Here is a 57671-nt window from a genome sequence, read left to right as displayed (position 1 = left end):
GCTAATGCATCTTTAATTTCCTGGCGTTCAAAGAAGCGCATTCCGCCATAAATACGGTACGGGATTTGTGCACGAATCAACGCTTCTTCGATAACTCGTGATTGGCTATTACTACGATACAAGATCGCACAGTCATTCAACTTGCCCCCTTGCTCCAACCACTGTTTCACTTGTGCCGCAACAAATAAGGCTTCATCCAGTTCATTAAATGCAGCATAGATCCCTACAGGATCGCCCAGCTCTCCTTCTGTCCATAAATTCTTACCTAATCGGTTGCTATTATTTGCAATAAGCTGATTAGCGCTTTGTAAAATATTACCCGTAGAGCGGTAATTTTGTTCAAGACGAATTGTTTGTGCTTGAGGGAAATCCTCTAAAAAGCGTTGAATATTTTCAATTTTTGCACCACGCCAACCATAGATGGATTGATCATCATCCCCCACAATCATCACTTTACCTTGCTCACCAGCTAACAATCTGACCCAAGCATATTGAATTTTATTCGTATCTTGAAACTCGTCGACTAAGATATGCTGGAAACGTTGTTGGTAGCGTTGTAGGATAACGGGCTTTTTCAGCCACAGTTCATAAGCGCGTAACAACAACTCTGCAAAATCCACTAAACCTGCACGATCACAAGTATCCTGATAAATTTGATAAATCTTAATCCATTCACGTTCATGGCGATCGTTGTTATCATCAATTTGATGCGCGCGTAACCCTTCATCTTTCTTATTATTAATATACCAACAGACTTGTTTGGGAATAAAAATTTTCTCATCAAAATTGTGTAATTTAAGTAAGCGTTTAACTAAACGAAGTTGATCATCAGAATCGAGAATTTGGAAATCTTGTGGAAGGTTGGCATCAAGATGGTGAGCGCGTAGTAAACGATGTGCAATACTATGGAAAGTTCCTACCCACATACCAAATAAGCGTTTTGCCGCATGTTGAGCTAAGGTCTTTTCAATACGTTGACGCATTTCAGCAGCAGCTTTATTGGTAAAGGTTACTGCCATAATACTGCCTTCAGAAATAGTTTCGACTGCAATCAGCCAAGCAATACGATGAGTCAATACACGCGTTTTTCCACTACCTGCCCCAGCTAAAACGAGGTAATTACCTAAAGGTGCAGCCACTGCTTCACGTTGTTTATCGTTTAACCCATCCAATAATTCTGAAATATCCATGCTGCTCTTTACCTTCATTTTTCATTTTACTATTCCATTTACATCATACCAGTAACTAAATGGAATAAATCAGGGCAGACACTATGCGCTGCCCCAATGTTGAGTATGTCATCAAACTGTCTTTTTATACAGTAAAATTATAGAGAAAATTCTTAAAAAAACAACCGCTCTTTTCCTGCATATATTGTGGCGCGACCTTCTCGAGCAAAGCCAACTAATGTCAATCCACATTGTTCTGCCATACTCACAGCCAACTCTGTACCCGCTGAAATTGCAATTAACATCTCAACACCACATACCGCTGTTTTTTGTACCATTTCATAACTAGCACGACTGGTCACGACAACAAAACCTGTTGGTTTACCTTGTTTAGCATACCAACCTAATAACTTATCTAAAGCCACATGACGTCCAACATCTTCACGAATTGCTAATAAATGACCTGCAATATCAAAAAAGCCTGCGGCGTGAGTTGATCCTGTTTGTTTGCCTAATTCTTGCGCTTGTTGTAATTGGTTAAGGCAATCTTCTAATTTATTTAAATCAAACTGCAAAGTGCGGTCTAATTTTGGCAAATTTTTATGTACTTGTTGCAATTGTTCAGTACCACAAATCCCACAACCAGTACGCCCCGCTAAAGTACGACGTTGCTCTTTTAAACGCACAAAACAACGGGTTGCTAGCTCAATTTGCACTTCAATCCCATGGCATACCCTAATAACATCAATGCCATAAATATCACTCACTTTATCAATAATTCCTTCAGCCAAAGAAAAACCTAAGGCGAAGTCAGCCAAATTTTGTGGTGAACACATCATTACTGTATGGGAAATTCCGTTATAAACTAAAGCAACGGGAGTCTCTGTAGCAAGATTTTCTTCTTTTAACGCATAAGTTATTGTTTTGTTTTTTATTTGTTGGTTTTTTGTTAATTTATTAAAAAAACTAACTTTTACTTTTGTGATCCAAGTCAAAATATTTTTCCTTATTAATGGTTATGGGTTATAGATTTACCATTAAAAAATCAGTATCCTAAAAGGTGCTTAAATTGTAGGTATTTACATACTTGTATGAGATATACCAACAATTCAAAACTTGGCAAGATTGTAATACAATTTTAACAAGTGAAAAACAAGCCCAAAAATATTTAACGATTTATTTAACGAATTTACTACTATCACATGCGAACAAACTTGTTTTGTCACGCTAAGGAGTATTATCTATGCAGGTCAGTAGAAGAAAGTTCTTCAAGATCTGTGCAGGGGGAATGGCGGGTACATCTGCGGCAATGTTGGGCTTTGCACCGACAGAAGCATTAGCAGCACCTCGCAATTACAAATTATTACGTGCTAAAGAAACACGTAATACCTGTACTTACTGTGCCGTTGGTTGCGGTATGTTGCTTTATAGCCTAGGCGACGGTTCAAAAAATGCTAAAGGCAAATTATTCCATATTGAAGGTGACCCTGATCATCCAGTTAGCCGTGGTGCACTCTGTCCTAAAGGTGCAGGCGCATTGGATTATGTAAACAGTGAACGCCGAGTTCTTTATCCAGAAGTACGTGAAGCAGGCTCAAAAGAGTGGAAACGTATTTCTTGGCACGAGGCGATCGAACGTATCGCACGACACATCAAAACTGACCGCGACGAAAACTTTATTACGCATAATGAAGCAGGCGTTGAAGTTAACCGCTGGATGACAGCAGGTTTCTTAGCAGGTTCTGCATGTAGCAATGAAACAGGTATCCTCACTCAAAAATTTGTACGTTCTCTCGGTATGATTTTTACCGATAACCAAGCGAGTATCTGACACGGACCAACGGTAGCAAGTCTTGCTCCATCATTTGGTCGCGGTGCGATGACAAATCACTGGGTTGATATAAAAAATGCCGATCTTGTTATTGTAATGGGTGGTAACGCCGCAGAAGCTCACCCTGTGGGATTCCGTTGGGCAATTGAAGCGAAAAAACAAAACGGCGCGAAGTTAATGGTGGTTGATCCACGTTTTAACCGTACAGCCGCTGTCGCCGATATTTATATGCCACTACGTCCAGGTACCGATATTGCCTTCTTATCAGGTGTTATTCGTTACTTATTAAATCATGACAAAATTCAACACGAATATGTCAAACACTATACTAATGCGACATTCTTAGTAAATGAGAATTTCAAATTTGAAGATGGCTTATTCTCTGGCTATGATTCAGAAACCCGTAAATATGATCGTTCAACTTGGGCATACCAGTTTGATGAAAATGGTGAACCTAAACGTGACATGAGTATGCAAGATCCACGCTGTGTGATCAACATGTTAAAACAACACGTTTCCCGTTATACACCAGAAATGGTTGAACGTATTACAGGTACAAAACAAAAAGACTTCCAAATTTTCTGCGAAGAAATTGCGAAAACTTGTGCACCAGATAAAGCGGCAACGTTTATGTACGCATTAGGCTGGACTCAACATACTGTTGGTTCACAAAATATTCGTACTATGGCAATGATCCAATTGCTATTAGGTAATATTGGTGTTTCTGGTGGCGGTGTAAACGCATTGCGCGGTCACTCAAACGTACAAGGTATTACAGATTTAGGCTTATTCCCAAATCGTCTACCAGCTTATATTCCATTACCAACTGAAACTGATGCTACGCTAGAAGCTTTCTTAAATCGTATTACCCCAAAAACGATGATGAAAGATCAGGTGAACTATTGGAAAAATACACCGAAGTTCATGGTCAGCATGCTAAAAACGTTCTATGCCGATAAAGGCACTAAAGAAAATGAATTCGGTTACCATTATTTACCAAAACTGCCAAAAGGCGGAATGGATCACATGCGTTACATTGAAGAAATGTATCAAGGTCGTGTGAATGGTTATTTCTGTCAAGGTTTCAACCCTATCGCTTCTTATCCAAATTCAGGCAAGATCATTAAAGCATTAAGCAAATTAAAATACTTAGTGATTTTTGATCCGCTTATTACTGATACATCAGAATTTTGGATGAACCATGGTGAATACAATGATGTAAAAACTGAAGAGATTCAAACTGAAGTCTTCCGTTTACCAACAACTTGTTTCGTGGAAGAAGATGGTTCTATTGCAAACTCTGGTCGTTGGTTGCAATGGCATTGGAAGGGTGCAGAACCACCGGGTGAGGCTAAAACTGATGGCGAAATTTTATCTGAAATTCGTGCAGAGTTAATCCATTTGTATAAAACAGAAGGTGGAAAAGCACCACTTGAGCCATTAGAAGCCATGAGCTGGAACTATGCAAATCCACTTGAACCAAAAGCAGAAGAAGTGGCTAAAGAGAATAATGGTTATGCATTAGAAAATTTATTTGATGCAAATGGCAATCTCATCTTGAAAAAAGGACAACTCCTTTCAAGCTTTGCACAAATGCGTGATGATGGCAGCACTTCTGGTGGCTGCTGGATCTATACCGGTCAATGGACAGAGAAAGGGAACCAAATGGCAAACCGTGATAACTCTGATCCATCTAACCTAGGTAATACATTAGGTTGGGCATTTGCATGGCCATTAAACCGTCGTATCCTTTACAACCGTGCGAGTGCTGATTTAGCAGGTAATCCATTTAACCCTAAACGTCCATTAGTCAAATGGAATGGCAAAAACTGGAACTATATTGATGTAGCTGACTTTGGTACCGCACCACCGAATAGCTCGACATTACCATTTATTATGCAACCAGAAGGCGTAAGTGGTTTATTTGTGCGTGAACGTATGGTTGATGGTCCTTTCCCTGAGCACTATGAACCAATGGAAAGCCCAATTGGCACTAATCCTCTGCATCCAAATGTAGTCTCAAGTCCAGTTGCACGTATTCTACCAGCAGATAAGGAAGATTTAGGTACTTCAGCTGATTTCCCTTACGTTGGAACCACTTATCGTTTAACTGAACATTTCCATTACTGGACGAAGAACTCACTTTTAAACGTTATCGCTCAACCTGAGCAATTCGTCGAAATTGGTGAAGATCTTGCGAAAGAAAAAGGCATCAGCAATGGTGATACAGTGAAAGTCAGCTCAAAACGTGGCTATATCAAAGCCGTTGCAGTTGTCACTAAACGTATCCGTACATTAATGTCTGATGGAAAACCAATTCATACTGTAGGTATCCCAATTCACTGGGGCTTCTCAAGTGTAGGCAAAAAAGGCTTCTTTGCGAACAACTTAACTGTTCGTACTGGTGATGCAAATACGCAAACACCTGAGTCAAAATGTATGTTAGTTAATATTGAGAAAGTGGGGGCTTAAGATGGGTGTTGTACAATCTCAAAATATAATCAAAGCCTCTGCGACATCAAACTTTACACCCGCACCACAGGCGCGTGATCATCAAATTGAAGTGGCTAAATTAATTGACGTCACGACTTGTATTGGTTGTAAAGCTTGTCAAGTAGGCTGTTCTGAATGGAATGATTTACGTGCCGAGCCAGAAAAATGCGTGGGAGTATACGATAATCCAATCGATCTCAACGCGAAAGCATGGACTGTGATGAAGTTCAATGAGGTGGAAGAAAACGATCGTCTTGAATGGTTAATTCGTAAAGACGGTTGTATGCACTGTAGTGAGCCTGGCTGTTTAAAAGCTTGTCCTGCGCCAGGCGCAATTATCCAATATGCTAATGGTATTGTTGATTTCCAATCAGACAAATGTATTGGCTGTGGTTACTGTATCGCAGGCTGTCCATTCAATGTACCACGCATGAATCCAGAAGATAATCGCGTATACAAATGCACTTTATGTGTTGACCGTGTGACTGTGGGTCAAGAACCTGCTTGTGTCAAAACGTGTCCAACGGGTGCCATTCGTTTTGGTAGTAAAGAAGAAATGAAGCACTACGCAGAAAAACGTATTGCAGACTTGAAATCGCGCGGCTATGAAAATGCAGGCTTATATGATCCAGAAGGTGTGGGTGGTACGCATGTCATGTACGTACTACATCATGCAGATAAACCTGAACTTTATTCTGGCTTACCAAAAGATCCATCTATCGACTTGAGTGTCAAACTTTGGAAAGATGTATTAAAACCAGTAGCGGCAGTTGCAATGGGCGGTATCGTATTAAGCGAAATTGCTCACTATATCGCAGTGGGTCCAAATACAGAAGAATTTGACGAACATGATGAAGACGAAGCACATAATGGAGGCAAACATGAGTAAGATTAAGATCAGCAACGATCGTAAAATCGTGCGTCATAAACTGCCTGCGCGTCTAAGCCATTGGTTACTTGTGATCTGTTTCTTTGTCACTGGGTTATCAGGACTTGCTTTTTTCTTCCCTGATTTTGCGTGGTTAACTGAGATTCTTGGTACGCCACAACTTGCGCGCTTTGTGCACCCATTTACAGGAATTATTATGTTCATTGCATTTCTTAACTTATGTCGTATTTATTGGCGACATAATTTCCCAGAGAAAAACGACTGGGTTTGGTTAAGAAATATTCATGAAGTACTAAAAGGCAATGAGCATGCTGTTTCTGACAACGGTAAATATAATCTTGGTCAGAAAATGTTATTCTGGACCTTGATTCTTGCGATGTTAACTCTACTTGTCACAGGAATTATTATGTGGAGACAATATTTTTCACATAATTTCTCTATTCCAGTGATTCGTATTGCCATCTTATTCCACTCTACCAGTGCATTCTTACTTTTCACTGGTATTATGGTACATATTTATATGGCATTCTGGGTGAAAGGTTCTATCCGTGGTATGGTCGAAGGCTGGGTTACAGTACGCTGGGCGAAAAAACACCACCCGCGTTGGTATCGTGAAGAAGTTTTACCTCAATTAGAAAAAGAAGAACAAGAGAAACATAGCCAAAAATAAACTATGCTAACTCAATAAAAGTGCGGTCAAATTTTCAGAAATTTTCTAAAAAGCGACCGCACTTTATTTGTTACTTAAACAAGGAAAAATGATGAGTATCAGAATTTTACCCGAATCAGAAATCAAACAAGCTGCCAGTTCTTTTAGCGCCCCAGCATTGCTATTCGCCAATCCGAAAAATCTCTACCAACGCCGTGCAGAGCGCTTTACTACGTTTGCCAAAGCGCATCCCTTAGCTGACTATTTAACCTTTGCTAGTTTAGTTTCTGAAGCACAGCTCGCCGTATTAAAAAACCATCCAATCACCCCAGATTCTCGCTTAAGTGAAAACAATATCTCAGCCGAATTATTGGCAACACAGCCGCTGCATTTTAAACGTTGGCAGCGAGATCCTGTCTGGTTAACATTATTAACAGCGCTTTTAAATGAGATAAAACCTAAAGCCAATAACAATATTCTGACTACGATTGAATGGTTAGAAAAAGCGTCTGCAACAGAACTAAACCAATTAGCAGATCACTTACTCGCACAAGAATTTAGCCGAGTGAGCAGCGATAAAGCTGTATTTATTTGGGCTGCACTTTCACTCTACTGGTTACAATTGGTCCAGCAAATCCCACATTCTAGCCATAAAGAAAGTAACGAGAATCTACATGTCTGCCCTGTTTGCGGATCTGCACCCGTTGCCAGTGTAATTCACTTTGGCGCAGAACAAGGCTTACGCTATTTACATTGTGCCCTATGTGAAAGTGAGTGGAATATGGTACGTGCAAAATGTACTAACTGTGATCAAACAGGTAAACTTGATTATTGGTCACTAGATAGCGAAGTCGCGGCAGTAAAAGCCGAAAGCTGTGGAGATTGTCATAGCTATCTGAAAGCACTTTATCAAGAGCACGACCCCAAAGTAGAAGCTGTTGCTGATGATTTAGCAACATTATTTTTGGATGTCGAAATGGAAGAAAAAGGTTTCCAACGCAGTGGATTAAACCCGTTTCTATTTCCAAATAGTGAAACATAATTCGCTTATTTTAAATAACAATAACTCATTCATGCTGGCTAAAATAAAATGCATGCTATAAACACTGATTGAAGAATAGGCTTATTTTTGCTTTTATATTTAGAAATGCATGTCCACTGTTTTATTCAGATAAAAAATAGGCAGGTCATTATTGAGCTGCCTATTTTTACTTTTGCATTCACAATTTATTGCAATACGGACAAACGTTGCTGCGCTAAAGCGGCAAGTTCACCTTGTTGATTAGATAATTTTTGATACCAATACACGGCTTGTTTCTTATTTTTCTTGGTACCTTCCCCTTTTTCATACATCATTGCCACACGGTATTGCGCATCATGATTACCTGCTTCCGCTGCTTTTTTAAACCATTTAAAAGCATTAGCGAGTTGTTTTAATTCATTTTCATAAATTTGCCCAAGTACCATCATAGCATCTAGTGAACCTGAATTTGCGGTTTTCTCAAACAACTTAATACTATGCTGAATGTCTTTCTTAACACTATTGCCTTGTAAATAAAAGACAGCCAGATTATTGATTGCTTTAATACTTCCCTTTTCAGCCGCTTCACTAAACCACCAATAAGCTTTTTCAAAATCTTGCGCAACACCTTGTCCTCTGGCATATAAAATACCTAAATTGGCTTGAGCTTGATAATCTCCCTTTTGCGCTAAAGGTAAAATTAATTCAAAAGCCGTTTTCCAATCTTGTTTATCTGCCGCTTGCAAAATTAATTGTTGACGCTCATCATCACTCAACCCCTGCGAAATTTGTTCATTTTCGACCGCACTTGATACCACTGGTGTAGCAGAAGCTACCCGTTCCTCTGTCAACGGTTGTGCCTGAGCAAAAAAGGCATTCATAAGTATACTCAATACAAGCGTTTTTTTCATAGCTAAACCTTATCGTGTCGCAACTAATAACATCACAAAAAAGACGAAAGAAACCACCATTTCAGCTAATCCAACTTGCTTTACACTGAGCTTAACGCGTGGCAGCCAAATAGCACGAACTAATGGTGGTAAATAAGCTAATGCTAACAAATATTGTTGCAAAGGTAAAAACATCAACACACAAAACAAATGAAAAATAATGGAAGCTTTTAAATAAAGTGGGTTCTTACGTTCGCGTAAAACCGATTTGACATAAAGCGTTGTACCAATAAAGAACAAACTTGGATAAAGTGCAACGAACCAAATTTGAATATCAAATCGACGTTCTGCAAAATAATAAGCTGCCATCCCTGCAATAGCGAAAATAGTAATGCCGGCAAAATCATTTAACAATGCACGTTCATCTTTTTGTTTAACATAGTAAATACTTACCACGACGAGAGGTAACATCACGATGACAAAATAGACAATATGCCAGTTATACCATAGTGCAGGTAATGCAAACAAGGCACTAGCACTACCATAAATCCAACTCCATTTGATATTCATCGGCATATTTCTTCCTTTAAATAGATTCAGGAAAGGATAAGTCATAAGATACAGTGCTGCCCAAGCTAAAAATAGGAAAAGATGTTGCCAGATTGGCTGAGATGAAAGCATGCCATATAAAAATGGCATTAATGCCATCACAATCGCACCATGTTGATTAGAAATTAGTAACTTCATTATTCAATCGCCAGACTAAAATTAAGTTGCGTAATTTTAACGAGTTTGATACAAAATAGATATTATATTTGTTCGTTATTCAATCAAAAGAGGGCAAAAAAATGGTGAGTATCCAACGTTTTCACTCAACATCACGTTTATCTGAAATGGCAATTTATAATGGTGTAATCTATTTAGCAGGTCAAGTACCAGAAAAAACGGTACAAGAAGCAGCCTATGAACAAACAAAAGAAATATTAGATTTAATTGATCAATTGCTCGCTGAAGTAGGCGCGAATAAAAGCCGTATCATTAGTGCTCAAATTTATCTAGCAGATATGAGTGATTATGATGAGATGAATCGCGCTTGGGATGAATGGGTCGATACTAAATCACCGCCAACACGTGCTACTGTAGAAGCAAAATTAGCCGTACCAGACTGGAAAGTTGAAATTGTTATCACTGCTGCCGCTTAATTTGTACAATATTTTATTCATATACAAATTTCTGCTTTCTCATTAAACAAACTTTGTCTTATACTTAATGGGCTAATTTCTTAATGAAATTAGCCTTTTTATTTACTCCTCTGGAAAGCATCCTATGAATATTTATACCTATATCTGTTTTTTATCCACCATTTCCATCCTAATTGGTTTTGTAACACGCAAGCTCAACGATAAAATCCAATACACGATTGCGATTACCGCCACTTCAATAATTGTTTCTGTCTTATTTCTTATCTTCGGTCATCTCTCTTGGTTTAAACTTGATGTGGTTGCTACTCACGTAATGGAGCAAATAGATTTCAAAAGCTTCTTACTCAACGGGATACTAGGTTTTTTATTATTTGCAGGTGCCTTGGGAATTAAGCTGCCAGTTTTAAAAAATCAAAAATGGGAAATCACCACTTTCGCCCTTCTCTCAACACTCACTTCCACTTTCATTATCGGCTTCCTTCTCTATACAATTTCCAGTGTCATCGGACTACAAATTGAACTAGTCTATTGCATTTTATTCGGTGCTTTAATTTCACCCACCGACCCTATTGCAGTATTGGCTATTATCAAGAACTTAAAAGCACCAAAGCGTTTATCCATGCAAGTGGAAGGTGAATCGTTATTCAATGATGGGGTTGGCTTAGTGATTTTTACAACGATTTTCGCAGTGGCTTTTGGTGATCATACTCCAACTGCAGGTGGGATTGCTGAACTATTTTTACAAGAAACAATCGGTGGTATCTTATTTGGCTTTGTTATTGGCTTTATTGCGCATTTACTAATTTCAGCAACAGATGATGGCAGCTTAGAGATTCTACTAACATTAACTATTCCAACAGCAGGTTTTATGTTAGCCAATCTATTACATGTCTCTGGCGCACTGGCAATGGTCGTATCAGGCATTCTCATTGGTAATTGGACAAGGCATACAGGGTTCTCTAAACAAAGCCGTCTTTACCTCGATCATTTCTGGGAAATGATTGATCACTTTTTGAACTCTCTGTTATTTTTGCTTATCGGTCTTGCACTATTATTAGTTGATTTTACAACACAAGGTTTAATTTTATTGCTATTCGCCATTCCGATCTGCTTAGCTGGTCGATATATCAGCGTGTGGATACCTTTTCAAATCATGCAACGATTCCGCCACTATAATCCTTATACTTTACGTATTCTCACTTGGGGCGGCTTACGTGGCGGTCTCTCTCTTGCAATGGCATTATCAATACCCAAAGGTATATTATTTATTGAACATATCGGCATGGATATTCGCGATTTACTCCTTGTCATGACTTATGCAGTGGTCACTTTTTCTATTTTAGTGCAAGGATCTACCATTGAGAAAATGATTAAAAAAGCTAAAGAAAGCATCATGCATAAACGTGGTTATGTTGATTTAAATCCACAAAAACAAAACCAACGTAAACACTAACAAAAATGCCCTCAATAGTTGAGGGCAACAAAACGCAATAAAAACTGACCGCACTTTATTACACAGGTTTCACTGTTGTAAGATCTAATTCAGCATTAAATTCTGTTAAAAAAAGCTGTAACTTATCATCTTGTTGTAAATCTTGTTTGGCTTTTTCACGTAATGCTTTATAAGTCTGACGATACCAATCTGTTGGACTAAACTGTGTATTGTTTGTGGTTTCAATCGATAAAATGATCTCTTGCTGCTGAAATTGAGTAAGTGCTTGCTGTAAATTCTGCAATGCAGCGGGTGTATTTAAATGGGCTTTTTCTGCTTTAACACCGAGCACAATCTGATTTTCTTTTTGCTCAATCAAAATACAATTCAGCGCTAATTCTTTAGTTAAATTATTGATATTTAACGATTCAGCAAGATCAGTCCAATGATCTTGCTCGCGTGCAATTTTAATCACTTTGGCACGCAGTGCTGGGGTAATCTCCTGTTCTAACGATTGCTTCAAGTCAGAGGGTTTCATGCCTTCTTGTGTCTTCGCTAATTCTGGGTTACGCCACTCCCAACGATAAGTTTCAGCGAGGTTATTTTCTTCCAGTTCCTCTTGTTCCAATTCATCAGTTTCATTGAGATTATCAAGAGTCGAAGTCGCCAAGTGATGTGATGAAGTTAATTCAGCGACTTTTTGTTGGAAAGTAGATGAGGATTTAGCTGGTGTTATTTGTGTATTTTGCAGCTGAGTTGCCACTTCTTTTCTCATTTCAATGATTGGCAGTGCAGTCAGCTTTTTTTCATTTTCAGCCATTTCTGTGGCAGGCACAGAAGTTAACTCGCTAAGAGGTTGACTAAGGTTTTTTTTTTCGTTTTTGTGTGGATTAATGCTTAGTTCATCTAATTTATCAATTTGTGCTAATGCTTCTAACGCCACAGAATATCCCACAGAATCGACTTCAACATGCTGATGAGATGGCGTTGTGATTGGCTTAGCACTTACATCTGTTGTAGTAGATGCTTTCACGTTACCTTTATATTGCGCTTTAATATTTTGTGATACCACTGGTATATCAACATAAGCTGATTGTGTTGCTACAGCTAAACTTTCAGCTGTATTCGTTGGTGCAATCGGATTTACGGAGGAAGCATGTGTTGACTTCACATCGGCGCTCACTAACTTTGGGTGAAAGGCTAAAGCACGCAACAATGTCATTTCAACACCCATACGGCGATTCGGTGCTAGCACTAATTCTTTACGCCCAGTTAAAATGACTTGATAAAAGAATTGTATATCTTCTGGTGAAATATGGCTGGCTAAAAAACCAATTTGGCTACTATCATCAATTTGTTGGCTAGGCAGTAATTGCTGCATCGCAATCTTATGCAAATTTTCTGCCATATCACGTAATAATTCATCCCAATCCCCTCCTTTCTCTGCGACAGCCTGTACTGCTTGCATGACAGCTTCACCATTCCCTTGCTGCAAAGCATGAATCATATCTAACGCTTGATTATCATCTAATAAACCTAGCATTTCATTCACGATAGATAATGTAATGTTACCATTACTCATGGCAATCGCTTGATCCGTTAAACTTAAACTGTCACGAAGACTTCCCTGGGCAGCTTTAGCCAGCTTATCTAATGCCAGAAAGTCAAAAGGAATATTCTCTTGTTTCAGAATAAATTCTAAATGTTGTGCAATTTGCTGCTGCTCCAAAGCTTTTAGATGGAACTGCATGCAACGTGATAAAATCGTGATTGGTAGTTTTTGTGGATCAGTAGTGGCAAGTAAAAACTTAACATATTCTGGCGGTTCTTCTAACGTTTTAAGCAATGCATTGAAAGAATGGCGCGATAGCATGTGTACTTCATCAATCAAGTAAACTTTATAACGCCCTTGTACTGGCTTATATTGCACATTATCCAGTAACTCGCGCGTATCTTCTACTTTAGTACGTGAAGCTGCATCAATTTCAATTAAATCAATGAAATTCCCTTCTTCAATCGCCTTACAATGTTCACACACGCCGCAAGGTTCAGCCGTTACGCCATTAACACAATTTAAGCCTTTGGCAAACAAACGTGCTATTGAAGTTTTTCCAACACCACGAGTTCCCGAAAATAAATAGGCATGATGTAAGCGGTTCTCTTTCAAGCCATTGGAAAGTGCAGTCAAAATATGGCGCTGCCCTACAACATCGTTGAAGGTTTTTGGTCGCCACTTTCTTGCCAATACTTGATAGCTCATTTGTTTTCCTTTTTCTAAAATAGCAAACTTGAATTAATGCCCTTCAAAATTCACTAATGTATAAGTTTCAATACCAAGATCATTTAAACGTTTTTCACCGCCTAAATCAGGTAGATTAATCACAAATGCGGCATGTTTGACTTCCCCACCTAAACGCACCACTAATTTGGCGGTTGCTTCAATAGTCCCACCGGTTGCTAATAAATCGTCAATAATCAAGACATTATCATTCTGTGCAATGGCATCAGTATGGATTTCCAGAGTATCTTGACCATATTCTAATTGGTAAGATTGTGAGATAGTTTCGCGTGGTAATTTGCCCGGTTTTCTTACTAAAACAAAAGGCACATTTAATGCTAATGCGATTGGCGCGCCAAAAATAAAACCTCGTGATTCTGTACCAAGCACTTTACTGATACCTTTATCTTTGTAACGTGCAACAATCAAATCGATCACGGCGTGAAATGCCTCTGGCACTTCTAATAAGCTCGTGATATCACGGAAAATAATGCCTTCTTTTGGGTGATTTGGGATAGACTTAATAGAAGATTTAATTAAAGCGAGTTCGTTATTCATTGTTTTGCCTAAAAAGTGCGGTTAAAAAATAAAAAATTTTTGTAATTTCAACTTGATACATACACATTTGGATTACAAAAATTTAATCAAAAGTTTGCTTCTCATTGTCGCAAAAAAACTAGTCCAACTCAAACCTTTCTCGCACTTTTTATCACTTTTTTACTTGTCCTTTAATAATCTTTTTTACCCCTATTTTAGTTACTGTTATGAAAGAATAAAAAAGACCACACTTATTTTTATAGAATAAGTATGGTCATCGAATTGAATTAATTAATGATAAATATCAGCACCATCTTTACGCGTTTTTAATAAGCGTAAAATCCATACATACTGTTCTGGTGTTGGTGTAACAAAACTCTCAATTTCTTGATTCATCGCACGTGCTGCCTGTTCAGGTTCATCGGTTAATTCCATTGCAGGATGAATTTCTATTTCATATTTACCTGATACAGCGTTATAACGTGGGAACATCGGAATCACTACTGCTTTTGTCAAACGTGCCATTTTATTAATACCTGGCAGTGTCGCTTTATAAGTAGCAAAAAAATCCACAAACACACTCAGCTCAGAACCATAATCCTCATCAGGTAAATAATACCCTATTTCACCTTTTTTCACATGACTTAAAAAGGGTTTTATCCCGTTTTGACGAGCATGCATCTTACCGCCAAAACGTTGACGAGCTAAGGTCCACAACCAGTCAACTAAAGGATTACGGTGTGGATTATACATGGAAGTCATTGGCATACCCTGTGCGTGCAAAATCAGCCCTGATGCATCAATTGCCCATGCATGAGGTACTAATAAAATAATATTTTTTCCTTGTGCTCGCGCTTGCTGAATATGCTCTAATCCAATAAATTGGCTACGCTTTTGCAAATGCTGTTTAGAACGAATCACCACTTCACCAATACCTAACATCACTTGCGTGACAGTAACAAACATTTCCTCAATCACATGTGCTCGCTTTTCAGCACACCAATGAGGAAAACAATATTGTAAGTTTACCTTAGCACGATGATATTGTTTTTTAGCTTTACGTGCGACAATAATGCCGATTTTACGCGCCAACCAATCACGTAAACGAAAAGGCACAAAAGCAAGCAAGAGTAAACCTAAAATACCCAACCAAATTAACCAATATTTTGGTAATAAATAAGACCATGAAAAATGAGGTTCATAACCTACTCGTGCCGTTAAACGAATATCTTCTTCTGACATGCTTATTCCTGTTTAGCTAAACCAACCTTGATCATATGCCATCTTGATAGTCATAATAAATGACATCATCACTACCATTGGTCGAATGAGTGCTTTTCCTTTCGTTAACACCATTTTTGCACCTAAATTCGCGCCAATAAACTGCCCAACCATCATCGCTAACCCCACAGACCATATAATTTGTCCGCCAATAAAAAAGAAAATCAATGAGGCTAAGTTCGAAGTAAAATTCAAAACTTTAGCATGCGCAGTTGCTTTAGTGAGATTAAATCCAAGCAACATTACAAAGGCCAAACTCAGTAAAGATCCTGTGCCTGGTCCAAAAAAACCATCATAAAAACCAATACCAACCCCAGCACTGAAAGCAAACATATTATAAGAAATGCGCTTTTGGCTGTCTTCATCACCTAATTTTGGCGTTAATAGAAAATAAAAACCGATAGCTAAGATTAAAAAAGGCAACGCTTTCTTAATCATTGTACTATCGACTAATTGAATCAGAATGGTACCTAAAGACGCCCCAATAAAGGTCATTAATAAAATTAACCAAACTTCGGATAAATTGACCGCTCTTTGACGCAAAAAATAGAGACTTGCCGAAAATGAACCACCACAAGCCTGTAACTTATTTGTACCTAAAGCTAAAGCTGGTGGTACACCCGTCATGAGTAATGCAGGTATAGTAATCAATCCACCGCCACCAGCAATGGCATCAATAAATCCCGCCACAAACGCCACAAGGAATAATAAGGTGATAATTTCAAGGCTAAATTCCATTAATATTCCTATTCCAACCATTCGCTACGATTTGGCGCATTAAGCACTTGTTGGCATAGTGGAGGTGCTTGCGGTATGGTTTTCGGCTCGCTTGGTGTCTTAGAGGGCTTAGCAGGTTCAAACCAAGAATATAATTCTGCACCACAACCATCACCAGCAGGAACAGGTGCTTGATTTTCACAATAATTCGCACCTTTAGGGCAAGTTAAACGCACATGGAAATGTGAATCATGACCAAACCAAGGACGTACTTTATGCAACCATGCACGATCATGACCAGCTGTTTGACAAAGCTTTAATTTAATCGCGGGATTAACAAAAATCCGTGTCACGTTAGGATCTTGCGCAGCCAATTTAATTAACGTGGTATGATGATGCTTCCAGACTTTTTCATCAACGCGTTGTGCTTTTCTATCTACGACTAATAAGCCTTTGCCATCGGAATTCAGTGCATCTTTATCAGACATAGCGCCCATCCGCAACCAAATATCTGCATCTAATCCCATTTGATGGCTAGCATGACCTGTTAGAAAACGTCCACCACCGGGCATTGCAATATCACCAATTAACATTGTCGGTAACCCCGCTGCTTTAGCTTTTTTGCCTAAACGCTGTAAATATTCGATCATATCTGGATGACCATAGTAGCGATTACGATTTTGACGAATGACTTGATAACCATCGCCTTTATATGGCAACGCTTTTGCGCCAATAATGCAGCCGTTAGAATAGCTACCAATTGGTTCTGGCTTACCGGGAATTGGACGCTTAATTTTTTGCCATTCTTGCGGCGAAGCATAGGGGGCAACACTAAAAAGCGAGAAAAGTGCGGTCAATATTATTGCAGTTTTAGCTAATCCTCTCATACATCCTCTTGGTGTCACACACCTATCTAACTAATTGATTTTGCCTTTACACCCAACCGAATAAATGACTAACGATTTTGCGCTTTATGTCTTAATAAATGATCAAGTAATACAATCGCCACCATTGCTTCTGCAATAGGTACTGCGCGAATTCCCACACAAGGATCATGACGCCCCTTCGTTATCACTTTAACAGGCTGATTATCTACATCCACTGAGCGCCCTGGAATAGTGATGCTTGAAGTAGGTTTTAACGCGATAGTCGCAATAATCGGCTGCCCAGAACTAATGCCACCTAAAATTCCACCTGCATGATTGGATAAAAAGCCTTCTGGTGTCATTTCATCACGATGTTGAGAACCGCGTTGGGTAACTACTTCAAAACCATCACCAATTTCTACTGCTTTTACCGCATTAATCCCCATCAATGCATGAGCAAGTTCTGCATCTAAACGATCAAATACAGGCTCACCTAAACCAATAGGGACATGTTCTGCCACGACAGTGAGCTTTGCACCAATCGAATCTCCTTCTTTTTTTAACTGACGAATCAATTCATCAAATTTTTCTACTGCACGTTGATCTGGGCAAAAGAAAGGATTGCTATTGACTTGCTGCCAATTAATTTCTTCAATCACTTGCGGTGCAATCTTCACTTCACCAATTTGCGATAAAAAACCGCGTACTTCAATACCAAACTGTTCACGTAAATATTTTTTAGCAATTGCTCCTGCCGCTACACGCATTGCAGTTTCACGCGCAGAAGAACGTCCACCACCACGATAATCACGAATTCCATATTTTTGCTGATAAGTAAAATCAGCATGACCAGGGCGAAAACGATCTTTAATCTCACCATAATCTTGCGAACGTTGATCGGCATTTTTAATGATCATACCAATACTGGTACCTGTCGTTTTTCCTTCAAACACACCAGATAAAATTTGTACCTCATCATCTTCACGACGTGGTGTTGTATAACGAGAAGTACCGGGCTTGCGGCGATCTAAATCAGGTTGAATATCTGCTTCTGATAGACTGAGTCCTGGCGGAACGCCATCAACAATGCAACCTAAAGCCACCCCATGCGACTCACCAAATGTTGTCACACGAAAAAGTTGTCCAATGCTATTTCCTGCCATCATTCATATCCTTAGCTTTTGATTAATGTGTTTTCATTGCTGACTTTGATTTCGTCATTTGTATTGGTATTTTTAATAAATACATCTAACTGATTGAAAGCAATTTCAATATTATTTTGGGCAAATAACTCATCAATGCGACGGTTTAAGAAATCAACAGTTGGGTTCCTATCCGCTAATTTACCTACATATAAACGTAATTCATGATCTAATGTGCTCGCACCGAAAGTTAAAAAATAGACAACTGGTTCAGGCTCTTTTAATACTCGCTCGCAATCACTTGCCGCTTGTAGTAATAAGCGTTTAGTTAATTCAAGATCAGAGCCATACGCCACTCCAATCTTAATGACAACACGTGTAATTGCATCATTTAATGCCCAGTTGACTAAACGTTCTGTCACAAAGGCTTTATTTGGCACAATCACTTCTTTACGATCAAAATCAATTAAAGTGGTTGAACGAATCCGAATCTTTGAAACAGTACCTGAATACTCACCAATTGTAATCACATCGCCAATACGTACCGGACGTTCAAATAAAATGATCAAACCAGAAACAAAGTTAGCGAATATTTCTTGTAAACCAAAACCTAAACCAACTGAAAGTGCAGCAAATAACCACTGTAATTTAGACCAAGACATCCCTAAAGTCGAAAAAGCCAATCCTGCACCAATAGCAATAATAAAGTAAGTGGCTAATGTCGTAATCGTATAAGGCGTACCCTGTGAGAAACTAATACGAGAGAATACTAAGACCTCTAACAAACCGCCAATATTACGCACTAATGCATACATCGCAATTAAAACGACCACAGCAAGTAACAGATTCAATAACGTAATCGATTCCATCACTGTACCTGCTGCTGTAGTGACACTTTGTTGCCATAAAGTGACGCCTTGTAAATAATAAGCTACTGTCACTAAATCAGCCCAGACCCAATACAACATACCTAGTAAAATCACTGTTAATAATAAGTCTGTCACACGTAATACTTGATCTTTTACTTGTGCAATACCTAAGCTTTCATTTTGTTGCAAGTCAATACCAATACTCAGTTCTTCTTCCGTTTCTACGCGCGTTAATGCCTTTTGTTGTTCATACTTTTCCTTCATGCGATTATAAGATAAGCGACGAGAAGATACAGTCAGTCCGCGATGTACCACATTTTTCAATACTAACCAAATCACTACCACAAAATAAGAGGACATTAAATGTTCCATTAAATTAAGTGCGGTATAGTAATAGCCCATAACCACTAAGGCAATTAAGATAATTGGGGCACCAACTAAGAAAAAGCGCCCAATTTTTAAAATCGTATGAATCGATCTTGTTCTATCTTCTGAGGAATGTTCATAGGATTTCACCGCATGTTGAATACGAGGTCCAATGATCAACAAAGAAATAAACAATACTGAAATTGTCATTACTTGCCCAATCACATCATTCGTAATACCCGTTTCTAAATGCGTAAAGATAGAAGCATTAATCCAGAGCGCAGATATCCATACTGAACGACTAAACACACGATAAAACATCTCTACACTTTCTTTTGGCATATTAAAATGACGATATGCAATACCATTTGGGCGTAATAGCGATAACATAAAAGCAAAGAAGCACCAATAGCCTCCCATACTCATGACCCAACTTGCGACACTTAATGGTTCTTCAAAACAGATATAAACCATTAATACTAAAAATGCCAAAAATAACAATGTACTCGGCAAACATAATACGAATGTCCAAAACAATGCCTCAGGCGTGTGCCACTGGCTATCTGAATTCAAGGTGTTAATTTGCTGATTAATATGAGTTAAACGTTGTTTAATTTTTGCCTTTTGTAGCTGAATAAATGTACTTAATACTAATAAAAGCGTAATTAATAAGCTAGCAGGAAGTAAATCCTCACGCCAGTTGGAAAAATTAATCTGTTTAATAATTTCTTTTGCTTCAATTTGAAACGCAGGTAAAAAGTGCTTAACCCAATCCAAATCCATAGGCGCGTTACTTTTCACCCAGAAACTTTGTTGTTGTAATTTACTTTGTAACTGATCACTAATTGAAGCAACTTGCTTTTGATTAAGCTCAATATTAATGACTAAATTTAATTGATTATTTAATGAACTAATAATATCTGAGAGTAATTTACGACGCTCTTGTAAAATAGAATCAAGATTGCTTTTTTCTTCTGCTGTAAAAGTTGCCTGTGCTTTTTTCTCAAGCTGGTTAATATAACGTTGAGTGTCGTATAAATTATCGCGTGCTTCTGTCAGATCAAAAATTTTCACACGCAAATCTGTAATACGTTTAGCAAGACCGCTGATCATTTCATCTTGTGGTAACAATTCTTTTTGTTTATTAATGATACGTGAAAGTATTAATGTGCCTTGCAAAGCACTAATTTGGTCTTCAATGTTACGCTGAGTCTGCTGTAAATTATTGAGTACATTTTTAATCCGTAAGTTATCTTGCGACAAACTATTCATTTCGGTAGTTTGTTGTACCAGCTCTTGACTCAGCTTCACATTCATTTCTAATTGATGAGCAATTTCAGGATGTAATGTACCTTTATTATCTTGCTGAGATTTAGTTAGTTGTTCGACTTGTTGTTGCGACTCTTTCAAATATTTTTGATTAATTGCATCTTGCAATGCTTTTGCTTGCTCTTGTAATTGGCTTTGCTCGACATTTTTGTCTTCAAGTTGAACTGTATATAATGTGGTCAATACATTATTACCCTGCAATAACAACTTATTAAATACATTCTGCAGCTCTAATAACTCAAGCTCTGTTTCAAGTTTAAGTTGTCCACTCGGCAAAGTATCAGGATTAGCAAGCAATTTATTAATTTCTTGAACACGCGTTAAATTGGTATTTAATGTCACTTGTGCACGCTCTGGTGCAGTACGTAAAGTCACTAACTCTGTATTTAAACTAGTTGTACTTGCTTGTACTTGCTGTAAATTTTGTTGTGTAGTCAGTAACTGTGCCTGTAAATCCGCTAACGACAATTTTTCTAATTCTTCTGCTGAAGAAACTGATTTATTCTTTAGTTTAGCTAAATGTTCTTGTGTTTTTAATGTCTGTTCTGCTGCGCTATCAATACGCGCTTGTAATGCCTTTGTATCCGTTTTTTGCTTCTCAATTTTACTGAGTAAGGTTAAAACTTCCTCTAAATTCTGTACTACAATTTTATTATTAGGATCATTTTGATCTGTGCCTTTAGCAATTTTCAATTGTGCTTGCACATCACTTTCTGTAGGAACTTGTGCAAATGAAGCAGCATTGAACATAAAACATAAGCTCAATCCCAAACATAACTTTGCGAATAACTTCATCTTTTTCATTGGTTACTTTCCTAGTAAATTTTGTAATTCTACTTTTAATCTTGCCCGAGAAATTTTAATTGCACCCTGCTGCAACTTTTGTATATCCAGTGCAAAATACTGCACTGGTTGTTTAAATTTTTCTAATTTATCTGCCAACCAAGCCTGTAACTCAGTCACTAATAGCGCTGAAAAAGGCTGTGAAAATTCAATAAAAGCAACGGGGCGTTGACCAAATTCAAGATCTGTTTTCGGTAAAACAAAGACTTGCTTAACATATCGCCAATTTTGAATCACACACTCTATTTCTTCTGGTTGAATATTTTCTCCCCCAGAAATGAACATATTATCAACTCGCCCTAAAATTACCAACTCATTATCAAGCCATATTCCTTTATCTTTTGTTTGTAGCCAGCCTTGTTGATTAGTTAACGGAATAATATCTCCCGATTGCCAGCAACCTATTGCAAGCCCCGCACCTTTCAACCAAATTTCACCATTCACCAACTGGTATTCACGATTTAATAAAGGTTGACCTACGCCATTTTTTTCATCACTTAATTTAGCGAATACTGTCGATGCCATTTCTGTCATACCATAACCAGAATAACCGCGAACTCCCCAACTTGCTAATTGCCGTGTTAACTCCGCTGGAATATGCGCACCACCTAATAAAATATGCCGAGTTGTAAACTGATGCGCTGGGGATTGTTGCCAATATGCGAGTAAACGTTGTAATTGGGTTGGCACTAAGGAAACATGAGAGGCTTCACAAACCGAAGCATAAAAATCAGCTTGTGGAAAATCTAATCTTGCCCCCATGAATAACCAACGCCAAATGATACCTTGCCCAGAAACATGATAAAGTGGTAAAGAAAGTAACCAACTATCCTGTGCACTAAATTGCATCAGCTGGCATACGCCTACGGCATTATCAAGGTGCGCTTGGACATGATGTACCACGACTTTTGCTCTACCTGTTGAGCCAGAAGTCAAGGTCATCGTCGCAGGTAGTAAAAACTTTTGCAAAATAGACCGCTCTTTTAACTGATTTTCCTTCAACTTTACTGTAATTGCCAAGCTGATTGGCTGACACCCTATTAAGGATAATGATGAGGCAGAATAATAAAAGGTAATATCAGTATCGGTACAAATTTGTTGAATTTTTTCGCTTGGAAAGGCGGGATTAAGCGGTAACACTCTGGCACCTAATTGAATCACCGCAAGGTAAAGCAAGAGCAACTTCAGTTCATTTTTACCACATAAAGCAACGCCAGTTTGCTGCATTACGCCTTGTGCTTGTAAAATAGCAACATATTGTTGAATCGCATCATTAAGTTGTTGCCATGTAAAAACCTCGCCTTGCGAATCTCGCAAGGCGATTTGGTTCATCGTATCAGGATTACGTGCAAATTGTTGCCAAGGAAACATTATTAATTTGCGACAAAATAAGTTCTAACTTCTTCGATGAGATCTGTTGGTAAATGCATAGATTGCATTGCACCTTCCAACATCAACATTTTACGCCCACTATTAGTATTAGTGATCACCCAGTAAGGTGTATCAGGAATTTGTTTCGGCTTAGTATGATTACCTGCCATCAACAAGGTCCCTTCATCTCGAGCAAAATAAACTCGCGTTCGACCCTGTAAGGATTCTGTCGCCTGAGCAAAGCTTTCTGGGTTAGTTCGATAAAGCACTCTCAAAATGTCTAAGAAGCGTACCACCGCCTTTGTTTCTTGCTGAAAATCAGCAGAATTTAATAAACTGCGAACTTTCGCCGTGACTTGCTGAATTGACTCATCTGATTGTTTTTTCGGCAACACCTTAGGTTCATCTACTTCAGATTGTGGAACTACTTGTTTCACTTCTGCTGTAAAACTCACCTCTTTCGCCACATCTTGCTGTACAACAGTTTCAGCTTTTGGCATATTTTTATTAGAAAAATTAAGCAAACGGCGCAAAATATCAGACGCACTTTCGCCAATAGACTGCGTTTGACTCGCAATATATTGATAAAGCTCTTCATCAACTTCAATAATTTTCATTTTTTCCTCCACTTGCTTGATCTCTTTCAGATTTTGCCACATTATAACGATTTATTTACAAATACTCTATATACAATCTATACAAATTATGGCTGAGCAGGATTTACTGAATTTTCAGTTTCATCAATTAAAACAATCAATTAATCAACCAACGTTAGTTTTCATTCATGGTTTATTTGGTGATATGAACAATTTAGGCATCATTGTGCGTGCATTTAGTGAGCAATATTCCATTCTGCGCGTTGATCTACGTAATCACGGGCAAAGTTTTCATAGTAATCACATGAACTATGACCTAATGGCTCAAGATCTAGCTAAAGTCATTCACCACCTTCAACTAAATAAGGTTATTTTAATCGGACACTCGATGGGGGGCAAAACTGCGATGAAAATGACCGCACTTTTTCCAGCATTGGTTGAAAAGTTAATTGTGATCGATATTGCTCCCATTCAATATGCTAACAATGAACACGACACTGTGTTTAACGGTTTATTTGCCACTAAGGCTGCCCAAGTACAAACGCGCCAAGAAGCTAAAAAAGTCCTTGCTGAACATATTCCAGAAGAAGCTATCCAACAATTTATGTTGAAATCTTTTGATAATCAGTCACCAGAATTTTTCCGTTTCAATTTAACTGCATTAAAACACAATTATGTTCATCTTATGGATTGGCAAAATTGCTATGTTGAAGTGCCTACATTATTTATTCGCGGTGGATTATCCCATTACATTCAACCTGAAAACAGCACTCAAATTTTAGCCCAATTTCCTCACGCGACATCTTTTACCATTAATGGTTGTGGACATTGGGTTCATGCGGAAAAACCCAATTTTGTGATCCGCGCTATTGAAAGATTTTTAATATCAAACAAATAGATAACTGGCGCTGAAATTCGTGTTTTAATCCCATATGAATTGTGTTATAGTTCAGCATTAATTCAGTTGTGGCTTATCATTCTCACTTAGCCACACATTTTTCAGTGATTTGACGCATGGCAAAACAAGACGCAGATTGTATTACATTGGATCTGTTTGCTAATACTCCCAAAGTTGGACGCCCTAAAACAAATCCACTGAGTCGTGAACAACAAATTCGTATCAACAAACGTAATCAATTAAAACGCGATAAATCCAGTGGATTAAAACGTGTTGAGCTAAAATTGCATACGGATTTAGTTGAGCAACTAGAAGATTTGGCGACAACGTTGAATGTTAGTCGATCAGAAGTGATTGTAAGTATTTTACAAAATTATTTTAATATTCAAGAGCATAGGTAACAAAAATGGCTGTTGTTGGTTTATTTTATGGCAGTGATACAGGCAATACTGAAAATATTGCTAAAATGATTCAAAAACAACTTGGTAGTGAACTCGTTGATATTCGTGATATTGCTAAAAGTACAAAAGAAGACATCGAAGCATACGATTTCTTAATGATTGGTATTCCAACATGGTACTACGGTGAAGCCCAATGTGATTGGGATGATTTTTTTCCAACTTTAGAAGAAATAGATTTTACAGATAAATTAGTCGCTATTTTTGGTTGTGGTGACCAAGAAGATTATGCAGAATATTTCTGTGATGCAATGGGAACAGTTCGTAATATTATTGAACCTAAAGGTGCAATTATCGTAGGACATTGGCCAACTGAGGGCTATACTTTCGAAGTATCACAAGCATTAGTTGATGATAATACATTCGTTGGTTTATGTATTGACGAAGATCGTCAACCAGAACTCACGGCTGAACGTGTAGAAAAATGGGTTAAACAAGTTTTTGATGAAATGTGTTTAGCGGAACTTGCTTAAGTGCAAAATATAGATAGAAGGGGCGATTATGTCTGAAGAAAATATCAAACTATTGAAAAAAGCTGGGCTGAAAATTACTGAACCTCGTTTAACTATTTTAGCACTGATGCAAGAGCATAAAATGGAACATTTTTCAGCAGAAGATGTATACAAAATGCTATTAGAACGTGGCGAAGAAATTGGTTTAGCTACTGTTTATCGTGTATTAAATCAGTTTGATGAAGCAAATATTTTGACTCGTCATAATTTTGAAGGTAACAAATCGGTTTTTGAACTTGCGCCAACAGAACATCATGATCACATTATTTGCGTAGATTGTGGTAAAGTGTTTGAATTTAATGATGACATTATTGAAAAACGTCAACGTGAGATCAGCAAACAACATGGTATTGAACTAGCAACACACAGTTTATATCTTTACGGCAAATGTAGTGATATAAATAATTGTGATGAAAATGGCAAAAAATAGTCACGATACTCAAACATAAAGCTAACTTATTTTAAATCTGCACCTTATACAAAAACTGAATTAAGGTGCAGTTTTCTTATCTAGAAACAGATTTAATTTTTTTAAAATCCACAATACCTTGTTCACTTCATATCAATTTAAGTTAACTAATACCACTATAGCTTACATAGATGCTCACAATAGATGAGAAAGTTTTTATGATGACATTAAATAAAAGGATTATAAAAAAGTAAGTAATGCCATCTATTATTTCTAATATTCATCATTAATAATGCTGGTTTCAATAGTATTCATTAGCTAAAAATGGGGCTTATAAACCACTATGCGACTTAATATGAATAATGATCTATTTCTCAATAGGGTATCCTAGTCAAATTAACTTAAATGATATCCAGAATAAAATATAGATAAAAATAGATAAAAAACGATAAAAAACGATAGAAAATAAAAAAGCCGCAAGTTATAAAGTTAACAAACTTTTCCACTTACGACTTTAACAAAAATGGCGGAGGAAGTGAGATTCGAACTCACGGAGGGCGTAAACCCTCGCCGGTTTTCAAGACCGGTGCCTTCAACCACTCGACCATTCCTCCGTAATTAATTTGTAGCAATATAATACAGTTAGTTTATTGAGTAAATTGAAAAATACATGAACCTTGTTTAAAAGCTGATATTTTACTCACTTTGATTTTTATTCAAACAAGACTTTACAAAATTGTTAATTTTTAACATTGACTTTTCATAGACTAACCAGTACTTTATCGCCATCCTGTTATTTTTTATTCCATTTGCAAAGGAGCTTTTACTATGGAATCTCGTATTGTACTTGATAGCAAAGAAACATCCTTACTTAATACACATAAAGTCCTGCGTAATACCTATTTTTTATTAGGTTTAACGCTCACTTTCTCTGCTATTGTTGCTTATATTTCAATGAGCTTAAATTTACCTCGTCCAGGTATTATTTTAATGCTTGCTGGTTTTTACGGTTTACTATTTTTAACCTACAAACTATCCAATAGTGGTTTAGGTATTCTTGCCACTTTTGCCTTTACTGGTTTTTTAGGCTATACACTGGGTCCAATTTTAAATGCCTATGTCAGCCATGGCGCCAGTGATATCGTTGTATTTGCTCTAGCAGGTACTGCAGCAGTATTCTTTGTTTGTTCAGCTTACGTGTTAACCACTAAAAAAGATATGTCATTCCTTTCTGGCACTATCTTTGCACTATTTATCGTGTTAATCTTGGGCATGATCGCGAGTTTCTTCTTCCAATCACCAATGCTCTATATTGCGATCAGTGGTTTGTTTGTTGTTTTCTCCACAATGGGGATTTTGTATGAAACGAGCAATATTATTCATGGTGGAGAGACAAACTATATTCGTGCAACCGTAAGTATCTTTGTTTCACTTTACAACTTATTTGTGAGCTTATTAAATATTTTCTCGATTTTATCGAACGATGATTAACGATTAATTTAATAGGTAAATTTAGCGCCCCATTCTTGGGGCGTTTTGCTATAATAAGCTCAATTAAAGTGCGGTCAATTTTTTACAAGAAATGATAGAAGTTAATAATATACAAATTGAAACTGATCCATATGGTTATTTATTAGATCTGAATCAATGGACAGAAGATGTTGCAATTGCTATTGCAAAATTAGAAAACATTCAATTAACAGAAGCTCACTGGGAAGTCATCTACTTTGTACGCCATTTTTATCAAGAATATAAAACTTCACCAGCAATCCGTATGTTAGTAAAAGCAATGGCACAAAAGCTAGGGGAAGAAAAAGGAAACAGTCGTTATTTACAACGACTTTTTCCTGAAGGACCTGCGAAGCAAGCTACTAAGCTTGCAGGATTACCTAAACCAGCAAAATGTTTATAAATCAAAATTTTAAAAATAAACAATTGATAATCATTTTTATTTACACTTATTTTATTTAAGCATACAATAGCTAGGCGACTTTATTAACCAACAATATAAGGAGAAAATATGCGTAAATTAGTCGTTATCCTCAGTGCTATTATGTATGGAATATTCACATCACCAGCCTATGCAAAATTCAAAGTCATCACGACTTTTACAGTTATTCAAGATATTGCTCAGAATGTTGCTGGTGACGCTGCGATTGTCGAATCTATCACAAAACCTGGCGCGGAAATTCATGATTATGAACCCACACCAAAAGATATTGTAAAAGCACAATCCGCAGATTTAATTTTATGGAATGGATTAAATTTAGAGCGTTGGTTTGAACGTTTTTTCCAAAACATTGAACAAAAACCTGCTGTTATCGTCACTGAAGGCATTACCCCAATTTCAATCTATGAAGGTCCATACAAAGATGCGCCAAATCCACATGCTTGGATGTCGACTTCAAATGCACTGATTTATATCGAAAATATCAAAAATGCATTAGTAAAATATGATCCACAACATGCGGAAGTATATATAAAAAATGCAGAAAATTATGCGAATAAAATCAAGTTGTTAGATCAACCGTTACGCGAAAAACTAGCACAAATTCCTCAGCAGCAACGTTGGTTAGTCACCAGTGAAGGCGCTTTCAGTTACTTAGCACAAGATTATGGTTTCCGCGAAGCATACTTATGGCCAATCAATGCTGAAGAGCAAGGCACACCACAGCAAGTCCGCCATGTTATTGAAACTGTAAGAAAAAATAATATTCCTGTTGTATTTAGTGAAAGTACAATTTCTGATAAGCCCGCGAAACAAGTTGCAAAAGAAACGGGCGCCAAATATGGTGGTGTGTTATATGTAGACTCACTTTCTACTGTCAAAGGTCCTGTACCAACTTATATTGATTTATTAAATACTACAGTTTCAACTATTGTTAAAGGATTTGAAAAATAATGCCCTCTCCTACCCTTGCATCAATTTCAGTAAATGATGTCACTGTTCGCTATAATAACGGACATACTGCAATTTACGACATGACATTTCATTTAGTCGGCGGAACAACTTGCGCTTTGGTAGGAGTTAATGGTAGTGGCAAATCCACACTGTTCAAAAGCTTGATGGGATTGGTAAGGCCACAACAAGGCGAAATTAAGCTATGTGGTTTACCAATTTCATCTGCTCTCAAACAAAATCTAGTTTCTTATGTACCACAATCAGAAGATGTTGATTGGCAATTTCCTGTTTCTGTTTACGACGTGATCATGATGGGACGCTATGGCTATATGAACTTTCTACGAATTCCAACAGAAATAGATAAACAAAAAGTCAAACAAGCCATGCAAAGAGTCAATATTGAACATCTTGCACATCGCCAAATTGGTGAACTGTCTGGTGGGCAAAAAAAACGTGTTTTTTTAGCGCGTGCACTCGCACAACAAAGTAAAATTATTCTATTAGATGAACCATTTACTGGTGTTGATGTTAAAACTGAAAATGCCATTATGGATCTATTGGATCAATTACGCAGTGAAGGACATCTTATCCTGATTTCAACGCATAACTTAGGGACGATTCCTGATTTTTGCGATCAAGTTGTCATGATCAATCGTACTGTACTGGCAACAGGAAAAACAGAAACTACTTTTACACAGAAAAACCTTGAACTGGTTTTTGGTGGTGTATTAAGACATATTAAATTGCTCGGCAAAGATATTCATGATGATGAAGATAGCCGCTCTGTTACTGTATTGAGTGATGATGAGTTGCCAGCAGTATTCTATGGTGAGACTAAAAACGACCCACCAGCGCCTATTACTAAAAATCCAGAACAAAAAGGCGATAAATAATGTGGGACTTGTTGCTCGAACCTTTTCAATATAACTACATGACGAAAGCCATTATCCTGTCTGCTGCTGTAGGTGGAGTTTGTGCATTTTTATCTTCTTACTTAATGTTAAAAGGTTGGTCTTTGATTGGCGATGCACTTTCTCATTCTGTTGTCCCTGGAGTGGCAATTGCTTATGCACTTTCTTTACCCTACGCGTTAGGGGCATTTTTTTCTGGAATACTGGCTGCCCTGTCCATTCTCTGGATCAAGTCTATTACTAAATTACGTGAAGATGCTGTTATTGGTTTTATTTTTACAACATTCTTTGCATTAGGGCTATTGATTATCTCTTTGAATCCAACTTCGATTAATGTGCAAGATATCATTTTAGGTAATATTCTAGGTATTGCAGACGAAGATGTCACTCAAGTCACTATTATTATTGGTATTACATTAAGTTTACTCCTCATTTTTTGGAAAGATCTTTTACTGGTTTTCTTTGATGAAACCCATGCGACTTCAGTTGGCTTATCACCACTACGCTACAAAGTGCTTTTCTTTACCTTGCTAAGTGCTTGTGTCGTTGCTGCGCTCCAAACTGTTGGCGCAGTTTTAGTCATTGCAATGGTCATTACACCAGGGGCAACAGCTTATTTATTAACAGATCGATTCCGTACACTTGCTATCACTGCAACAAGTTTAGGTGTTAGTACTAGTGCTTTAGGCGTTTACATTAGCTATTTCTTAGATGGCGCAACAGGCGGACTTATTGTTTGTTTACAAACAGTCATTTTTTTACTCGCTTTCTTCTTTTCTCCTAAATATGGCGTGTTTCGACGTAAAAGTGCGGTCAAAAATATTGTAGAAATGGAGACGAAAAATGGCTGATCTGATTCAATGGTTCATAGAACCATTCACTTACCCCTTTATGCAAAATGCATTGCTAACTGCACTCATTGTCGCCATTATTTGTGCAGTGCTTTCTTGTTATCTCGTTCTAAAAGGTTGGTCTTTGATGGGCGATGCCATTTCACATGCTGTATTACCCGGTATTGTTATTGCTTTTATGCTAGGACTACCACTTTCTATTGGTGCATTTGGAGCAGGTATTTTTTGTGCACTAAGTGTAGGATATTTAAAAGAAAATAGCCGAATCAAAGAAGATACTGTAATGGGTATAGTGTTCTCAGGCATGTTTGCTTTTGGTATTGTATTATTTACTAAAGTGGAAACAGAACAGCATTTATCTCATATTCTATTTGGCAATTTACTCGGTGTAAGTAATACAGAATTGCTACATACATTTCTCATCTCTGTCATCATTTTCATGACATTAATGTTAAAACGTCGTGATTTCTTACTTTATTGCTTTGATCCAAGCCACACTCGCGTGGCTGGATTATCGCCCAAACTTTTACATTATAGTTTGCTCATTTTATTAGCGCTTACTATCATTACTGCAATGCAAGTCGTGGGGGTTATTCTTGTTGTTGCGATGTTAATTTCGCCCGGTATCACTGCTTTTATTCTGAGTAAGCGTTTTGATTACATGCTAGCCATTGCAATTTGCATATCAGTAGTAACAAGTATATTAGGTACAATCATGAGTTATCATATTGATGCAGCAACTGGACCTTGTATTATTTTATTACAGGCAGTTTGCTTTATGCTTGCCTTGATTTATCAAAAATTTAAACTACATCCCCTGACCTAAATTAATATCGTAATGAAAAATCTTGAAACTCATCGTCTGCCATATAATCTTGCTCAGACACATATTCTACTCGTGCAGTTCGAGGACCTTGTTTTAGCCAATGATATAGCTGTTGAAGTTGTGGTTGTGACCCGAATGCTACGACCTCAACACTTCCATCTTTGCGATTGCGAACATAGCCTTTAATGCCAATTTTAGTTGCTTCCTGCCAAGTAAAATAACGAAAACCAACGCCTTGTACGACGCCATGCACAAAAAATTGCTTTTTCAACATTTTTACCTCCTGATAGGACCTGTTGTTAAAAGTTTTAACAACATCACATTTTTTTCAACAAAAATAGACTTTGCTATTTTAATTTGTGCAAATATCGAATAGCATACACTCTAACACTTTAGTTAATAAAGTGTTTCAATTTTAAAAATTCTTTTCCTTACCAAGATAGGAGCAAATATGAAATTTCGTTTCGCTGCATTAGCAACCGCAGCTCTATTAACTAGCACAGCGAGCTTTGCAGGTGTCGTGACAAGTTCATCAAATATTGATTTCCTTGCTGTTGATGGACAAAAACCAGGTAAATCACTGCTAAAAGAAACACGCTCTTTTAATATCAGTGATACGCAGACTCACCAAGTCGTTGTTCGTGTTTCTGAAATTATTCGTTCTGGTTCTGACCGCACATTATTTGAATCTGATCCTATCGTTGTTACGTTCCAAGGTACAGCTGATGATATCATTATTTCAGCCCCTCGTTTAGAAACAGAAAGAGAGGCGAATACTTTTAAAAAATCGCCTAAAATTACTGTAAAAACAGTTTCTGGTTTAGAAGTTGCCACTAAACAAGAATATCTCAAGCAAGAAGGTTTCTTGCCAGGTGTTAACTTAGTTGAAAACTTATCTGAATATAACTCATCAGGTGCTCCAGCAGCAGTTGCTTCTTTAGCTAGTACAACTATGCCTGCAGCAATTCCTGGATTTGGAAAAGCACAAAAAGGTAAGATAACAGTACAAGGTGAAAATGTTGCAGAACAAATGTTGCAATATTGGTATCAACAAGCTGATAAAGAAACACAAAAACGTTTCTTAAATTGGGCAAAAAACCAAAAATAATCAATAACTGTTTTAAAAAGTGAGCTTGTCAGCTCACTTTTTCTTTATTTAATCTAGGAGGCGTCATGCAAAGCACTTATCGTACCCTATCCGCGCATAAACACATCGCCCTTGTCGCACATGATCACTGCAAACAGGATCTGATAAATTGGTGTAAAACTCACCGCACTTTACTATCGCAGCACACCTTATATGCTACGGGTACCACTGGAAATTTGATCCATAATGAAACAAACTTACAGATTGAAAGCTTACTCAGTGGCCCTATGGGAGGAGACCAACAATTAGGTGGGTTAATTGCAGAAAAGAAAATTGATTTACTGATTTTCTTTTGGGATCCAATGAATGCGGTACCCCATGATCCTGATGTTAAAGCACTGATGCGCATTGCAACTGTTTGGAATATTCCTGTTGCAATGAATATGGCGACTGCCGATTTCCTAGTCACCTCACCATGTTTTAATCAAGTTACTGAAGTGCGAATTCCAGACTACGATGGCTATTTAAAAGCGCGCTTAAAATAAACGCCCCTCTACTTACCATAAAAGGGTAGAAAATCAGTTTAACTTAACTTGTAGAAAAGTAGCTGTAGTCAATTTCTACAATTGCTATCTTTACTGCCCTCAAAAATACAATCATTCCAACAAATACATGCTTTTGGACCTATGTCTTTTCGACTAAATATCCTCAAATAACTCAAAAAACCGTTGCTTATACACGATAGGAGTTTATTATTACATCGATTGAGCCTCGCCAGTTCTATTTCTTAGGCTTGTGTTATCTTGTATTGCATGAAGTTAATACTTCAGTTTTATCTATAATATGCTTTACTCTTAACCATCCAATAATTAAAATGTGAAACGAGTAGGATTACCTGCTACATCATTATTGTTATTATCTTTTTACATGGAACGTTATTATGAAATCTAAGTTATTCATTTTGAAAACCTTATCACTTGTCTCTGTTTTAGCCACCGCCCAAACTAGTGAGTTTAATTTTTATGGCAAAGCAGGAATTGATTTAACTTCTCGTTTTGAAACAATGAGAGTGCGGCTAGAAAATATAGACTTTCCGACTTCTGCAAGTACTAAGAAAAATACATTTTCGCCAAGTATTTTTTTAGAAACAACTTATAATGTTTTGCCACAACTTGAAGTTGGTTTGGGTACAGGTTATATAAAACGTAAAGGTTTTGACCATTCTGCTTCTATTAATGAGCCTGGTGGCATAATTGAGAGAGAAACATATAAAATAAATCGTTACTCTTCTATTCCGCTGTATTTGACCCTTAAGCACAACTTTGCTATTAATGATAATGCAAAAATTTACTATAAAAGCGATTTGGGGTATTCATTTAACAAAATACGTAATACGTCATATGCTATCCGTTCTTATAAAGGAAAAGATATAGTACAACCAGAATTTAAAGCACCTGTTCATATGAAGGCTAAAAATGGTCTTTATTTAGGCTTAGCTATTGGAATTGAATATCAATCTTTCTTAGCTGAACTCGGATATTACCATACAAACTCAGCAATTACTTACCAATCTGATTATCGTCCACAGCATACTAAATATGTCCATAATTCATACAAAAATGACGCATTACGTCTATCTTTTGGTATTAAATTTTAAACGACATTTATATAAGCCAAAGCCGTCTATAGACGGCTTTTTTATGTTTTAAACTGAATAACAGAAAATCATTAATGACATTATCAGAGCAAATAACAAAACAAACAGAGCAAATTTTATTCCTCTGATAAGCATAATCATGCTGCTCACTATCCACTTTTTTAAACGCCATTTCCCTCTCAATTTGGAGTAACATAGAGATGTCACTCTCAAAGTGCGGTCTGTTTTTGTAAAATTTAACTAAATCATTATAATGTAGCTTGATAGTAGCCTATCTGTATAATGCTATCTTTTAGTGTTTATTTCAATTTACGTTTGGAGGGTAAATCACAATGGCATTAATTTTAAATATTCTTAACTTTGTACTCGGTGGCTTTGTCACAACATTAGGTTGGTTACTCGCTACCGCGGTCAGCGCAATTCTTATTATTACATTGCCTTATACAAGAAGCTGTTGGGAAATCAGTAAAATGTCATTAATGCCTTTTGGCAATGATATTATTCATGTGAAATATCTTGAGCCAACCAGCGCAATTGGTAACTCTTTAGGCACTGTGCTAAACATCTTCTGGTTTATCTTTTTTGGTTGGTGGCTTTGTTTGTGTCATATTTTTTCTGGCATTGCACAATGCTTAACTATTATCGGTATCCCTGTCGGACTTGCTAACTTTAAATTAGCCGGTATTGCTTTGTTGCCTGTTGGACAACGCGTGGTCTCCAAAGAAGTTGCTGAAATTGCAAGACAACAAGCAGCACAGCAACATTACAATAACCATTACAAATAAGCGAAAGGACTTGAATGAACAACTGGCTGAATGCAAAAGTAATTGCCACAATCCCTATTTTTATTGCGGTTAATATCGCAGCCTTTGCTATTTGGTTATTTAATATTTCACAACAAAGCATGCCATTGATCTTAGGGATTATCGCAGGTGGTTTAGTTGATCTTGATAACCGCTTAACTGGTCGGCTTAAAAATGTATTTTATACACTTATTGCTTTCTCTATTTCTTCACTCGTTGTTCAAATCAGTATTGGTAATGGTTTTCAATTTACGTTGCTAATGACAGCTATTACTTTTCTTTTCACCATGGTTGGAGCAATTGGTCAACGCTATAGTACAATTGCATTTGGCACACTTGTTATCGCCTTGTACACCACCTTATCTTACACGCCTGATACGATTTGGTTCATCAATCCAATCATGATTTTATGTGGTACTCTGCTCTATAGCATAACCACATTAATTGTTCATCTGTTTTTTCCTAATCGTCCAGTACAAGAAAGTATGGCAAAATCCTTTCTTGCTTTAGGCGAATATTTAGATGCCAAAGCGCTATTTTTCGATCCTGATGATATAGAGCAATTAGGTAATAAAGAAGTCAACTTAGCCATGAAGGATAGTACATTAGTTGAAGCATTTAATTCAGCACGTACCGCTCTGTTTTATCGTATCCGTGGTCAACACCGCCATAGTCGAACCACAAAAATGATTCGCTATTATTTTGCTGCACAAGATATTCATGAACGCGCTAATTCCAGTTTGTTCAATTATCAAGCTATTGCAGAACAACTGAAAAATACCGATCTTATCTTTCGTATCCAACGCTTGTTTGAATTGCAAGCGCAAGCTTGCCGTGAAATTGGTTTAAGTTTGCAACAAAACAAAGAATATAACTATAACAATAAAGTTGAGAAAGCGATTTTAGGACTCAATCAATCTTTCGAATTTTATGCACAAACCCATCTTGAAAATGAACAAATTTTACTCAACCTTAAAACATTGATCGAAAGTTTACAAGCCGTAGAATGGCAATTAAGTCATTTAGATCAAGAATCTAACCAAAATGAACGTTCTGCGACAGCACAAATTCATACAGAACAGATACGTGGACTCAGTAATATTCTCTATACAATTAAAAGTCACTGCCACTTTAATTCACAATTATTCCGTCACGCTGTACGATTATCTATCGTCGTATTCACCTCTTGCGCTATAGTAGAATTCTTCCAACTCGATCGAGGTTACTGGATCTTATTAACTTCAGTTTTTGTTTGCCAACCAAATTACTCTGCGACGAAAATGCGTTTAAGACAACGTATCATTGGTACAATTTTAGGTGTCATCATTGGCTCATTATTACCTTATATTAATCCGACTCTGGAATTACAGTTGGGATTAATCGTCACAACCAGTACTTTATTTTTCTTCTTTAGAAGTAATAATTACAGTTTTTCAACATTCTTTATCACGTTACAAGTCTTAATCAGTTTTGATGTCATGGGGTTTGATATTCATGAAGCAATGTATTCTCGTGTCCTAGACACTTTCATTGGTGCGGCGATTGCTTGGTTTGCTGTGTCTTACTTATGGCCTGATTGGAAATATCTTCAACTGGACAAAGTCAGTCGCCAAGCGATTAAAAGTGATGCCAAATATCTACTTTATATCATTAGCCAGTTACAATTTGGTAAAGGGGATAATTTGAAATATCGCATTGTGCGCCGTCACGCCCATGAGAATGCAACAGCGTTAAGTACAACAATATCAAATATGAATAATGAGCCGAAAAAATATCAAGCACATTTACGAAAAGGATTTGAGCTACTCAAAATAAATTATTCACTGTTAAGTTATATTTCTGCATTAGGTGCATACCGTAGTAATATGAAACAATTACAACAAAATACAGCATTTCTCTCCGGTTTTTATCCGATCGCAAAAAAAATTATCTATGTATTAGAACATATTGAAAAGCTCAGACCTGAGGTGTTCACTAAGCTACAAGAAAGAATTAAACAGGATTTAAAACAAGCTAACGCGCAACAATGTGAACATTTATTACAACCGCAATTTAGTGTGCCAATTCAACAACTTAATATGATTAGTCAAATATTGCCGTCACTTTATAGCACTTTCCAGCAAATGAAATTAGACATCAAACAAGATTAAAATTGCTGCATCGCCACCCCATTCTTTCGGTGCCTGATGTAAAGCTCGAATTTTAGGATGTTGCACTAACCAACGTGGAATTTGACGCTTCAGCACATAAGAACCATAACCTGTCATGACACTTGCACAATAAATATGTTCGTTTTCACAAGCTTGAATCAAACTAGCCAATTCCAATTTAGCTTGTTCGCGAGTTAACCCGTGTAAATCGAGAAATAATTCAGGCGAGAAATCACCTCGCCGCAATTGTTTTAACAAATGGGAATCTTCCCCTTCTCGCAAATATTTCACCGCACATTCTTCATTCAACAGAGGTTCATATTCATCAGAAAAATAAAATAACGTATCTTCTTGTTCACGAATTTGTTTTAACGGTGATTTCTTTATTTTTTTATTCTGACGAGGTGCAACAAAAGTATCTTGTTTTAAGGCTTTCACACCTTGAGTTACTGTACGAAATAACTCAATATCTTCTGGTTCTAGCATACTCACTTTAGCCTAATTGTTAACATTTTATTATGATACCACATTATTATTTGCGTCGATTTCCAAAATTTAATTGAATATGGTATAACTACGCCACTTTTCTCTTTTAGTAACAGGCATACTATGACATATAACCAAGATCTTATTGAAACCATTATCTCTGATCAGGTACATCATGAATTACATTCTATCCAAGATTTCTTACGCTGGACTTACAGCACATTTAATCGCGCAGATATTTATTATGGTCATGGTTATGACAATGCTTGGGATGAAGCATTACAGCTTATTTTAACTACACTTGACTTACCTATTGATTTTCCTGCTGAGCTATATGGAGCTAATTTAACTCGTACGGAGAAAGAAGTCCTCTTGCGCCTTGTCATTCAACGCATTGAAAAGCGCATTCCCGTCGCTTATCTTACTAAGCAAGCATGGTTTTGCGGTTTAAATTTCTATATTGATGAACGTGTTATCATACCGCGTTCGCCAATTAGTGCACTCATCCAAACTGGCTTCGCCAATTTATTAACAACAGAGCCAAAACGTATTCTAGACATGTGTACTGGTAGTGGCTGCATAGCCATAGCTTGTGCAGAACAATTTCCACAAGCGGAAGTGGACGCGGTTGATCTTTCTGCTGATGCATTAAGTGTTGCTGAAATCAATATTGAGCGTCATAACATGCTACATCGTGTATATCCAATACAATCAGACTTATTTAATGATTTACCCAAAGATCAATATGATCTGATTGTGACGAACCCACCTTATGTTGACATGGAAGACTTAGCTGATATGCCAAAAGAATTTCAGCATGAACCAGAAATGGCATTAGGCTCGGGTATTGATGGACTAGATATCACTAAACGTATTCTCGCCGCAGCACCAGATTATTTAGCAGATAATGGTGTATTAGTTTGCGAAGTGGGTAACAGTATGGTACATCTTATGGAGCAATATCCACAAATTGTATTTAACTGGGTTGAACTAAAAAACGGTGGAGTAGGTGTTTTTGCTATAACTAAAGCCGAGCTTATTAAGCATCATACTTTATTTCAATAAGCATTAACAAAAGTGCGGTCTGTTTTTACAAAATTTTAAGAACAAATATTTAGACAAAAAAGACCGATTATTAAATCGGTCTTTTCGTTTTACTGTAAAAAGATTAGAAGAATACGCGTAAACCAACGCCGTATTTATTATCTCTCTCTTTAGTGACTGGGTACATATTATCACGTGAACGCACATTGGCATATTCAACGTAAGTCACCACATTTTTGTGGAATTGGTAATCAACACCAGCTAAATAAACCTGTTCTGTGATTTTATTATTACTAGCATCAATATCTTGATTACGTTGCCATTGCAAATACACTTTTGATGGCTCCATTACTTGATATTTTGCACCGACTAAAATATGCTTCGATTTAGAATTAAAAGTATCTAGAAACTCTAAGCGTGTCTGACCATATTCCGCTGCAAGCGCTGCTGGTCCGTAGGATACTTCAGTCGCAACACGCCACATGCTGCGTTTATTTGAAGTTGCAGTTGGGCGATATGTGTAGCCATTATCCTGAGTATCTACTGAATAACCAGCATTTAAATTAAATACTAAATCTTGCATTAACTCACGATTATAAAATACCGCAACACCGTAACCATATTTATAATCACTTTGTGCGGCTAACTGTGTTTTCTTCTTCGCATTACCAAATAAGTAATCTGCACCAAAGCTAAAACCATGCCATTCTGCGGAACGGAATTTTACTGATTTACCCGCATCTTCAGGTAAGTTATTATTACCACCAAAAGTGTAAGCATAATCACCTAATTGAACATCATCACCATTTGTTGTCTGTTTACCAAAAGTTAATGTACCAATTGGTTCATAAGTAAATCCTGCATAGAGTTTATCAACAGTAGGATTACCAATTGAATCACTAGTACTCTCTACACCTTGACCAAAACGAATTTCTAATCCACCTAACGCAGATAAACCATTTCCTAAATTATGACTCGCTTTAACTTCTAAACGTGAATCATCATTACGTAGATCACCACGCTGATTATCACCAAATTTACCTAAAACAAGACGTACTGAGCCACCAACTTCCACTTTAGTACCATCTTGTTCGTAAACAGTCGCTGCACTAACTGAAGTCGCTGTCACAGCTGTGATTGCTAGTGTAATTAATGTTTTTTTCATACAGCCTATTCCTTTTCAGAATCTTTATTAACTAAGTTAACTCTTAATTAATAATTAAAGAGTTGTCCAAATCAGCTTCATATGAAGTCGATTTTAATTATACTGGCAAAGAAATAAGCAGATGTCAAATAAAAAAGCTGATGAAAACTCATCAGCTTTATCTCTATATGAAGCTAAATATTAGAAAAACACACGTAAACCAACACCAATTTTCTTATCTTTTACTGTTGGATCTAGATGATCTTGCGGCTTAAATTTAAATGTACCTCCTTCTAAATAAGTCAATACATTTTTGTTTAACTGGTAATCAATACCAGCAATATAACCACGTAATCTCACTGTTCTGTCATAGGTTGTAACCGCTTTACCCCAAATAAAATCAGTATAAATCTTTGATTGTGGGATAAATTGGTACTTTAATCCTAACTCAATTTCACTAATTCGTTTGAACACATCATCCATCTGATTATTAGCTGGGTGCTTTTGATCACGCCAAGTCATTGTTGCAACATCACCGCTTTTTGCTCTTGAATAATCTAACGCAATAGCAAACTCTTTGTAAGATAATTCACCACCAACAGTCCATACTTTTTCATTAACGTCAAGCATTGCATCGCCAACTTTTTTACTACTATATCCAACAGCAAATCCCAATCCAAATTCACCTATGGTTCTATTGTAAAGTGCTCCTAATACATAACCGTAGTTATTAATATTTTTCTCACCATTTGCTTCTTGTTTAGCTGGAGATTCATCAAATACATAGTCTGCGCCAAAACTAAAACCATTAAAATCAGCTGATTTGAAATGAATAACTTTATCACCTTCTGTAATCAATTGATTCACACTACCTAAATTATAAGTATAATCAGACAATTCAATTTCATCACCAATAGTTAACTGTTTACCAAAAGTTAATGTACCCACTTTTTCATAGTTAAACCCTGCAAATAAGCGCGCCACTTTCATTTTATCGCCAATACCTACATCACTAAAACGAAGTTGAGCTTGAGCTAATGCAGTTAAACCATGCTCTAAGTTATGAGTGACATCAAAAGTAACACGTGAACCACTATCTTTTAAATCTGTACGCTTATTTGTTTCTTTTTGTAAAAGTAAACGAACAGATCCACTTAAATCAACTTTTGTGCCATCTTGATTAAATATAGTTGCTGCATTTGCTGAAGCAGTAGCTAATGCTGACACGACTAATGCAATAATTGTTTTTTTCATATAAAACTCCCTTTTAGAATTATCAGTTATTCAAATATCAGAGCAAAGAATCACGGCAAATAGTTACAACCTTAAAATATTGTAACAGTTATCTTTACATATCATTACAAAACAAAATTCATTGAATAAAAAGCCAGTGAATGTCACTGGCTTTTATGATATAACTTCAAATAATTAGAAGAATACGCGTAAACCTACACCAACTTTATTATCTTTTTCTGTCACACCATCTTCTTTATATCTGAATGTACCAGCTTCTAAATATGTGACAACTTGTTTGTGTAATTTATAATCTACACCAGCAATATAACCACGTAATTTAACATTGCTAGTTTCATCTTTTGCTTTACCCCAAATAACATCAGCGTAAACTTTAGATGCTTCAACGATTTGATATTTTAAACCTAATTCAAATTCACGTACTTTATTGTACATTACGCCATCACGCCATTTCACTTGTTCTGCTTTATTAGAGCTTTTCACTTGTGAATAATCTAAAGCTACAGCAAAAGGTCCATAAGAGAATTCAGTACCCGCAGTCACTGCTTTATTACTTACATTTTCTGCTACTTTTTGTTGGCTATAACCAGCTTCAACGGCAAAGCCAAATTCACCCATTTTTCTGTTATATAATGCACCTAATACATACGCATTTTTATTAACATTTTTCTTATTATTAGCTGTATCATATTTAGCTGGATCTTGTGCAAATACATAGTCTGCACCGAAGCTAAAGCCATTGAAATCTGCAGATTTAAAGTGAATTACTTTATCACCAGCACTAACTAACTTATTCACACCACCTAAGTTATAAGTGTAGTCTGATAAACCGATGTCATCGCCGATGGTTAATTGTTTACCAAATGTTAATGTACCAACACCTTCATAGCCAAAACCTGCATAAAGACGTTTAACATGGATGCTATCACCAAAGTTTTTATCGCTGAAACGTAATTCAGTATAAGCTAATGCACTTAAACCTGAACCTAAGTCGTGGCTTGCTTTGAAAGAAACACGTGAACCTTTATCTTTTAAATCGGTACGATTATCAGTTTCTTTTTGTAAAAGTAAACGAACAGAACCACCTACTTCTACTTTGGTTCCATCTTGGTTATAAACTACTGCTGCGTTTGCTGAAGTTGCAGCTAAAGCCGCTACTGCTAATGCTACGATTGTCTTTTTCATAAAATCACTACCTTGTTGTTGGAGTTTTATAACTTAATTAAGTAACGAGTCACTTAATCAACCTAAAATCGACGTTGAAACTATTGCTAGTTTCGTAATTTTTGCAAATGCAAGATAACAAAGCTCCTATATATTGTCAAAATAATGTTCAATTCTGATATTTTTATTTTTTCATTACAAAACAACAAGTTAATTAAAATCCAAATAAATAAATTCAAATTAAAAATGTTAGGAAGATCACAAATATAAAGATTTCTTAATAAAAATGAACTTTCTTCAAACAAGTTAACACATTGATTTTAAATAAAAATAAAACAATAACACGGTAAATCAATGGATGTTCAATAGAAAAAATAGTCAATTTTCAAAAGTTCATTTCAATTTTGTGATCCATGTCACAATTTTACTAATTGATGTCTAAAGAATCACCTAATTTTTAGCTCTTTTAATTAATAAATAAAATAAATCTTCTCTTTAAAAAACAAGGAGAAACAAACAAAATATTATAATAATCACGCTAAAAATAACTTCTTGTTATAAAAGAAATATCACACTATCCATCAGTTTTTCTAAAGTTCGATTCTTATGCGTCTATTATTTCGACTAACCCAAATTTTTTATTGTTCTCAAAACAATAAATAGCGATAATATGCCTCTTAAATTCAGGGCGCTTATCATTTTACCAGCCCAATAAAATAGAATTATGACTGAATATATCCTACTCATTATTAGTACAGCATTAATTAACAACTTCGTCCTTGTTAAGTTTCTAGGGCTCTGTCCTTTTATGGGCGTTTCAAAAAAAATTGAAACTGCTATTGGTATGAGTTTGGCAACTATGTTTGTGCTAACTGTTGCTTCTATTTCAGCCTATTTAATTGACACCTATATCCTTTACCCATTAAGTGCGACTTTTCTACGCACTCTTGTTTTTATCTTAGTTATTGCAGTTGTGGTACAATTTACTGAAATGGTCATCAACAAAACCAGCCCAACTCTTTATCGTTTATTAGGTATCTTTCTTCCTTTAATTACCACTAATTGCGCTGTACTTGGTGTCGCACTATTAAATATTAACTTAGCACATAACTTAACGCAGTCAGTAATTTATGGGTTTGGTGCCTCACTTGGCTTTGGTCTAGTCTTAGTTTTATTTGCTGCATTGCGTGAGCGGCTAGCTGCTGCAGATGTTCCATCAATATTTAAAGGTGCTTCAATTGCATTAATTACCGCAGGTTTAATGTCGTTAGCTTTTATGGGCTTTACTGGATTAGTGAGACTATAATGACTTCAACAGTATATTTAATCCTGATTACTATTGCTGTGCTTGCACTTATTTTCGGTGCAATCTTAGGTTTTGCTTCAGTAAAGCTTAAAGTCGAAGCTGATCCCATTGTAGAAAAAATCGATGCCTTATTACCTCAAAGTCAATGTGGGCAATGCGGTTATCCTGGTTGTAAGCCCTATGCTGAAGCCATTGCAAATGGTGATGATATCACTAAATGTATTCCCGGCGGACAAACCGTTATTATTAACATCGCTGAATTAATGGGGGTTGAACCACCCTCTACAGATATTGACGGTGATCCAACACCAATAGTTGCTTTTATTGATGAAGAGATGTGCATAGGTTGTACTAAATGCATACAAGCCTGCCCAGTCGATGCGATTATTGGCACCAATAAAGCCATGCATACGATTATCCCTGATCTCTGCACTGGCTGCGAACTTTGTGTACCACCTTGCCCAACAGATTGTATTTCAATGATCAAAGTTGAAAAAAATATTGATAATTGGAATTGGAAATTCGATTCGAAACTTATTATTCCTATTGTTGATACCACAACAGCACAAAAGAAAGTGATTAAAGGGGAATAATATGGATATTTTAGCGCGTTTTAATTCTGGCAAATTATGGGACTTTAAAGGCGGAATTCATCCACCTGAACGTAAATCTCAATCAAACCATAAACCAATTCGCCCAGCAAAATTAGTCGATAAATTCGCTATTCCAATTAAACAACACGCGGGTTCTGAAGGAAATTTATTAGTTAAAGTCGGAGATTATGTGTTTAAAGGGCAACCTCTCACTCAAGGTGATGGTTTACGAACACTCCCTGTTCATGCTTCAACCTCTGGTTTTATCACAGCCATTGCACCCCATGTTGCGCCACATCCTTCTGGTTTAACAGAACTTTGTGTACATCTTGAAGCCGATGGTCAAGATCAATGGCGCCAACAACAACCTATTGACGATTTCTTGGCTCAAACCCCAGAGCAACTGATTGAAAAAATTTACCAAGCAGGTATAGCTGGGTTAGGCGGTGCAGTATTTCCTACTGCAGCCAAAATTCATTCTGCTGAAAAACAAATCAAACTATTAATTATTAATGGTGCAGAATGTGAGCCTTATATCACTTGTGATGATAGGCTGATGCGTGATTACCCAGAGGAAATCATCGAAGGCACTCGTATTCTACGTTACATTTTACGTCCTGAGAAAGTAGTTATTGCTATTGAAGATAACAAGCCAGAGGCAGCTAAAGCATTACGCCAAGCACTACAGGGCGCTAATGATATTGAAATCCGTGTGATCCCAACTAAATACCCTTCTGGTGCAGCAAAACAACTTATTCAAGTCTTGACAGGGATGGAAGTACCTAGTGGTCAACGTTCTTCAAGTATTGGTGTACTTATGCAAAATGTCGGGACTGCTTTTGCAATCAAACGTGCAGTAATGGATGATGAACCCTTAATTGAACGTGTTGTCACTTTAACAGGTGATAAAGTACGTAAGAAAGGGAACTATTGGGTGCGTTTAGGCACACCTATTTACCAATTATTACAACAAGTCGATTATCAATATGATGCCCGCTTTCCTGTTTTTATGGGAGGACCGATGATGGGCTTTATTCTACCCGATTTAAAAGCGCCAGTGACTAAAATGACTAACTGTTTGTTAGCTCCAGATCACTTTGAATATGCTCCACCAGCACCAGAACAATCTTGTATCCGTTGTTCAGCTTGTTCAGACGCTTGCCCAGTTAACTTAATGCCACAGCAACTTTATTGGTTTGCGCGCAGTGAAGATCACGAAAAATCAGAACAATATGCTTTAAAAGATTGTATAGAATGTGGATTATGTGCTTATGTTTGCCCAAGTCATATCCCACTTATTCAATACTTCCGTCAAGAAAAAGCTAAAATTTGGGAAATTAAACAAAAAGCTAAACAGGCAGAAGACGCTAAAATTCGTTTTGAAGCACGACAAGCTCGTTTAGAACGTGAAGAGCAAGAACGTAAAGCTCGTTCACAAAAAGCGATGGAAGCACGTCGTCAAGAAATGAAATCAGAAAACGGAGTTGATCCTGTACAGGCAGCACTTGAGCGTTTGAGAGCGAAAAAGATAGAAAGTAGTGATACAACAAAAGCCAAAGTAAAAACAATTATTAGTGAAAAAGGTGAATTATTACCAGACAATAGCGATATTATGGCACAACGCAAAGCGCGTCGTTTGGCTCGTCAACAAGACATGAAATCACAAGATAATACTAGTGCACAAGAAAACCAAACTTCTGAAAATTCAACCGCACTTGAATTAACGATTGATCCCCAAAAAGCTGCTGTGACTGCCGCTGTTGCCAGAGCAAAAGCGAAAAAAGCCGCACAACAGACACAAAGTGCGGTGGAAAAAATCACGATTTCTGCCGACACAGTAGTAATCGATGAACAAGATCCGCGTAAAGCAGCAATTGCGGCAGCTATCGCTAGAGCAAAAGCGAAAAAAGCTGTACAACAGACACAAAGTGCGGTGGAAAAAATTACGATTTCTGCCGACACAATAGCAATCGATGAACAAGATCCGCGTAAAGCAGCAATTGCGGCGGCTATCGCTAGAGCAAAAGCGAAAAAAGCTGCACAGGAAAATAAAGAATAAAGATAAGAGAAAACCAAAATGTTTAAAATGGTAAGCTCCCCACATACTCATTCAGGTAAGCTCACAATGCGTATTATGTTGTGGGTGATTTTAGCAATGCTACCTGCAATTTGTGCACAATTATATTACTTCGGTTTTGGTGTACTCATTCAAGCCAGTTTAGCCATCAGCTTTGCTTTATTGCTAGAATGGGGAGTGACTTTATTACGCAAAAAACCAGCGTTATGCTATATCTCTGATTTTAGCGTCACTTTAACCGCACTTATTCTTGCTGTTGCCATCCCACCTTATGCCCCTTATTGGTTAATCTTAATTGGCATATTTTGTGCTGTAATTCTCGGTAAACACGTTTACGGTGGATTAGGACAAAACTTATTTAACCCAGCAATGGTTGGTTATGTTGTACTGCTTATTTCATTTCCGCTACAAATGACAACTTGGCTTCCTCCTGCTAGTTTATTAAATGAGCCGCCAACAATTGCAGATGCTTACCATCTTATTTTTACTGGATTCAGTACAGATGGATTTAGCTTACATCAATTGACCACTTCAGTTGATGGAATTACACAGGCTACACCACTTGATAGCGCTAAAATAGTACTAAAAGAAGGTGAATATCAACACTTACTTGCCTCGCCAATTTTCGCGTCACATCTAGCCATTGGTTGGTGGCAAATAAATTTAGCCTTTTTGTTAGGTGGGATTTTCTTGATTTGGAAACGAATTATTCACTGGCAAATCCCTATTGCAATGTTGAGCACATTTATATTTTTTGCAGGTATCACTGAATTACTCTATCCAGCACAACATTTGAAAATGATTGCACACTTATTTAGCGGTGCGATGATGTTTGGTGCTTTTTTTATTGCGACAGATCCTGTTACTGCCTCTATTACACCACGTGGTAAATTAGTGTTTGGTGGATTAGTTGGTCTGTTGACTTATATTATCCGCTTCCATGGCAATTATCCTGATGGGGTCGCATTTGCCGTTTTATTAGGCAATATTTGTGTACCATTAATTGATCACTACACTCGTCCACGTGTTGCAGGCTATCGTAAATAAGGAATAATGATGAAAACAATCAAAATTTCAACTTATTACGCCTTGTTACTTGCATTTATTGCGTTAATTTGCACTGCATTATCAACAGGGGTATATTTTTTAACTAAAGATAAAATTGCTGAGGAAATCAATAAACAACAACGCATATTATTGTTACAAGTTGTCCCACAGCAATATTTTGATAATGTACTGAGTGAAAACTGTTACGTTCCTACTAGTCAAAAGTTGATTGTTAATCGAATAAAAAATATCTGCGTAGCAACAAAAAATCAGCAAAAAACAGCCTATGCGATTGAAACTATCGCACCTGATGGTTATTCAGGCAATATCCGTTTACTTATTGGTATAACGCCCTCTGGCGAAATACTTGGTGTGCGCGTACTAGAACACCAAGAAACACCTGGACTAGGCGATAAAATTGAAACTCGCATTTCAAACTGGATTTTAAGTTTTACTCATCAACAAATTAACGCTAATAACTTAAATGAATGGGCAGTAAAAAAAGATGGGGGTAAATTTGATCAATTTGCTGGCGCCACTATCACGCCACGCGCAGTAGTTAATCAAGTAAAAAATGCAGCGTTAAATATGTTAGATGAATTGAATCAAGAGAATAATAGACAATGAACGAAACTTTACCAAAACAGACCGCACTTTCTGATCAGCATACACGTTCTTTAGAAACGCCAAAAGCACAATCAGAAAAACAGCCAAATACGATCTGGCAGGAGATTTTTTGGCAAGGCGTATGGAAAAACAACTCAACTCTAGTTCAATTATTAGGATTATGTCCATTACTCGCAATTTCAAATAGTGTTACTAATGCATTAGGCTTAGGACTTGCTACTATGCTAGTATTAATTTGTAGTAATACTGTTGTGTCTTTATTCCGTAAACACATTCCTCATGAAATTCGAATTCCAATTTATGTCATGATTATTGCGACTACTGTCACAATGGTCCAATTATTAATGAATGCTTATACTTATTCACTTTACCAATCCTTAGGCATTTTTATTCCTCTTATCGTAACGAATTGTATCGTGATTGGACGTGCTGAAGCATTTGCTTCCAAAAATTCCCTCTCTCATTCAATCTTCGATGGTTTCGCGATGGGATTTGGTATGTGCTTAAGTTTAATAGTACTCGGAGCAATTCGTGAAGTACTCGGAAATGGGACGTTATTTGATGGAATAGAACACTTATTGGGCGATTGGGCAAAAAGTTTACGTATTGAATTATTCCAATTAGATAGTCACTTTTTATTAGCTATTCTCCCCCCCGGCGCATTTATTGGTTTAGCGCTTGTTTTAGCAATAAAAAATTTTATTGATCAGTATAAAAAATAATGAATAAACAAAAACGAATTGAGATTTTAACTCGTCTACGAGATCAAAATCCGCATCCAACAACAGAACTGAATTATAGCTCACCTTTTGAGCTATTGATTGCGGTTATTTTATCTGCCCAAGCAACAGATAAAGGGGTAAATAAAGCAACGGATAAACTTTTTCCAGTGGCAAATACACCGCAAGCCATTTTAGCCTTAGGTGTTGATGGGTTAAAAGAATATATTAAAACGATTGGTCTATATAACAGTAAAGCAGAAAATATCATCAAAACTTGTCGCGATTTAATTGAAAAGCATAATGGTGAAATTCCTCAAAATCGTACTGCACTTGAAGCGTTAGCTGGTGTTGGAAGGAAAACAGCCAATGTGGTATTAAACACTGCATTTGGTCAGCCAACTATTGCTGTCGATACACACATTTTTCGAGTTTCTAATCGTACAGGATTTGCACCAGGTAAAGATGTTGTAAAAGTAGAGGAAAAATTACTTAAAGTTGTCCCTGATGAATTTAAAGTCGATGTCCATCATTGGTTAATCTTACATGGACGCTATACCTGTATTGCACGTAAGCCACGCTGTGGTTCCTGTATTATTGAGGATTTGTGCGAATTTAAGCAAAAAACGGAATAAAATTCCTCTTTTATTATGATTTACTACTAATAAATAAGGTAAAAGTGAAATCAAAAAGTTATCTTACTTGCATACCTAACAAAAACGACGAAAGATAATCTTTTCATTCTCAGTTGAGAATAAATAAATTTTTTAATAATTTGGATTTAATTATGACAACAAAACAAGAAAGACAAACTTGGTCTAGTCGACTTACTTATATTATGACAGTAGCTGGAGCAACTGTCGGTTTTGGCGCAACTTGGCGCTTTCCTTATTTAGTCGGTGAAAATGGTGGCGGTGCTTATGTGTTTTTATTCTGTTTAGCTATGCTCCTAATCGGCATTCCAATGATTCTTGTAGAAAATGTGATTGGTCGCCGATTACGTGTCAATTCCATTGATGCTTTTGGTGACAAATTAGAAACACGCAATATTTCAAAATATTGGAAAATCATAGGCTATTTAGGCTTACTCGGTGCCTTTGGTATCATGGCATATTATATGGTACTGGGTGGTTGGGTAATCACTTATATTATCAATTTAATTACAGGTACTCTTGATATATCAGTACCGATTAGCAAAGAAATTGCAAAAGATTTTTACGATTTACACATTAGTAACAGTCCCATTGAAGTTGCGTTATATACTCTATTGTTTGTTGCTGTAAATTACTTTATTCTCGCTAAAGGAATTATTGGCGGGATTGAACGCGCTGTAAAATACTTAATGCCATTATTATTTATCTTCTTAATTGGTATGGTTATTCGTAATATTACGTTACCAGGCGCAATGGAAGGTATTATCTTCTATCTCAAACCAGACTTCTCTAAAATTACACCACAATTATTCGTTTTTGTATTAGGGCAAGTATTTTTTGCTTTAAGCCTTGGTTTTGGTGTGCTCATTACACTTTCAAGCTACTTAAACAAAGAAGAAAATTTAATTCAAACCGCAATTATTACTGGCTTTACCAATACGATTATCGCCGTACTTGCTGGCTTTATGATTTTTCCTTCACTTTTTACTTTTGGTATTGCCCCAAATTCTGGACCAACTCTCGTCTTCCAAAGCTTACCTATTGTATTTTCACATTTATGGCTAGGAAAAATCTTTGCAATCATTTTCTTTAGTTTGTTACTTATTGCTGCCTTAACAACTTCATTAACTATCTATGAAGTGATTATTACTGCATTACAAGAAAAACTGAAAATGCGCCGCAGCAAAGCAATTATTCTCACGCTGGGTAGTATCTTTGTTTTCGGCAATATCCCTGCTATTCTTGGTGATAACTTACTCAAAAATGTCACTATTTTCGGCAACAGTATTTTTGATACATTTGACTACGTCAGTGGTAATATTTTATTTATGTTAACTGCCTTTGGATGTGCTATTTTCGTTGGTTTCGCGCTGAAAGATGATGCCAAAAAAGAACTCTCTTCAAATCCAAATTCGACATTCACAATAATTTGGTTCAACTATGTAAAATTTGTCGTTCCTCTTATTATTTTAGTTATTTTTGTGAGTAATTTGTTGTAAGATTAAACAGGAGAACAAAAGTTCGCCTTTTCATTATCCTAAATTTTGAAGGTTATCTCATGCATACTAATTATGTCATTAGCTTAACGAATGCTCACAGGCGTCGAGAGCACATCATAAAAGAATTTGGTCGCCAAAACATACCATTTGAGTTTTTTGATGCTTTAACCCCATCAAAATACTTAGATGATACTATCAATACTTACTTACCCAATCTTGCTCAAGCCTCCTTATCAGCGGGAGAAAAAGCCTGTTTCATGAGCCATTTTATACTTTGGCAAAAATGTTTGAATGAGAACTTACCTTACCTTTTTATTTTTGAAGATGATATCTTATTAGGTAAAAATGCAAATGCTTTTTTAAATGATGAAAAATGGTTAGAAGATCGCTTTGACTTGACTGACAGTTTTATCTTACGTCTTGAAACATTTTTACAGCCTGCAAAATGTGAAAAAACAAAGATTACACCTTATTTAGAAAGAGAATTTAATTCCCTTAAACAAGTACATTATGGTACTGCGGGTTATATTATTTCTCAACAAGCTATAAAAAATCTGATTAATACATTTAGACAATACAATAGCAATGATTTAAAGCCGATAGATATGATACTCTTTTGCAAAAGTTTAAATGATCCTCAACAAAATATATTTCAACAGTCTCCCGCACTGTGTGTACAAGAACTCCAATTTAACCAGAATAAGAGCCAGTTAAAAAGTCAATTAGAGCAAGAACGTATCCACATAAGACAGCAGAATAAAACAATAAAACCTAAACGCACCTTTAAAGAAAAGCTACAACGGCTCAAGCATAATATTATTCGTGCCCTGAAAAAATACCAACGTATTAAGCAACGGCAAGAAGCCCTAAAACACATTATTCCATTTAAATAACTTAATATATTAGGTTACATTATGAATACTAACTATGTAATTAGCATCGTAACAGCAGCGCAGCGCAGAGAACATATTGAAAAAGAATTTAATTCTAAAAATATTCCATTTGAATTTTTTGATGCGATGACGCCATCGGCTCAATTAACAGAGACAATTAATCAGTTATTACCTGAATTATTATCCCATCCAAATCAAACTCTAGGAGAAAAAGCTTGTTTGATGAGTCATTTAACGCTTTGGGAAAGATGTATAGATGAAAATATGCCTTTTATCACAATTTTTGAAGATGATGTTGTACTAAGTAAAAATGCACATCTATTTTTAAACAATTCTGACTGGATAACAGAGCGATTCTCTAATGAAGCATTTATTATTAAAATAGAAACAGTTTTACAATTAGTTAATACTAAATCTTCTAATGTTCCTCCTTTATCACATTATTCTTTCCCTAAATTAATTAGTGATCACACTGGTTGTGGGGGCTACATTATATCCCAAAAAGCAGCAAAACTCTTATTAATAGAATTCAATAAATTGACAAATGAGCAACTAAGACCTATTGATATTTTAATATTTGATACTTTTTTAAAATATCCTCTAGTTTCTATTTATCAGTTAGAGCCTGCAATATGTATACAACTTTGTGTAAAATATCCTCAAGAGTCAGACGAGAAAGAAGAATTACAAAGTCAACTTTTTAGTGAGCGTAAACAAAATAGGAAAATAAACCCATATAAAAGGAAATTGTCACTATGGCAACTATTAATTAAAGGCCTTACTAAACCTTACCGCTTATATAAAAAGAAACAAAGAAAAGTCATCCCATTTGAATAACCAATCGTTCCCAAAAGTAAATTTCTAAAAAACTAATTAATAAAAAATAAGAGCGATTTTCCCCGCTCTTATTTTTTTCACCTATCTCAAACTCTTCTTCTCCTCTAACTCTTCCCAGCGCATGAAAGCCTGCTCCAATTGCTGTTCAGTATCTGCTAAGGTTTGTAACTTGGCAGAAGTATAATCATGTGGTTGTTGAAAAAATTCTGTACTACTGATTTCTGTTTGTAACACAGCGATTTTTTCTTCTAATTCTTCCAATAACTGCGGTAGTTGTTCTAACTCGCGCTGTTCTTTGTAAGAAAGTTTACTTGCGCGCTGTTGATTTTTAGTCGTACTTGAAACTTGAGAAATTTCGACCGCACTTTGTGGTGGAATATGTTGTTTTTTGAGCACCTCTTGTTGTGCCTTGTGGGCAAAATAATTAGTTTGTTGCTGTTTAGCCTCATGAAAACCACCAACATATTCATTGATAATCCCATTGCCTTCAAACATAAAACATTCTGTAGCAGTATTATCAATAAATTGACGATCGTGGCTTACAATTAATAATGTTCCCTGATAATCTGTTAAAATTTCCTCTAATAATTCCAATGTTTCAACATCAAGATCATTAGTTGGCTCATCAAGAATTAATAAGTTATTGGGTTTTAATAATAATTTTGCCAGCAATAAACGATTACGCTCACCACCAGACAATGCTTTAACTGGTGTCATTGCACGTTTCGGTGGAAATAAAAAATCTTGTAAGTAGCCTAAAACATGACGTTTTACGCCATTCACTTCAATATCTTGTTTTCCATCTGCAACATTATCCATAACTGTTTTTTCAGGATCGAGATCGGCACGATATTGGTCAAAATAAGCAATATCTAATTTTGTACCACAACGCACAGTACCTGATGTTGGTTGAATTTCCCCTAACAATAATTTAATAAACGTTGTTTTACCACAACCATTAGGACCAACTAACGCAATTTTATCGCCGCGTAATATGGTTGTACTAAAGTGTTGGACTAAAGTTTTACCCGCCACTTCATAGCTGACATTATCCAATTCAAATACAATTTTGCCTGAGCGACTAGAGTTATCGATTTGTAATTTCGCTGTGCCTAATACCTCTCGACGTTGACGCCGTTCTTCACGCAGCGCTTTTAATGCGCGTACACGCCCCTCATTTCGCGTTCTACGTGCTTTAATACCCTGTCTAACCCACACTTCTTCTTGTGCCAGTTTTTTATCAAAAAGTGCATTTTGAAGTGCTTCGATACGTAAATTTTCTTCTTTAGTTGTTAAATATAAATCATAATTACCAGGGTAAGAGACTAATTTACCGCGATCAAGATCAACAATGCGTGTTGCCATTTTGCGAATAAATGAGCGGTCATGAGAAATAAACACCATACTGCCAGCAAAATCTAATAAAAACGCTTCTAACCATTCAATGGCATCTACATCCAAATGGTTCGTTGGTTCATCTAATAACAAGACATCAGGCTCACAAACTAAAGCTCGCGCTAACGCTGCTTTACGCAACCAACCACCAGACAATTCTGTCAGTAAAGTATCTGGATTAAGTGCGAGTTTAAGTAATACTTCTTTAATTTTACTTTCAAAGCGCCAACCATTGGCATGATCTAACTTTGCTTGAACTTGAGCTAATTGGCTTAAAAGAGTTTCATTATAATCTTGGGCTAATTTTGCTGAAATATAATGATATTCTTTCAGCAAATCAGCCAAATGTCCGATCCCTTCTGCGACATAATCAAAAACATTCCCTGCTGCATGACGAGGTGGATCTTGCTCTAAACGTGAAACAACAATATCTTGTTCAAACTGCAATCGACCATCATCCATCACTACATCACCAGATAAAATTTTCATTAGAGTCGATTTTCCAGCACCATTACGTCCAACTAAGCAAACGCGTTCACCAGCTTCAATATGTAATTCCGTATGATCTAATAAAGGATGATCACTAAATGAAAGGTAGCCATTCGTTAAAGAAATTAATGCCATAATGCCTCATTGTTAATTTTATTGTTTATATCATTTTCGCCTATCATAAGTGGCTATATTTTACTCTGCAAAAATCTATTGAGTTTTGTATCATTTGCTCACAATCTAAAAGTTAAATACAACAAATAATACACCTAAAGTGCTACTCAATAAGATGGAAATTGATAAATTGGTGATATTGCTTAATGCTATAGTTGCTGATAAACCCTTAATGCATAAGCATCAGACATACCAGCAATGTAGTCACAAATAATGCGTTTTTTACCCTGTTCTGCTGCATTTTTCCAGCGAGTTGCCGTATTACGTGGCAACAAGCGTTCAGGATCTGATTCAAAAATTTGGAACATTTCTGTTAAAATACGTTGGCCTTTGTATTCGATACGTTGAGTTTCTACATTTAAAATCACATATTTACGCACAAAATCTTTAAATACTTGTAATACAGCTTTAACTTCTGTTGGTAATTCAGCATTGTAACGTAATAAGGGTTCATGAAAATCCGCAGTTAATGTCCAGCGCACACTTGTAATAAAATAATTCACTAATGCACCAATCGCATTTTTACGTAAATAATGTTGATCAGAAAACAGGTTAGCTGTAATACTCTCAATATTTTTTCGCATCCAATCAGATGCTGATTTTTTTAGTGCCTCTACCGCTTCTTGCCATTGATGAAGATTAACGACACCAGTGACAATCGCATCTTCTAAATCATGTACGCCATAAGCAATGTCATCTGCTAATTCCATTAAACTACAGTCTAACGATTTAAAACGTGTTTTTAAAATTTCATTCGCCATTGAGCGAGCTTTCTGCCATTGCCCAAATAACTTACGATCATATTCACTTAATGGTACTAGCAACCAATCAAACATAGGCAAATCATCGCGAAATAACCCCTTACCGGGCTTCCAATCCATTATTTTCACATAACGAGGATCTGTATTTTCTGTTAAGGATAACTCTGCATATTGGGGCGAGGATTGATCTAATATCGTCGGATATTTAACAATCCCTAAAATAGTACGACGCGTTAAATTCATTCCTGCTTCAACAGTATAGGGTTCTAATTTTGTCAACAAACGAAACGTTTGTGCATTACCTTCAAAACCACCATGATGACGCATCATATAATTTAATGCCACTTCACCACCATGCCCAAACGGCGGGTGACCAATATCATGAGCAAAACAAAGGCTCTCGATTAAATCGTTAGTCGGTAATAACCCTTTAAGTTGTTTTTGTAGATCATTTTTTTCTACACTCAACTGGTTGGATAAATGAATGAAAGCGTCTGCAAAACGCATCTGGGCAGCCAAACTGCTACCGATTTGCGCTACTTCTAAAGAATGTGTGAGACGAGTACGATAAAAATCATTCTCTCCAATTGCATGGATCTGTGTTTTTGCCTGCAAACAACGAAATGCAGCAGAATGTAAAATTCGTCCACGATCGCGACAAAATGCGGGACGATGATCTTTTTCTCGAGGTGTATCTGCAATAAAACGCGTTTGCCAAATAGGATCAATTTGGTTCTTCATATTATGTTATGCCATGACAAAATAAATGAGTTTAAATGTGATAGGAGCAATGATAGAAGTAATGATGCCACACAACACTAACGCGATGGAACTATAACTACCTGCTTTTTGATCGCTTTCCATACAGGTTACTGTACCTAAGGCATGCGAAATAGAACCAATCGCTAAACCCAATGCTTCCGAATGTTTAATACGTAATTTTTTTAATACCCACAATCCCAATACTGAACCTTGTAATCCAGCTAACACGACACCTACAGCCGCTATAGAAGGTATCCCTCCTAAACTATCAGCCACTGCCATTGCAATAGGGGTTGTTACTGATTTGGGTAATACAGTGGCAACCATATCTGGTGTTGCGCCTAGTACCAAAGCAAGTACTGCACCTGATATCATCGACAATAAAGCAGCAGCAAAAGTAATCAATAAAATCTGCTGCCAATGACGACTGATTTGATGAAGCTGTTCATATAAGGGGACTGCTAAAGCAACAATACTAATACCAAGTAAATTATTTAACGGCGCATTACCTAATAAATACTGGTCATAAGAGATATTCATACTTAACAATATGCTAACTAAGATAATCATCGTCAACACAAAAGAATTAAATAAGATCGATTTCCAATATTGACTAATTTTAATCGCTAAGCCAAATGCAAGCAGAGTGAGAACAGAATAGAGATAAATACTGACATTCATCGTGCTTTCTCCATTTGTCTGCGTACCACTTTCTTACGTAAATACGCAAATGATTTGCGCGAAAAGAGATAATCAGAGAATAAACCAACAAAAACCAACGTAAAACATGTGCTTAATATGTTTGGAATGAGCAAAACTTTGATTTGAGCAAGCAATATATCAGCATATTTCACAATACCCACACTGACAGGAACAAACAATAATGCCATATAACGAATCAATAAACTTGAAGACAAAAGCACCCAATCTAATTTGATAATCCGCAATGTTAGGCATATAAATAATAACAACAGTCCCCAAATACTAGCAGGGATACCTAAATGAACATAAGCAAAAATCCACTCTCCGAGCCATAACATGCCATATAAAATAGCAAATGAGCGTATTAGATCAAAAATTTTTTGGGTCATTTTTACTCCATTAACTTCTAACAGCTAAAAATTACTGTCTTACATAAAAATGAGGGAATATTTTACGCTCATTTTTCATATTTTGTTAGTTTTTAGGTAGAATAGCCAGATTTTATCAGGACTTTTTCTTCTATGTATAAAAAGAAAGCATTTATTGGGCTTTGTTGTTTATTATTGAGTTACACTGTCCAAGCAAACCGTCCTCTATATTGTAAAGTCGTTAGCATTTCCGATGGTGACACGCTAAGTTGTTTATTAAAAAATAATAAACTAATTCGTGTACGCCTCGCTGGCATTGACGCACCAGAAAAAAATCAAGCATTTGGTCAAAAAGCCAAACAATTTTTAGGTAAGCTCGTTCATAAACAACAAGTCAAGCTCGTTGTCGCGGGTTATGATCATTATCAGCGTACACTTGCTG

Annotated in this window: 55 protein-coding genes and 1 tRNA gene (2 of these 56 cut by a window edge); 33 read left to right on the top strand and 23 right to left on the bottom strand. The window is 36.6% G+C overall.

The window, feature by feature from the left end:
- Positions 1-1190, bottom strand: partial view of a DNA helicase II gene (gene uvrD, locus C0975_RS07835; protein ID WP_101775841.1) — the 5' portion only. It extends 991 nt beyond the left edge of the window; only the first 1190 of its 2181 coding nucleotides appear in the window; the start codon lies at positions 1188-1190; its stop codon lies beyond the left edge, outside the window.
- A gap of 152 nt (positions 1191-1342) precedes the next feature.
- Entirely contained in the window at positions 1343-2164 is an 822-nt protein-coding gene (gene fdhD, locus C0975_RS07830; RefSeq protein ID WP_101775840.1) for a formate dehydrogenase accessory sulfurtransferase FdhD, read from the bottom strand.
- 248 nt (positions 2165-2412) lie between these two features.
- On the opposite strand from fdhD, the gene fdnG reads away from it, so the two are divergent.
- From fdnG to fdhE, 4 genes are all read left to right on the top strand, one after another.
- Positions 2413-5472, top strand: a complete 3060-nt coding sequence (fdnG, locus tag C0975_RS07820) for a formate dehydrogenase-N subunit alpha (protein ID WP_143485128.1) — start codon at positions 2413-2415, stop codon at positions 5470-5472.
- A gap of 1 nt (position 5473) precedes the next feature.
- Entirely contained in the window at positions 5474-6382 is a 909-nt protein-coding gene (gene fdxH / locus C0975_RS07815; protein WP_101775837.1) for a formate dehydrogenase subunit beta, read from the top strand.
- Positions 6375-7052, top strand: coding sequence for a formate dehydrogenase subunit gamma (locus C0975_RS07810; protein WP_101775836.1), 678 nt, complete (start codon positions 6375-6377; stop codon positions 7050-7052). Before fdxH ends, C0975_RS07810 begins: the two co-directional genes overlap by 8 nt.
- A 91-nt stretch (positions 7053-7143) precedes the next feature.
- Positions 7144-8073 carry a formate dehydrogenase accessory protein FdhE gene (gene fdhE, locus C0975_RS07805; protein ID WP_101775835.1) on the top strand — a complete coding sequence of 310 codons (930 nt, stop codon included), beginning with the start codon at positions 7144-7146 and terminating at the stop codon, positions 8071-8073.
- A gap of 185 nt (positions 8074-8258) precedes the next feature.
- On the opposite strand, the gene C0975_RS07800 is transcribed toward fdhE, so the two are convergent.
- Together C0975_RS07800 and C0975_RS07795 are read right to left on the bottom strand one after the other, a co-directional pair.
- A complete protein-coding gene (locus C0975_RS07800) occupies positions 8259-8963 on the bottom strand; it encodes a tetratricopeptide repeat protein (RefSeq protein ID WP_101775834.1) in 705 nt (234 codons plus the stop codon).
- Between the two features lie 9 nt (positions 8964-8972).
- The gene (locus tag C0975_RS07795) at positions 8973-9689 is read right to left on the bottom strand and encodes a YwiC-like family protein (protein WP_101775833.1); all 717 of its coding nucleotides are present in this window, start codon (positions 9687-9689) and stop codon (positions 8973-8975) included.
- A gap of 101 nt (positions 9690-9790) precedes the next feature.
- Between C0975_RS07795 and C0975_RS07790 the strand changes: the two genes are divergently transcribed.
- Positions 9791-10144: a RidA family protein gene (locus tag C0975_RS07790; RefSeq protein WP_101775832.1), complete on the top strand. Its 354-nt coding sequence runs from the start codon at positions 9791-9793 to the stop codon at positions 10142-10144.
- Positions 10145-10268: 124 nt separating this feature from the next.
- A complete protein-coding gene (locus tag C0975_RS07785) occupies positions 10269-11597 on the top strand; it encodes a cation:proton antiporter (protein WP_101775831.1) in 1329 nt (442 codons plus the stop codon).
- Positions 11598-11655: 58 nt separating this feature from the next.
- Here the strand turns inward: C0975_RS07785 and dnaX are convergent, their stop codons facing one another.
- The 9 genes from dnaX to seqA form a co-directional block, all read right to left on the bottom strand.
- On the bottom strand, positions 11656-13836 hold the full coding sequence (gene dnaX / locus C0975_RS07780; RefSeq protein ID WP_101775830.1) for a DNA polymerase III subunit gamma/tau: 2181 nt from the start codon (positions 13834-13836) through the stop codon (positions 11656-11658).
- Positions 13837-13869: 33 nt separating this feature from the next.
- The gene (gene apt / locus C0975_RS07775) at positions 13870-14412 is read right to left on the bottom strand and encodes an adenine phosphoribosyltransferase (protein ID WP_101775829.1); all 543 of its coding nucleotides are present in this window, start codon (positions 14410-14412) and stop codon (positions 13870-13872) included.
- 270 nt (positions 14413-14682) lie between these two features.
- Positions 14683-15633 carry a lauroyl-Kdo(2)-lipid IV(A) myristoyltransferase gene (gene lpxM / locus C0975_RS07770; protein WP_167383047.1) on the bottom strand — a complete coding sequence of 317 codons (951 nt, stop codon included), beginning with the start codon at positions 15631-15633 and terminating at the stop codon, positions 14683-14685.
- 12 nt (positions 15634-15645) lie between these two features.
- Entirely contained in the window at positions 15646-16410 is a 765-nt protein-coding gene (locus C0975_RS07765; protein ID WP_101775827.1) for a TSUP family transporter, read from the bottom strand.
- Positions 16411-16418: 8 nt separating this feature from the next.
- Positions 16419-17276 carry a penicillin-insensitive murein endopeptidase gene (mepA, locus tag C0975_RS07760; protein ID WP_101775826.1) on the bottom strand — a complete coding sequence of 286 codons (858 nt, stop codon included), beginning with the start codon at positions 17274-17276 and terminating at the stop codon, positions 16419-16421.
- A 68-nt stretch (positions 17277-17344) separates the two neighbouring features.
- Entirely contained in the window at positions 17345-18418 is a 1074-nt protein-coding gene (gene aroC / locus C0975_RS07755) for a chorismate synthase (protein WP_101775825.1), read from the bottom strand.
- Positions 18419-18429: 11 nt separating this feature from the next.
- The gene (gene mscK / locus C0975_RS07750) at positions 18430-21765 is read right to left on the bottom strand and encodes a mechanosensitive channel MscK (RefSeq protein ID WP_101775824.1); all 3336 of its coding nucleotides are present in this window, start codon (positions 21763-21765) and stop codon (positions 18430-18432) included.
- A 3-nt stretch (positions 21766-21768) separates the two neighbouring features.
- Positions 21769-23175, bottom strand: a complete 1407-nt coding sequence (menE, locus tag C0975_RS07745; RefSeq protein WP_101775823.1) for an o-succinylbenzoate--CoA ligase — start codon at positions 23173-23175, stop codon at positions 21769-21771.
- Positions 23176-23177: 2 nt separating this feature from the next.
- Positions 23178-23792, bottom strand: coding sequence for a replication initiation negative regulator SeqA (gene seqA, locus C0975_RS07740; protein ID WP_101775822.1), 615 nt, complete (start codon positions 23790-23792; stop codon positions 23178-23180).
- Positions 23793-23880: 88 nt separating this feature from the next.
- Between seqA and C0975_RS07735 the strand changes: the two genes are divergently transcribed.
- The 4 genes from C0975_RS07735 to fur all read left to right on the top strand — a co-directional run bounded on the left by C0975_RS07735 (position 23881) and on the right by fur (position 26069).
- Entirely contained in the window at positions 23881-24669 is a 789-nt protein-coding gene (locus C0975_RS07735; protein ID WP_101775821.1) for an alpha/beta fold hydrolase, read from the top strand.
- 116 nt (positions 24670-24785) lie between these two features.
- Complete coding sequence (gene ybfE / locus C0975_RS07730; RefSeq protein WP_101775820.1) at positions 24786-25070, top strand: LexA regulated protein; 285 nt, start codon at positions 24786-24788, stop codon at positions 25068-25070.
- 5 nt (positions 25071-25075) lie between these two features.
- Positions 25076-25600, top strand: coding sequence for a flavodoxin FldA (gene fldA, locus C0975_RS07725; RefSeq protein ID WP_101775819.1), 525 nt, complete (start codon positions 25076-25078; stop codon positions 25598-25600).
- 28 nt (positions 25601-25628) lie between these two features.
- Complete coding sequence (gene fur / locus C0975_RS07720) at positions 25629-26069, top strand: ferric iron uptake transcriptional regulator (RefSeq protein ID WP_046338692.1); 441 nt, start codon at positions 25629-25631, stop codon at positions 26067-26069.
- A 503-nt stretch (positions 26070-26572) separates the two neighbouring features.
- On the opposite strand, the gene C0975_RS07715 is transcribed toward fur, so the two are convergent.
- Positions 26573-26662 (bottom strand) — tRNA-Ser (locus C0975_RS07715).
- Between the two features lie 214 nt (positions 26663-26876).
- Between C0975_RS07715 and C0975_RS07710 the strand changes: the two genes are divergently transcribed.
- The 6 genes from C0975_RS07710 to C0975_RS07685 all read left to right on the top strand — a co-directional run bounded on the left by C0975_RS07710 (position 26877) and on the right by C0975_RS07685 (position 31538).
- Positions 26877-27539 (top strand): Bax inhibitor-1 family protein, encoded by a 663-nt coding sequence (locus C0975_RS07710; RefSeq protein ID WP_101775818.1) that lies wholly within the window; start codon positions 26877-26879, stop codon positions 27537-27539.
- A gap of 91 nt (positions 27540-27630) precedes the next feature.
- Positions 27631-27960, top strand: coding sequence for a TusE/DsrC/DsvC family sulfur relay protein (locus C0975_RS07705; protein WP_101775817.1), 330 nt, complete (start codon positions 27631-27633; stop codon positions 27958-27960).
- Between the two features lie 108 nt (positions 27961-28068).
- The gene (locus C0975_RS07700; RefSeq protein ID WP_101775816.1) at positions 28069-28950 is read left to right on the top strand and encodes a metal ABC transporter substrate-binding protein; all 882 of its coding nucleotides are present in this window, start codon (positions 28069-28071) and stop codon (positions 28948-28950) included.
- Positions 28950-29843, top strand: a complete 894-nt coding sequence (locus C0975_RS07695) for an ATP-binding cassette domain-containing protein (RefSeq protein WP_101775815.1) — start codon at positions 28950-28952, stop codon at positions 29841-29843. The genes C0975_RS07700 and C0975_RS07695 overlap by 1 nt, the downstream gene beginning before the upstream one ends.
- On the top strand, positions 29843-30712 hold the full coding sequence (locus C0975_RS07690) for a metal ABC transporter permease (protein WP_101775814.1): 870 nt from the start codon (positions 29843-29845) through the stop codon (positions 30710-30712). Before C0975_RS07695 ends, C0975_RS07690 begins: the two co-directional genes overlap by 1 nt.
- Entirely contained in the window at positions 30705-31538 is an 834-nt protein-coding gene (locus C0975_RS07685) for a metal ABC transporter permease (protein ID WP_101775813.1), read from the top strand. The genes C0975_RS07690 and C0975_RS07685 overlap by 8 nt, the downstream gene beginning before the upstream one ends.
- A gap of 1 nt (position 31539) precedes the next feature.
- Here C0975_RS07685 and C0975_RS07680 read toward each other — a convergent pair whose 3' ends face one another.
- Positions 31540-31812 (bottom strand): acylphosphatase, encoded by a 273-nt coding sequence (locus C0975_RS07680; RefSeq protein ID WP_101775812.1) that lies wholly within the window; start codon positions 31810-31812, stop codon positions 31540-31542.
- A gap of 177 nt (positions 31813-31989) precedes the next feature.
- Between C0975_RS07680 and C0975_RS07675 the strand changes: the two genes are divergently transcribed.
- From C0975_RS07675 to yccS, 5 genes are all read left to right on the top strand, one after another.
- Complete coding sequence (locus C0975_RS07675; protein WP_101775811.1) at positions 31990-32646, top strand: curli polymerization inhibitor CsgI-related protein; 657 nt, start codon at positions 31990-31992, stop codon at positions 32644-32646.
- Positions 32647-32711: 65 nt separating this feature from the next.
- The gene (gene mgsA / locus C0975_RS07670) at positions 32712-33170 is read left to right on the top strand and encodes a methylglyoxal synthase (RefSeq protein WP_101775810.1); all 459 of its coding nucleotides are present in this window, start codon (positions 32712-32714) and stop codon (positions 33168-33170) included.
- Between the two features lie 395 nt (positions 33171-33565).
- Complete coding sequence (locus C0975_RS07665; protein WP_101775809.1) at positions 33566-34282, top strand: porin family protein; 717 nt, start codon at positions 33566-33568, stop codon at positions 34280-34282.
- A gap of 332 nt (positions 34283-34614) precedes the next feature.
- On the top strand, positions 34615-35067 hold the full coding sequence (locus C0975_RS07660; RefSeq protein ID WP_101775808.1) for a YccF domain-containing protein: 453 nt from the start codon (positions 34615-34617) through the stop codon (positions 35065-35067).
- A 14-nt stretch (positions 35068-35081) separates the two neighbouring features.
- Positions 35082-37235, top strand: coding sequence for a YccS family putative transporter (yccS, locus tag C0975_RS07655; protein WP_101775807.1), 2154 nt, complete (start codon positions 35082-35084; stop codon positions 37233-37235).
- Here yccS and smrB read toward each other — a convergent pair.
- A complete protein-coding gene (gene smrB / locus C0975_RS07650) occupies positions 37215-37721 on the bottom strand; it encodes an endonuclease SmrB (protein WP_101775806.1) in 507 nt (168 codons plus the stop codon). The two genes, yccS and smrB, sit on opposite strands and share 21 nt — an antisense overlap.
- 123 nt (positions 37722-37844) lie before the next feature.
- Here smrB and prmB point away from each other — a divergent pair, with 123 nt between their 5' ends.
- Positions 37845-38786: a 50S ribosomal protein L3 N(5)-glutamine methyltransferase gene (gene prmB, locus C0975_RS07645; RefSeq protein ID WP_101775805.1), complete on the top strand. Its 942-nt coding sequence runs from the start codon at positions 37845-37847 to the stop codon at positions 38784-38786.
- 103 nt (positions 38787-38889) lie between these two features.
- Here the strand turns inward: prmB and C0975_RS07640 are convergent, their stop codons facing one another.
- From C0975_RS07640 to C0975_RS07630, 3 genes are all read right to left on the bottom strand, one after another.
- Positions 38890-39930: a porin gene (locus tag C0975_RS07640; RefSeq protein WP_101775804.1), complete on the bottom strand. Its 1041-nt coding sequence runs from the start codon at positions 39928-39930 to the stop codon at positions 38890-38892.
- Between the two features lie 180 nt (positions 39931-40110).
- On the bottom strand, positions 40111-41163 hold the full coding sequence (locus tag C0975_RS07635; protein ID WP_101775803.1) for a porin: 1053 nt from the start codon (positions 41161-41163) through the stop codon (positions 40111-40113).
- A 174-nt stretch (positions 41164-41337) separates the two neighbouring features.
- The gene (locus tag C0975_RS07630; protein WP_101775802.1) at positions 41338-42348 is read right to left on the bottom strand and encodes a porin; all 1011 of its coding nucleotides are present in this window, start codon (positions 42346-42348) and stop codon (positions 41338-41340) included.
- Positions 42349-43051: 703 nt separating this feature from the next.
- Here C0975_RS07630 and rsxA point away from each other — a divergent pair.
- The 10 genes from rsxA to C0975_RS07580 all read left to right on the top strand — a co-directional run bounded on the left by rsxA (position 43052) and on the right by C0975_RS07580 (position 52578).
- Positions 43052-43633, top strand: a complete 582-nt coding sequence (gene rsxA / locus C0975_RS07625; protein ID WP_101775801.1) for an electron transport complex subunit RsxA — start codon at positions 43052-43054, stop codon at positions 43631-43633.
- Entirely contained in the window at positions 43630-44226 is a 597-nt protein-coding gene (rsxB, locus tag C0975_RS07620) for an electron transport complex subunit RsxB (RefSeq protein ID WP_101775800.1), read from the top strand. Before rsxA ends, rsxB begins: the two co-directional genes overlap by 4 nt.
- Before the next feature lies 1 nt (position 44227).
- Entirely contained in the window at positions 44228-46285 is a 2058-nt protein-coding gene (rsxC, locus tag C0975_RS07615) for an electron transport complex subunit RsxC (RefSeq protein WP_101775799.1), read from the top strand.
- An 18-nt stretch (positions 46286-46303) separates the two neighbouring features.
- Positions 46304-47350, top strand: a complete 1047-nt coding sequence (gene rsxD, locus C0975_RS07610) for an electron transport complex subunit RsxD (RefSeq protein ID WP_101775798.1) — start codon at positions 46304-46306, stop codon at positions 47348-47350.
- Positions 47351-47359: 9 nt separating this feature from the next.
- Entirely contained in the window at positions 47360-47977 is a 618-nt protein-coding gene (gene rsxG, locus C0975_RS07605; RefSeq protein WP_101775797.1) for an electron transport complex subunit RsxG, read from the top strand.
- Complete coding sequence (locus C0975_RS07600; RefSeq protein WP_101775796.1) at positions 47974-48699, top strand: electron transport complex subunit E; 726 nt, start codon at positions 47974-47976, stop codon at positions 48697-48699. Before rsxG ends, C0975_RS07600 begins: the two co-directional genes overlap by 4 nt.
- Entirely contained in the window at positions 48699-49331 is a 633-nt protein-coding gene (gene nth, locus C0975_RS07595) for an endonuclease III (RefSeq protein WP_101775795.1), read from the top strand. Before C0975_RS07600 ends, nth begins: the two co-directional genes overlap by 1 nt.
- A gap of 152 nt (positions 49332-49483) precedes the next feature.
- Complete coding sequence (locus C0975_RS07590) at positions 49484-50848, top strand: sodium-dependent transporter (protein WP_379097852.1); 1365 nt, start codon at positions 49484-49486, stop codon at positions 50846-50848.
- A gap of 59 nt (positions 50849-50907) precedes the next feature.
- The gene (locus C0975_RS07585) at positions 50908-51741 is read left to right on the top strand and encodes a glycosyltransferase family 25 protein (protein ID WP_101775794.1); all 834 of its coding nucleotides are present in this window, start codon (positions 50908-50910) and stop codon (positions 51739-51741) included.
- Between the two features lie 21 nt (positions 51742-51762).
- Positions 51763-52578 carry a glycosyltransferase family 25 protein gene (locus C0975_RS07580; protein WP_101775793.1) on the top strand — a complete coding sequence of 272 codons (816 nt, stop codon included), beginning with the start codon at positions 51763-51765 and terminating at the stop codon, positions 52576-52578.
- A gap of 81 nt (positions 52579-52659) precedes the next feature.
- Here the strand turns inward: C0975_RS07580 and C0975_RS07575 are convergent, their stop codons facing one another.
- The 4 genes from C0975_RS07575 to C0975_RS07560 form a co-directional block, all read right to left on the bottom strand.
- Positions 52660-54597 (bottom strand): ABC transporter ATP-binding protein, encoded by a 1938-nt coding sequence (locus C0975_RS07575; protein WP_101775792.1) that lies wholly within the window; start codon positions 54595-54597, stop codon positions 52660-52662.
- Between the two features lie 188 nt (positions 54598-54785).
- On the bottom strand, positions 54786-56138 hold the full coding sequence (locus C0975_RS07570; RefSeq protein ID WP_101775791.1) for an anti-phage deoxyguanosine triphosphatase: 1353 nt from the start codon (positions 56136-56138) through the stop codon (positions 54786-54788).
- Positions 56139-56144: 6 nt separating this feature from the next.
- Complete coding sequence (locus tag C0975_RS07565; protein WP_101775790.1) at positions 56145-56840, bottom strand: CidB/LrgB family autolysis modulator; 696 nt, start codon at positions 56838-56840, stop codon at positions 56145-56147.
- The gene (locus C0975_RS07560) at positions 56837-57250 is read right to left on the bottom strand and encodes a CidA/LrgA family protein (protein ID WP_101775789.1); all 414 of its coding nucleotides are present in this window, start codon (positions 57248-57250) and stop codon (positions 56837-56839) included. The genes C0975_RS07565 and C0975_RS07560 overlap by 4 nt, the downstream gene beginning before the upstream one ends.
- 132 nt (positions 57251-57382) lie before the next feature.
- On the opposite strand from C0975_RS07560, the gene C0975_RS07555 reads away from it, so the two are divergent.
- Positions 57383-57671, top strand: the 5' portion of a protein-coding gene (locus tag C0975_RS07555) for a thermonuclease family protein (RefSeq protein WP_101775788.1). 203 nt of this gene lie beyond the right edge of the window; the window shows 289 of its 492 coding nt (coding positions 1-289); it begins with the start codon at positions 57383-57385; its stop codon lies off the right edge, out of view.

This window comes from Pasteurella oralis (assembly GCF_002850605.1).
GTDB lineage: Bacteria > Pseudomonadota > Gammaproteobacteria > Enterobacterales > Pasteurellaceae > Pasteurella > Pasteurella oralis.
This window is presented reverse-complemented; position numbering and strand designations above follow the sequence as displayed.

Coding starts and splice junctions, on each gene's coding strand:
- fdxH (WP_101775837.1), top strand. CDS start 5,474: ATGGGTGTTGTACAATCTCAAAATATAATCAAAGCCTCTGCGACATCA.
- C0975_RS07810 (WP_101775836.1), top strand. CDS start 6,375: ATGAGTAAGATTAAGATCAGCAACGATCGTAAAATCGTGCGTCATAAA.
- fdhE (WP_101775835.1), top strand. CDS start 7,144: ATGAGTATCAGAATTTTACCCGAATCAGAAATCAAACAAGCTGCCAGT.
- C0975_RS07800 (WP_101775834.1), bottom strand. CDS start 8,963: ATGAAAAAAACGCTTGTATTGAGTATACTTATGAATGCCTTTTTTGCT.
- C0975_RS07795 (WP_101775833.1), bottom strand. CDS start 9,689: ATGAAGTTACTAATTTCTAATCAACATGGTGCGATTGTGATGGCATTA.
- C0975_RS07790 (WP_101775832.1), top strand. CDS start 9,791: ATGGTGAGTATCCAACGTTTTCACTCAACATCACGTTTATCTGAAATG.
- C0975_RS07785 (WP_101775831.1), top strand. CDS start 10,269: ATGAATATTTATACCTATATCTGTTTTTTATCCACCATTTCCATCCTA.
- dnaX (WP_101775830.1), bottom strand. CDS start 13,836: ATGAGCTATCAAGTATTGGCAAGAAAGTGGCGACCAAAAACCTTCAAC.
- apt (WP_101775829.1), bottom strand. CDS start 14,412: ATGAATAACGAACTCGCTTTAATTAAATCTTCTATTAAGTCTATCCCA.
- lpxM (WP_167383047.1), bottom strand. CDS start 15,633: ATGTCAGAAGAAGATATTCGTTTAACGGCACGAGTAGGTTATGAACCT.
- C0975_RS07765 (WP_101775827.1), bottom strand. CDS start 16,410: ATGGAATTTAGCCTTGAAATTATCACCTTATTATTCCTTGTGGCGTTT.
- mepA (WP_101775826.1), bottom strand. CDS start 17,276: ATGAGAGGATTAGCTAAAACTGCAATAATATTGACCGCACTTTTCTCG.
- aroC (WP_101775825.1), bottom strand. CDS start 18,418: ATGGCAGGAAATAGCATTGGACAACTTTTTCGTGTGACAACATTTGGT.
- mscK (WP_101775824.1), bottom strand. CDS start 21,765: ATGAAAAAGATGAAGTTATTCGCAAAGTTATGTTTGGGATTGAGCTTA.
- menE (WP_101775823.1), bottom strand. CDS start 23,175: ATGTTTCCTTGGCAACAATTTGCACGTAATCCTGATACGATGAACCAA.
- seqA (WP_101775822.1), bottom strand. CDS start 23,792: ATGAAAATTATTGAAGTTGATGAAGAGCTTTATCAATATATTGCGAGT.
- C0975_RS07735 (WP_101775821.1), top strand. CDS start 23,881: ATGGCTGAGCAGGATTTACTGAATTTTCAGTTTCATCAATTAAAACAA.
- ybfE (WP_101775820.1), top strand. CDS start 24,786: ATGGCAAAACAAGACGCAGATTGTATTACATTGGATCTGTTTGCTAAT.
- fldA (WP_101775819.1), top strand. CDS start 25,076: ATGGCTGTTGTTGGTTTATTTTATGGCAGTGATACAGGCAATACTGAA.
- fur (WP_046338692.1), top strand. CDS start 25,629: ATGTCTGAAGAAAATATCAAACTATTGAAAAAAGCTGGGCTGAAAATT.
- C0975_RS07710 (WP_101775818.1), top strand. CDS start 26,877: ATGGAATCTCGTATTGTACTTGATAGCAAAGAAACATCCTTACTTAAT.
- C0975_RS07705 (WP_101775817.1), top strand. CDS start 27,631: ATGATAGAAGTTAATAATATACAAATTGAAACTGATCCATATGGTTAT.
- C0975_RS07700 (WP_101775816.1), top strand. CDS start 28,069: ATGCGTAAATTAGTCGTTATCCTCAGTGCTATTATGTATGGAATATTC.
- C0975_RS07695 (WP_101775815.1), top strand. CDS start 28,950: ATGCCCTCTCCTACCCTTGCATCAATTTCAGTAAATGATGTCACTGTT.
- C0975_RS07690 (WP_101775814.1), top strand. CDS start 29,843: ATGTGGGACTTGTTGCTCGAACCTTTTCAATATAACTACATGACGAAA.
- C0975_RS07685 (WP_101775813.1), top strand. CDS start 30,705: ATGGCTGATCTGATTCAATGGTTCATAGAACCATTCACTTACCCCTTT.
- C0975_RS07680 (WP_101775812.1), bottom strand. CDS start 31,812: ATGTTGAAAAAGCAATTTTTTGTGCATGGCGTCGTACAAGGCGTTGGT.
- C0975_RS07675 (WP_101775811.1), top strand. CDS start 31,990: ATGAAATTTCGTTTCGCTGCATTAGCAACCGCAGCTCTATTAACTAGC.
- mgsA (WP_101775810.1), top strand. CDS start 32,712: ATGCAAAGCACTTATCGTACCCTATCCGCGCATAAACACATCGCCCTT.
- C0975_RS07665 (WP_101775809.1), top strand. CDS start 33,566: ATGAAATCTAAGTTATTCATTTTGAAAACCTTATCACTTGTCTCTGTT.
- C0975_RS07660 (WP_101775808.1), top strand. CDS start 34,615: ATGGCATTAATTTTAAATATTCTTAACTTTGTACTCGGTGGCTTTGTC.
- yccS (WP_101775807.1), top strand. CDS start 35,082: ATGAACAACTGGCTGAATGCAAAAGTAATTGCCACAATCCCTATTTTT.
- smrB (WP_101775806.1), bottom strand. CDS start 37,721: ATGCTAGAACCAGAAGATATTGAGTTATTTCGTACAGTAACTCAAGGT.
- prmB (WP_101775805.1), top strand. CDS start 37,845: ATGACATATAACCAAGATCTTATTGAAACCATTATCTCTGATCAGGTA.
- C0975_RS07640 (WP_101775804.1), bottom strand. CDS start 39,930: ATGAAAAAAACATTAATTACACTAGCAATCACAGCTGTGACAGCGACT.
- C0975_RS07635 (WP_101775803.1), bottom strand. CDS start 41,163: ATGAAAAAAACAATTATTGCATTAGTCGTGTCAGCATTAGCTACTGCT.
- C0975_RS07630 (WP_101775802.1), bottom strand. CDS start 42,348: ATGAAAAAGACAATCGTAGCATTAGCAGTAGCGGCTTTAGCTGCAACT.
- rsxA (WP_101775801.1), top strand. CDS start 43,052: ATGACTGAATATATCCTACTCATTATTAGTACAGCATTAATTAACAAC.
- rsxC (WP_101775799.1), top strand. CDS start 44,228: ATGGATATTTTAGCGCGTTTTAATTCTGGCAAATTATGGGACTTTAAA.
- rsxD (WP_101775798.1), top strand. CDS start 46,304: ATGTTTAAAATGGTAAGCTCCCCACATACTCATTCAGGTAAGCTCACA.
- rsxG (WP_101775797.1), top strand. CDS start 47,360: ATGAAAACAATCAAAATTTCAACTTATTACGCCTTGTTACTTGCATTT.
- C0975_RS07600 (WP_101775796.1), top strand. CDS start 47,974: ATGAACGAAACTTTACCAAAACAGACCGCACTTTCTGATCAGCATACA.
- nth (WP_101775795.1), top strand. CDS start 48,699: ATGAATAAACAAAAACGAATTGAGATTTTAACTCGTCTACGAGATCAA.
- C0975_RS07590 (WP_379097852.1), top strand. CDS start 49,484: ATGACAACAAAACAAGAAAGACAAACTTGGTCTAGTCGACTTACTTAT.
- C0975_RS07585 (WP_101775794.1), top strand. CDS start 50,908: ATGCATACTAATTATGTCATTAGCTTAACGAATGCTCACAGGCGTCGA.
- C0975_RS07580 (WP_101775793.1), top strand. CDS start 51,763: ATGAATACTAACTATGTAATTAGCATCGTAACAGCAGCGCAGCGCAGA.
- C0975_RS07575 (WP_101775792.1), bottom strand. CDS start 54,597: ATGGCATTAATTTCTTTAACGAATGGCTACCTTTCATTTAGTGATCAT.
- C0975_RS07570 (WP_101775791.1), bottom strand. CDS start 56,138: ATGAAGAACCAAATTGATCCTATTTGGCAAACGCGTTTTATTGCAGAT.
- C0975_RS07565 (WP_101775790.1), bottom strand. CDS start 56,840: ATGAATGTCAGTATTTATCTCTATTCTGTTCTCACTCTGCTTGCATTT.
- C0975_RS07560 (WP_101775789.1), bottom strand. CDS start 57,250: ATGACCCAAAAAATTTTTGATCTAATACGCTCATTTGCTATTTTATAT.